This is a genomic window from Paenibacillus sp. J22R232, assembly GCF_056269165.1.
The window spans coordinates 1-57,671 of record NZ_JBWDNK010000023.1; the positions used below are offsets into that span (position 1 = coordinate 1).

The 57,671-nt window shown below is 49.4% G+C and carries 55 protein-coding genes, 6 tRNA genes and 1 pseudogene; 55 read left to right on the forward strand and 7 right to left on the reverse strand.

All coding sequences use genetic code 11. The features are described from left to right. Positions 1 to 266 precede the first annotated feature (266 nt). The 15 genes from AC0YN3_RS30835 (at position 267) to AC0YN3_RS30905 (ending at position 9,762) form a co-directional block, all read left to right on the forward strand. Positions 267 to 342 (forward strand) — tRNA-His (locus AC0YN3_RS30835). 27 nt (positions 343 to 369) lie between these two features. After that, a tRNA-Gln gene (locus AC0YN3_RS30840) sits at positions 370 to 444 on the forward strand. 7 nt (positions 445 to 451) lie between these two features. After that, positions 452 to 526, forward strand: a tRNA-Gly gene (locus AC0YN3_RS30845). Positions 527 to 533: 7 nt separating this feature from the next. Beyond that, positions 534 to 607, forward strand: a tRNA-Cys gene (locus AC0YN3_RS30850). A 24-nt stretch (positions 608 to 631) separates the two neighbouring features. Further along, positions 632 to 708, forward strand: a tRNA-Arg gene (locus AC0YN3_RS30855). A 13-nt stretch (positions 709 to 721) separates the two neighbouring features. Beyond that, a tRNA-Leu gene (locus AC0YN3_RS30860) sits at positions 722 to 803 on the forward strand. Positions 804 to 1,002: 199 nt separating this feature from the next. Then, entirely contained in the window at positions 1,003 to 1,659 is a 657-nt protein-coding gene (locus AC0YN3_RS30865; RefSeq protein WP_475778721.1) for a response regulator transcription factor, read from the forward strand. A gap of 3 nt (positions 1,660 to 1,662) precedes the next feature. After that, positions 1,663 to 3,099: a sensor histidine kinase gene (locus AC0YN3_RS30870; protein ID WP_475778722.1), complete on the forward strand. Its 1,437-nt coding sequence runs from the start codon at positions 1,663 to 1,665 to the stop codon at positions 3,097 to 3,099. After that, complete coding sequence (locus AC0YN3_RS30875) at positions 3,099 to 3,842, forward strand: hypothetical protein (RefSeq protein ID WP_475778723.1); 744 nt, start codon at positions 3,099 to 3,101, stop codon at positions 3,840 to 3,842. Before AC0YN3_RS30870 ends, AC0YN3_RS30875 begins: the two co-directional genes overlap by 1 nt. 264 nt (positions 3,843 to 4,106) lie before the next feature. After that, complete coding sequence (locus AC0YN3_RS30880) at positions 4,107 to 5,552, forward strand: ABC transporter substrate-binding protein (RefSeq protein ID WP_475778774.1); 1,446 nt, start codon at positions 4,107 to 4,109, stop codon at positions 5,550 to 5,552. Continuing rightward, entirely contained in the window at positions 5,545 to 6,420 is an 876-nt protein-coding gene (locus AC0YN3_RS30885) for a carbohydrate ABC transporter permease (protein WP_475778724.1), read from the forward strand. The genes AC0YN3_RS30880 and AC0YN3_RS30885 overlap by 8 nt, the downstream gene beginning before the upstream one ends. A 17-nt stretch (positions 6,421 to 6,437) precedes the next feature. Then, positions 6,438 to 7,307, forward strand: coding sequence for a carbohydrate ABC transporter permease (locus tag AC0YN3_RS30890; protein ID WP_475778725.1), 870 nt, complete (start codon positions 6,438 to 6,440; stop codon positions 7,305 to 7,307). A 21-nt stretch (positions 7,308 to 7,328) separates the two neighbouring features. After that, positions 7,329 to 8,459 carry an efflux RND transporter periplasmic adaptor subunit gene (locus tag AC0YN3_RS30895; protein ID WP_475778726.1) on the forward strand — a complete coding sequence of 377 codons (1,131 nt, stop codon included), beginning with the start codon at positions 7,329 to 7,331 and terminating at the stop codon, positions 8,457 to 8,459. 213 nt (positions 8,460 to 8,672) lie between these two features. Further along, positions 8,673 to 9,161: an N-acetyltransferase family protein gene (locus AC0YN3_RS30900; protein ID WP_475778775.1), complete on the forward strand. Its 489-nt coding sequence runs from the start codon at positions 8,673 to 8,675 to the stop codon at positions 9,159 to 9,161. A 16-nt stretch (positions 9,162 to 9,177) separates the two neighbouring features. Beyond that, on the forward strand, positions 9,178 to 9,762 hold the full coding sequence (locus AC0YN3_RS30905) for a GNAT family N-acetyltransferase (RefSeq protein ID WP_475778727.1): 585 nt from the start codon (positions 9,178 to 9,180) through the stop codon (positions 9,760 to 9,762). 12 nt (positions 9,763 to 9,774) lie between these two features. On the opposite strand, the gene AC0YN3_RS30910 is transcribed toward AC0YN3_RS30905, so the two are convergent. Then, positions 9,775 to 10,554 (reverse strand): RNA ligase family protein, encoded by a 780-nt coding sequence (locus AC0YN3_RS30910; protein WP_475778728.1) that lies wholly within the window; start codon positions 10,552 to 10,554, stop codon positions 9,775 to 9,777. A gap of 174 nt (positions 10,555 to 10,728) precedes the next feature. Here AC0YN3_RS30910 and AC0YN3_RS30915 point away from each other — a divergent pair, with 174 nt between their 5' ends. The 7 genes from AC0YN3_RS30915 to AC0YN3_RS30945 all read left to right on the forward strand — a co-directional run bounded on the left by AC0YN3_RS30915 (position 10,729) and on the right by AC0YN3_RS30945 (position 16,576). Then, positions 10,729 to 11,688, forward strand: coding sequence for a hypothetical protein (locus AC0YN3_RS30915; protein ID WP_475778729.1), 960 nt, complete (start codon positions 10,729 to 10,731; stop codon positions 11,686 to 11,688). A gap of 88 nt (positions 11,689 to 11,776) precedes the next feature. After that, complete coding sequence (locus AC0YN3_RS30920) at positions 11,777 to 12,190, forward strand: DUF2203 domain-containing protein (RefSeq protein ID WP_475778730.1); 414 nt, start codon at positions 11,777 to 11,779, stop codon at positions 12,188 to 12,190. A 108-nt stretch (positions 12,191 to 12,298) separates the two neighbouring features. Further along, the gene (locus AC0YN3_RS30925) at positions 12,299 to 13,069 is read left to right on the forward strand and encodes an IclR family transcriptional regulator (protein ID WP_475778731.1); all 771 of its coding nucleotides are present in this window, start codon (positions 12,299 to 12,301) and stop codon (positions 13,067 to 13,069) included. A 113-nt stretch (positions 13,070 to 13,182) separates the two neighbouring features. Then, complete coding sequence (locus tag AC0YN3_RS30930) at positions 13,183 to 13,869, forward strand: type 1 glutamine amidotransferase (RefSeq protein ID WP_475778732.1); 687 nt, start codon at positions 13,183 to 13,185, stop codon at positions 13,867 to 13,869. Between the two features lie 34 nt (positions 13,870 to 13,903). Next, complete coding sequence (locus tag AC0YN3_RS30935; protein WP_475778733.1) at positions 13,904 to 14,812, forward strand: aldo/keto reductase; 909 nt, start codon at positions 13,904 to 13,906, stop codon at positions 14,810 to 14,812. A gap of 129 nt (positions 14,813 to 14,941) precedes the next feature. Next, positions 14,942 to 15,385, forward strand: a complete 444-nt coding sequence (locus AC0YN3_RS30940) for an Rrf2 family transcriptional regulator (RefSeq protein WP_475778734.1) — start codon at positions 14,942 to 14,944, stop codon at positions 15,383 to 15,385. 156 nt (positions 15,386 to 15,541) lie between these two features. Then, positions 15,542 to 16,576, forward strand: a complete 1,035-nt coding sequence (locus AC0YN3_RS30945; protein WP_475778735.1) for an LLM class flavin-dependent oxidoreductase — start codon at positions 15,542 to 15,544, stop codon at positions 16,574 to 16,576. Between the two features lie 108 nt (positions 16,577 to 16,684). Here AC0YN3_RS30945 and AC0YN3_RS30950 read toward each other — a convergent pair whose 3' ends face one another. Next, positions 16,685 to 17,314, reverse strand: coding sequence for a M15 family metallopeptidase (locus tag AC0YN3_RS30950; RefSeq protein ID WP_475778736.1), 630 nt, complete (start codon positions 17,312 to 17,314; stop codon positions 16,685 to 16,687). Positions 17,315 to 17,463: 149 nt separating this feature from the next. On the opposite strand from AC0YN3_RS30950, the gene AC0YN3_RS30955 reads away from it, so the two are divergent. The 4 genes from AC0YN3_RS30955 (at position 17,464) to AC0YN3_RS30970 (ending at position 22,112) form a co-directional block, all read left to right on the forward strand. Next, on the forward strand, positions 17,464 to 17,910 hold the full coding sequence (locus AC0YN3_RS30955; RefSeq protein WP_475778737.1) for a MarR family winged helix-turn-helix transcriptional regulator: 447 nt from the start codon (positions 17,464 to 17,466) through the stop codon (positions 17,908 to 17,910). A gap of 54 nt (positions 17,911 to 17,964) precedes the next feature. Then, the gene (locus tag AC0YN3_RS30960; RefSeq protein ID WP_475778738.1) at positions 17,965 to 18,942 is read left to right on the forward strand and encodes a ring-cleaving dioxygenase; all 978 of its coding nucleotides are present in this window, start codon (positions 17,965 to 17,967) and stop codon (positions 18,940 to 18,942) included. 148 nt (positions 18,943 to 19,090) lie between these two features. Further along, the gene (locus AC0YN3_RS30965; protein ID WP_475778739.1) at positions 19,091 to 20,704 is read left to right on the forward strand and encodes an S-layer homology domain-containing protein; all 1,614 of its coding nucleotides are present in this window, start codon (positions 19,091 to 19,093) and stop codon (positions 20,702 to 20,704) included. A gap of 169 nt (positions 20,705 to 20,873) precedes the next feature. Next, positions 20,874 to 22,112 carry a TraB/GumN family protein gene (locus tag AC0YN3_RS30970; protein WP_475778740.1) on the forward strand — a complete coding sequence of 413 codons (1,239 nt, stop codon included), beginning with the start codon at positions 20,874 to 20,876 and terminating at the stop codon, positions 22,110 to 22,112. A gap of 76 nt (positions 22,113 to 22,188) precedes the next feature. On the opposite strand, the gene AC0YN3_RS30975 is transcribed toward AC0YN3_RS30970, so the two are convergent. Together AC0YN3_RS30975 and AC0YN3_RS30980 are read right to left on the reverse strand one after the other, a co-directional pair. After that, on the reverse strand, positions 22,189 to 23,082 hold the full coding sequence (locus AC0YN3_RS30975) for a DUF6999 family protein (RefSeq protein WP_475778741.1): 894 nt from the start codon (positions 23,080 to 23,082) through the stop codon (positions 22,189 to 22,191). After that, positions 23,079 to 24,941, reverse strand: a complete 1,863-nt coding sequence (locus tag AC0YN3_RS30980) for a 3-oxoacyl-[acyl-carrier-protein] synthase III C-terminal domain-containing protein (protein WP_475778742.1) — start codon at positions 24,939 to 24,941, stop codon at positions 23,079 to 23,081. The genes AC0YN3_RS30975 and AC0YN3_RS30980 overlap by 4 nt, the downstream gene beginning before the upstream one ends. A gap of 440 nt (positions 24,942 to 25,381) precedes the next feature. On the opposite strand from AC0YN3_RS30980, the gene abc-f reads away from it, so the two are divergent. Then, complete coding sequence (abc-f, locus tag AC0YN3_RS30985; RefSeq protein ID WP_475778776.1) at positions 25,382 to 27,226, forward strand: ribosomal protection-like ABC-F family protein; 1,845 nt, start codon at positions 25,382 to 25,384, stop codon at positions 27,224 to 27,226. Between the two features lie 81 nt (positions 27,227 to 27,307). After that, positions 27,308 to 27,736: a DUF4362 domain-containing protein gene (locus tag AC0YN3_RS30990; protein ID WP_475778743.1), complete on the forward strand. Its 429-nt coding sequence runs from the start codon at positions 27,308 to 27,310 to the stop codon at positions 27,734 to 27,736. A gap of 42 nt (positions 27,737 to 27,778) precedes the next feature. Here AC0YN3_RS30990 and AC0YN3_RS30995 read toward each other — a convergent pair whose 3' ends face one another. Beyond that, on the reverse strand, positions 27,779 to 28,087 hold the full coding sequence (locus tag AC0YN3_RS30995; RefSeq protein ID WP_475778744.1) for a thioredoxin family protein: 309 nt from the start codon (positions 28,085 to 28,087) through the stop codon (positions 27,779 to 27,781). Between the two features lie 875 nt (positions 28,088 to 28,962). Here AC0YN3_RS30995 and AC0YN3_RS31000 point away from each other — a divergent pair. From AC0YN3_RS31000 to AC0YN3_RS31050, 11 genes and pseudogenes are all read left to right on the forward strand, one after another. Next, positions 28,963 to 29,556, forward strand: coding sequence for a TerD family protein (locus tag AC0YN3_RS31000; RefSeq protein ID WP_475778745.1), 594 nt, complete (start codon positions 28,963 to 28,965; stop codon positions 29,554 to 29,556). Between the two features lie 27 nt (positions 29,557 to 29,583). After that, positions 29,584 to 30,165, forward strand: a complete 582-nt coding sequence (locus tag AC0YN3_RS31005) for a TerD family protein (RefSeq protein ID WP_441946115.1) — start codon at positions 29,584 to 29,586, stop codon at positions 30,163 to 30,165. 110 nt (positions 30,166 to 30,275) lie between these two features. Further along, the gene (locus tag AC0YN3_RS31010) at positions 30,276 to 30,854 is read left to right on the forward strand and encodes a TerD family protein (RefSeq protein WP_475778746.1); all 579 of its coding nucleotides are present in this window, start codon (positions 30,276 to 30,278) and stop codon (positions 30,852 to 30,854) included. 73 nt (positions 30,855 to 30,927) lie between these two features. After that, positions 30,928 to 32,205, forward strand: a complete 1,278-nt coding sequence (locus AC0YN3_RS31015; protein WP_475778747.1) for a TerD family protein — start codon at positions 30,928 to 30,930, stop codon at positions 32,203 to 32,205. A gap of 24 nt (positions 32,206 to 32,229) precedes the next feature. Then, a complete protein-coding gene (locus AC0YN3_RS31020; RefSeq protein ID WP_183567033.1) occupies positions 32,230 to 33,021 on the forward strand; it encodes a TerC family protein in 792 nt (263 codons plus the stop codon). A gap of 101 nt (positions 33,022 to 33,122) precedes the next feature. Continuing rightward, positions 33,123 to 34,328 (forward strand): HpcH/HpaI aldolase/citrate lyase family protein, encoded by a 1,206-nt coding sequence (locus AC0YN3_RS31025; RefSeq protein WP_475778748.1) that lies wholly within the window; start codon positions 33,123 to 33,125, stop codon positions 34,326 to 34,328. A 76-nt stretch (positions 34,329 to 34,404) separates the two neighbouring features. Beyond that, a pseudogene (locus AC0YN3_RS31030) lies at positions 34,405 to 35,574 on the forward strand (phosphoribosyltransferase family protein); the annotation flags it as partial. Continuing rightward, entirely contained in the window at positions 35,563 to 36,753 is a 1,191-nt protein-coding gene (locus AC0YN3_RS31035) for a cysteine protease StiP family protein (protein WP_475778777.1), read from the forward strand. The pseudogene AC0YN3_RS31030 and the gene AC0YN3_RS31035, both read left to right, overlap by 12 nt. Further along, positions 36,750 to 37,547 (forward strand): HAD family hydrolase, encoded by a 798-nt coding sequence (locus AC0YN3_RS31040; protein WP_475778749.1) that lies wholly within the window; start codon positions 36,750 to 36,752, stop codon positions 37,545 to 37,547. Before AC0YN3_RS31035 ends, AC0YN3_RS31040 begins: the two co-directional genes overlap by 4 nt. 47 nt (positions 37,548 to 37,594) lie before the next feature. Beyond that, positions 37,595 to 38,617, forward strand: a complete 1,023-nt coding sequence (locus AC0YN3_RS31045; RefSeq protein ID WP_475778750.1) for an ATP-grasp domain-containing protein — start codon at positions 37,595 to 37,597, stop codon at positions 38,615 to 38,617. Positions 38,618 to 38,822: 205 nt separating this feature from the next. After that, entirely contained in the window at positions 38,823 to 41,183 is a 2,361-nt protein-coding gene (locus AC0YN3_RS31050) for a PAS domain S-box protein (RefSeq protein WP_475778751.1), read from the forward strand. A gap of 161 nt (positions 41,184 to 41,344) precedes the next feature. On the opposite strand, the gene AC0YN3_RS31055 is transcribed toward AC0YN3_RS31050, so the two are convergent. Beyond that, positions 41,345 to 41,668: a hypothetical protein gene (locus tag AC0YN3_RS31055; protein ID WP_475778752.1), complete on the reverse strand. Its 324-nt coding sequence runs from the start codon at positions 41,666 to 41,668 to the stop codon at positions 41,345 to 41,347. A gap of 297 nt (positions 41,669 to 41,965) precedes the next feature. Between AC0YN3_RS31055 and AC0YN3_RS31060 the strand changes: the two genes are divergently transcribed. From AC0YN3_RS31060 to AC0YN3_RS31085, 6 genes are all read left to right on the forward strand, one after another. Then, positions 41,966 to 42,802, forward strand: a complete 837-nt coding sequence (locus AC0YN3_RS31060; RefSeq protein WP_475778753.1) for an imm11 family protein — start codon at positions 41,966 to 41,968, stop codon at positions 42,800 to 42,802. Positions 42,803 to 43,186: 384 nt separating this feature from the next. Further along, positions 43,187 to 43,654, forward strand: coding sequence for an SRPBCC family protein (locus AC0YN3_RS31065; RefSeq protein WP_475778754.1), 468 nt, complete (start codon positions 43,187 to 43,189; stop codon positions 43,652 to 43,654). Positions 43,655 to 43,857: 203 nt separating this feature from the next. Then, positions 43,858 to 44,550, forward strand: a complete 693-nt coding sequence (locus AC0YN3_RS31070) for a hypothetical protein (RefSeq protein ID WP_475778755.1) — start codon at positions 43,858 to 43,860, stop codon at positions 44,548 to 44,550. Positions 44,551 to 44,568: 18 nt separating this feature from the next. Further along, a complete protein-coding gene (locus AC0YN3_RS31075; protein WP_475778756.1) occupies positions 44,569 to 45,663 on the forward strand; it encodes a toxic anion resistance protein in 1,095 nt (364 codons plus the stop codon). A 306-nt stretch (positions 45,664 to 45,969) separates the two neighbouring features. Next, positions 45,970 to 46,539: a hypothetical protein gene (locus tag AC0YN3_RS31080; RefSeq protein ID WP_475778757.1), complete on the forward strand. Its 570-nt coding sequence runs from the start codon at positions 45,970 to 45,972 to the stop codon at positions 46,537 to 46,539. Positions 46,540 to 46,592: 53 nt separating this feature from the next. Next, positions 46,593 to 47,183 carry a thymidine kinase gene (locus AC0YN3_RS31085; protein ID WP_475778778.1) on the forward strand — a complete coding sequence of 197 codons (591 nt, stop codon included), beginning with the start codon at positions 46,593 to 46,595 and terminating at the stop codon, positions 47,181 to 47,183. A gap of 206 nt (positions 47,184 to 47,389) precedes the next feature. Here the strand turns inward: AC0YN3_RS31085 and AC0YN3_RS31090 are convergent, their stop codons facing one another. Then, complete coding sequence (locus AC0YN3_RS31090; protein WP_475778758.1) at positions 47,390 to 47,836, reverse strand: tellurite resistance TerB family protein; 447 nt, start codon at positions 47,834 to 47,836, stop codon at positions 47,390 to 47,392. 341 nt (positions 47,837 to 48,177) lie between these two features. Between AC0YN3_RS31090 and AC0YN3_RS31095 the strand changes: the two genes are divergently transcribed. The 10 genes from AC0YN3_RS31095 to AC0YN3_RS31140 all read left to right on the forward strand — a co-directional run bounded on the left by AC0YN3_RS31095 (position 48,178) and on the right by AC0YN3_RS31140 (position 57,643). Then, on the forward strand, positions 48,178 to 48,387 hold the full coding sequence (locus AC0YN3_RS31095) for a hypothetical protein (protein ID WP_475778759.1): 210 nt from the start codon (positions 48,178 to 48,180) through the stop codon (positions 48,385 to 48,387). Positions 48,388 to 48,494: 107 nt separating this feature from the next. Next, positions 48,495 to 48,620, forward strand: coding sequence for a hypothetical protein (locus AC0YN3_RS31100; protein WP_475778760.1), 126 nt, complete (start codon positions 48,495 to 48,497; stop codon positions 48,618 to 48,620). Positions 48,621 to 48,929: 309 nt separating this feature from the next. Continuing rightward, positions 48,930 to 49,130: a hypothetical protein gene (locus AC0YN3_RS31105; RefSeq protein WP_475778761.1), complete on the forward strand. Its 201-nt coding sequence runs from the start codon at positions 48,930 to 48,932 to the stop codon at positions 49,128 to 49,130. Then, positions 49,114 to 49,989 carry a glycosyltransferase family 2 protein gene (locus AC0YN3_RS31110; protein WP_475778762.1) on the forward strand — a complete coding sequence of 292 codons (876 nt, stop codon included), beginning with the start codon at positions 49,114 to 49,116 and terminating at the stop codon, positions 49,987 to 49,989. The genes AC0YN3_RS31105 and AC0YN3_RS31110 overlap by 17 nt, the downstream gene beginning before the upstream one ends. Beyond that, entirely contained in the window at positions 49,965 to 50,666 is a 702-nt protein-coding gene (locus tag AC0YN3_RS31115; protein WP_475778763.1) for a glycosyltransferase family 2 protein, read from the forward strand. Before AC0YN3_RS31110 ends, AC0YN3_RS31115 begins: the two co-directional genes overlap by 25 nt. A 6-nt stretch (positions 50,667 to 50,672) precedes the next feature. Beyond that, a complete protein-coding gene (locus AC0YN3_RS31120) occupies positions 50,673 to 51,797 on the forward strand; it encodes a glycosyltransferase (RefSeq protein ID WP_475778764.1) in 1,125 nt (374 codons plus the stop codon). A gap of 13 nt (positions 51,798 to 51,810) precedes the next feature. Beyond that, on the forward strand, positions 51,811 to 52,869 hold the full coding sequence (locus AC0YN3_RS31125) for a polysaccharide pyruvyl transferase family protein (protein ID WP_475778765.1): 1,059 nt from the start codon (positions 51,811 to 51,813) through the stop codon (positions 52,867 to 52,869). A gap of 239 nt (positions 52,870 to 53,108) precedes the next feature. Further along, positions 53,109 to 54,989 carry a molecular chaperone HtpG gene (htpG, locus tag AC0YN3_RS31130; RefSeq protein WP_475778766.1) on the forward strand — a complete coding sequence of 627 codons (1,881 nt, stop codon included), beginning with the start codon at positions 53,109 to 53,111 and terminating at the stop codon, positions 54,987 to 54,989. Between the two features lie 141 nt (positions 54,990 to 55,130). Then, positions 55,131 to 56,168: a LacI family DNA-binding transcriptional regulator gene (locus AC0YN3_RS31135; protein ID WP_475778767.1), complete on the forward strand. Its 1,038-nt coding sequence runs from the start codon at positions 55,131 to 55,133 to the stop codon at positions 56,166 to 56,168. A 119-nt stretch (positions 56,169 to 56,287) separates the two neighbouring features. Beyond that, on the forward strand, positions 56,288 to 57,643 hold the full coding sequence (locus AC0YN3_RS31140) for an ABC transporter substrate-binding protein (RefSeq protein ID WP_475778768.1): 1,356 nt from the start codon (positions 56,288 to 56,290) through the stop codon (positions 57,641 to 57,643). The last annotated feature ends 28 nt before the right edge of the window (positions 57,644 to 57,671 follow it).

The following is a 57,671-nucleotide window of genomic DNA, read 5'->3' on the forward strand; positions in this document are numbered from 1 at the left end:
GGGGTGGAAGCACAGCAATGTGTGTAGCTGACGAATACTAATCGGTCGAGGGCTTATCCTAAACAGTTTGAGAAGCAAACGGACGTCGTAAGCATAGACTTACGTTTGCCCCGGACACATACATCCGGCAAACAGCAGCAATAAAGGTTCAGCAAACCTGTTCTTTCGTATCCAGTTTTCAGGGCGTAACTTGCTAATGCAAGCATTAGCAAAGGACCCACACCCGTGGGTTTTATTTTTTGTCTATGTACCTGAATTGCAATATGGCGGTCGTGGCGAAGTGGTTAACGCATCGGTTTGTGGATCCGACACTCGGGGGTTCAATTCCCCTCGATCGCCCCATTAATTTTAAAAACAAATGCTTGATGTTGGGGATTAGCCAAGCGGTAAGGCAACGGACTTTGACTCCGTCATTCTCAGGTTCGATCCCTGAATCCCCAGCCATTGTTATGCGGAAGTGGCTCAGCGGTAGAGCATCGCCTTGCCAAGGCGAGGGTCGCGGGTTCGATTCCCGTCTTCCGCTCCATCATTATGGCGCCATAGCCAAGTGGTAAGGCAGAGCTCTGCAAAAGCTCTACCCCTAGTTCGAGTCTAGGTGGCGCCTCCAGAAGATTTCTCAGCAGTATCATACGTGCCCTTAGCTCAGCTGGATAGAGCGTTTGACTACGAATCAAAAGGCCAGGAGTTCGAATCTCTTAGGGCACGCCATTTTTACTGAATTGCCGATGTGGCGGAATGGCAGACGCGCGCGACTCAAAATCGTGAGGGAAACCGTGGAGGTTCGAGTCCTCTCATCGGCACCAATATTTTAAAATTCAAGCTCATTGGAACTTTTCCAGTGGGCTTTTTTATTGTATCCAGCACATTACTTAGCATAGAAATGTGCTTTAGCTCGACGGAGCACAGAGGGAGTAGATACATGTGTAGCTTTGTCTATCCGTTCCGCAGCATATATAATCAAGATGAATGTTGACAATATGATCCTTCAGGAGATTGATTCAGATGACCAAACGAATACTAATCGTTGAAGATGAAATCCATATATCGAATATCATTAAAATGAATCTGAACCTGGTTCATTATGAAACAGTCGAGGTTTATGATGGTTTGGCAGCGCTAGACGCCCTCAAGCAGGAAAAATTTAATCTTATTTTATTAGACGTTATGATTCCATCCCTTGACGGGTTCGAGCTGATGGAGCGGATTAAGCCATACGGCACGCCGGTTATTTTCTTAACGGCAAAAAACTCGGTATACGATAAAGTAAACGGATTGAAGCTGGGCGCTGATGATTACATGGTCAAGCCTTTTGAAGCGATTGAGCTATTGGCTCGTATCGAAACGGTGCTGCGCAGATACGGTACGGAAGATAAAATCATTACGTTTCAACATGTTCAGGTGGATGTAGATAAAAGAGAAGTCGTGATCCAAGGCGAGCCTGTGGAAATGACGCCTAAGGAGTATAATTTGCTAGTTGTTTTGCTCAAAAACAAAAACATTGCATTGACTCGGGAACAGTTCCTGGAAAAAGTATGGGGCATTGATTACTGCGGAGAAACGAGAACGGTAGATATGCATATCAAATCGCTCCGCAAGAAATTGAATCTGCATGAGCAGATCAAGACCATCTACAAAATTGGATACCGCCTGGAGGAGTGATCGATGAAATTATGGCTGAAGATTTATCTTTTCTCGATCCTAGTGTTTGTCGTTATTTTCAACGCGGCTTCTATCATGGTTATAGAACGCAGCCATAATAAAATGCTGGGACAGGCCATCGACGTGGCTTTAAGCCAGAATATGAGCATTCATTCGAGTGTAGATGCAATCGTGCCCATCCTGCGAATTTATGACTCGATCGATTACGAGAAAACAGTGTTAACGCGGATCGCCAACGAATTCGTGGATAAGAACAGCGATCAGGAAATGTATCTAGACATTACGGATGATTCGGATCGTACCGTTTTCAATAACTCTGATTTCTCTATGCCTGCAGAGCGAGCAGAGCTGGATAATCTGACTAATAATCGCATTCATTATATGCTAAGGGATATGGGTCCCAAGACGATCCTTTTTACTGTGAACATTACCGATATTAATCATAAAGCTTATGTATTTACGTATATGAAGGATGTTACGTCTGTCTATCAGGAGCGCGTGGATCAGTACAAGTTTTTTGCGCAAGTGGATTTGGCGGCTTGTCTCGTATTCATGATAATCATGCTGATCGTAAGCAAGAGCTTAACGAGATCCATTGACAGGCTGAACCGTACAGCTAAAGTGATTGCGCAAGGCAACTTTTCAGAGCGCGTCCAATTGAAATCACGTGATGAGATCGGCGTGCTAGGCGCCAGCTTCAATGAGATGGCTGGGGTTGTCGAAGATAAAATTGTCGAGCTGGAACGGATCAATGAGGAGAAGCAGCGGTTCATTAATAATTTTACGCATGAGCTTAAAACACCGCTGACTTCGATTATCGGTTATGCCAATTTTTTGCGTACGACTAAATACAAGGAAGAAGTATTTCTCGACGGGCTGAATGTTATTTACTCGGAAGGGAAACGATTGGAATCGCTCTCCTTAAAGCTGATGGATTTGATTCTGCTGAAGAACGGACATTTTCAAATGCAGCAGCAAAGCTTGCATAAGATTATTGCCGAGATGAAGCCGGCACTGGATATAATGGCTATGGCCAATGGCGTGCAGGTGGTACTGGATTGCCAGGATGCGAACCTGCCTTTGGAGACTGATTTGATCAAAGTGTTGGTTTTTAATCTGGTGGATAACGCGCTGAAAGCTTCTTCTGCGGGGCAGACGGTTACGCTTCGCAATTTCTGGCGCGAGGATAGCTGCGTTCTCGCTGTTATGGATCAAGGCATTGGAATTGCAAAAGAGCATCAGGATAAAATATTCGAGCCCTTCTACATGGCAGATAAATCGAGAACGGGAAGCGGCAGCGGGGCAGGCCTCGGTCTTGCGATCTGCCAAAATGTTGCGGACATACACAATGCCTCTATTCAAATAAGCAGCCATATGCCGAACGGAACAATCGTAGAAGTTATCTTTGCGCCTACCGATACGGAAAGCGGGTCATGCTGATGAGAAAATATGCAATAACCGTGCTGTTCACGGTGCTCATAACGCTGCTGACAGGATGCCAAGGCTGGTTCAATAGTGTTCCTAAGGACACCGTAATGGTCAAAAATATACCTCAAAAGCATCAGGACAATGAACTAGAGTATGAAGGCGTATTGTCTCAGGATGCTGTAAAGACACTGAGCATACAGGCAGTCAATACGTATTTTAATAAAAAGCTGGTCATCGATCTCGTACAGTTTGAAATTATGGCGATTGATCAGAACAAACTGAAGGAGCTGTTGAAGGAAGCTGAAATGGCTTCCCAGCCCATGCAGAGGCGTACTCAGCAGAAGCAGATACCGTTCACCAGCGATCTCTCGGGTATTTCCGGCGGTCTATACAATGTGACCCTGACTTCTTCGGATGCTCCAGCCGTAGCTTATGACATCGTATTAAATGCCAAAGACGGGGACATTCTGAAAATCTTTCGCTCTAATAGAGAAAGCATGGCCGTGCCCGGAGAATCGGATGGAAAGGTCTTTGATTATGCGGACCGTTTCATTGAAAAATACGGTAGCTATCCATTGTCTGAATTAACCGCTCAGGTCAATATGACCAGATGGGGGCCAGCCGTAGAGGTATATTACACAAGCAAGGAAGGCAAGGATTTAAAGTATTGCGTCATGATTGATTTCGGCAGCAATGAAGTAGTGGGGTTCAGTAAAGATGTAATGGCCTTGCTCAGCTATTATTCGAAGCTGTAGGCACAGTGCCACTTCCAAAATGTCTGCTATAAGGTTGATTCCAAGCTGCTTGAAGGGGCTTAGGGTCAGCCTTTTTTTGCGTATCATGGTTTGCTATCCAAACTTTACAACTTCAATACAAGTCTATCTCACTTATGATATATCCGCTTTGTATACTTTGAGAGTGCCAGCAAGAGACTCGGCATCCAGGTGGAGACTGCAGGGTACCGAACATGTAGCGCGAATCAAATCAAAATCCGAGAGGAAGAATGTATCGTGAAAAAAATGATGCTAATCGTGCTTGCAGCGGTGTTTGCATGTGCAATTACTGCATGTAGTACAGGCAGCGGGAATCATGGTGAGAGCGGTGTGGCAGGCGGAAACGGAAATATGGCCAATAGCGGAAAAAACGAGGAGCAATCGGGTAGCGGAGATAAGCCCGGCTCCTCGTCCGGCCAGCAAGAAGGAATAGGGAGGCCATCTACGACAGAGAAAAAAACCGTCGTTTTTTCGACCTTTTTCCCAAGCAATTATTTTAAAGAGGCCAAAAAGCTATACGAAGCCCAGCACCCTAATATTACAATCGACTTGCAATATATCGATTCGGATAATGCGCAGTTGGAAGAAAACCTTGAGAAATTCGTGAAGACAACGGGAACAGAAATGCTCTCGGGAAAAGGCCCCGACCTGATCGAGATGGACCAGCTGCCATCAGACAGTTACGTGAAGAAAAAAATGCTGGCCAACCTTGGAGAGATCATCAATCGTGATCCTGATTTCAAGAAGGAACTGTACTTCACTAATGTTATGAATGGCATGCAGGTGAACGGAGGCATGTATGGCTTGCCTGTCGGATTTTTTATTTACGGGCTGATTGGCAATGAGGATGCTATCAAGAAGAGCGGAGTTTCGTTTGACGACAGCAAGTGGAACTGGAATCAGTTCATCGCGACAGCACAAGAAATGACCAAAGGGATGGATAAGGACCATCAATATGCGCTGGGCGGGAGCTTGCCTGAATATATGACCACACAATTCGTAAATGAGCGCTTTGCGACATTTATCAATCAGGAGCAGGGGAAAGCAAGCTTTGAATCAAGCAGCTTTACCGATATGCTCAAACAGGTGAAGGTGTTGTTCGATGAAAAAGTAGTTGGCCCAGAGGCACGGTTCCCGTTGTTCCGTACCGTGCAGATCAATTCTCCGAGCGATTACATTCGGGAATTACGCCAAAGCGAGTTTATTTCGGGAGGCAATGCTTACATTTCCAAGCTTTATTCGAGCCCCAGCACAGACAAGCAGCATCCGGGAGGCTCTTTCAGAACCTATCAGACGATTGGGTTGAATGAACGCTCTGCGGTTAAACCCGAGGCGTGGGACTTTCTGAAGTTTCTGCTCTCAGAAGAAATGCAGGCAAAGCAGAGCGGTGCAGGGTTCCCGCTGAACAAAGCCTCTTACGCGAAGCAAGCGAAAGCAATTGTAGAGAAAGGGAGCGTTGAGTCCGATCAGCCGATCGGTCCGATGAAAGGCAAGAGCTTCGAGATTACGCAGCAGGATATTGGCGATCTGGAAAGATTTCTAAATGGCGCGACCTATCCGCTGCAGTTCAAGCCATCCCAAATAGACGAAATTATTGTTGAAGAGGCACAGGCTTTTTTCAGCGGGCAGAAATCGGCGGAAGATGTCGCGAGGCTCATTCAGAATAGAGTCACAACCTACTTAAATGAATAGTGTTAGGAGGCACCTCCGCAAGGAATGGCTCGCCGCCGTCCTCTTTCTCGCGCCGAGCATAATTGGATTTTCTATTTTTTATCTCGTTCCATTTGCTATGGGGCTGCTATACTCCGTACAGGATACGACAATCAATGGTTCGTTTGTCGGCTTTGATCATTATGAGAAAGTGCTATCCAGCGGCTCGTTCCGCAAAGCAGCCTCCAATACGTTGCTTTTTACGGGCGTGAGCGTGCCGCTTATCATAATACTGTCGCTGCTCTTTGCGCATTTGCTGAATAAGAAATTGTTTATTCGGGGCTGGCTGCAGACCGCATTTGTTATGCCGCTTGTCGTGCCTGCGGCTTCAATCGTGATGATGTGGCAAATACTGTTCGATTGGAACGGGTCCTTGAATGCATGGCTGCAGCATTTGCAAATCGGGCGAATCGACTGGATGAAATCGGATGGCTCCATCTTTGTATTAATTATGATCTATATATGGAAGAACGTCGGCTATAACATTATTTTGTTTCTAGCAGGCTTGCAGAGCATTCCGAAGGATTATTATGAAACGGCAGATATTGAAGGCGCGGGGGAGCTTCATAAATGGCTGCATATTACATGGGTGTATTTGACGCCGACGACGGTTTTCGTTGTACTCATGTCGATTATCCAATCCTTCAAGGTGTTCCGCGAAACCTATCTCATTGCAGGCGATTACCCGCATGACCGTATCTATATGCTTCAGCATTATATGAACAATATGTTCTTGTCGCTGGATGTGCAGAAGCTGACGGCTGCGGCTGCTCTTATGGTGTGCGCTATTCTTCTGCTCGTGAGTGCGATGCTGATGCTGGAACGCCGCTTCCGCAGCTATATGGAATAGGGAGGAGCGTGAACGTAATGGCTTTGTTTCGCAAGACGATGCTAACGGTCATAATGGGAGTTTTTGCTCTGATTATGTTGTTTCCGTTGATGATCACCTTCTCGAACTCTTTCATGGCAGAAAGCGAGATCGACTATAATTATCATCTGATTGGCAAGATGGTAGACGTTGCAGCGGGTGAGAAAAACGATTTTATCAATTTGAAGCTGATTCCCGACTGGGTATCATTGGATCAATATGCCGAAGTGCTGATTCATAAGCCGCTATTCCTGCATATGTTTTGGAATTCTGTATGTATCGTGCTGCCGATAATTATGGGGCAAGTTGCCGTTGCTGCATTGGCGGCCTTTGCATTTGCGAAGCTCAGGTTCTGGGGGCGGGAAAAGCTGTTTATCGTGTATGTTATGACGATGCTGATGCCGTTTCAAGTGACGCTCGTGCCTAATTATATTATTGCGGGCAGGCTGGGGCTCATGAACAGCGCTTCTGCCATTATTTTGCCCGGCATATTTGGTGCGTTTGGCGTGTTTATGCTCCGGCAGTTCATGCTTCATATTCCTTACGCTTATGTGGAGGCTGCCAAGATTGATGGCGCTGTGCCATTGCGGATTTTTTATTCCATTATGCTTCCCCTGATTAAGCCAGGAATGGCAGCATTGACCGTATTGCTGTTCGTTGACCATTGGAATATGGTGGAGCAGCCGCTCATTTTTCTAGAGGATGCCTTCAAGCAGCCTTTGTCCTTGTATTTGTCTAGAATTAACGAGGGAGCACGCGGCGTCGCGTTTGCTGCTTCGGTATTGTATATGACGCCTATGATCTTGCTGTTTCTATACGCAGAGTCCTACTTTATTGAAGGAATTCAAATGTCGGGCATCAAAGGGTAGTCCAATCACGGGGTGATGATCGTGGAAATACAGCTTAACAAACGCAAGAAAACAATCGCTGCCGTCTCAGGCGTGTTTACCTTGATATTGATCGGTTTCACTTTATTCAGTCAAACATTAATGTCATTAACATTGCCTAAGGTGACTTTGGCCTCCGTGATTCGGGGAACTCTCAGCCATGAATATGAAAGCACCGGTGTATTGAAATGGAAGGTAGAAAAGGCATTGAGCAGCCAAGCAGGCTGGAAAGTGAAGAAGATTGCCGTCAAGCAAGGCGATGTTGTCCAAAAGGGACAGGAGCTTATCGCCTATGATGGGAAGGAAATGGAACAGCAGCTCCTAGATGAACAAGCCATTCTGTCCAAGCTGAAGCTGACCAAAGATAGCTTGCAGTATGACGTCATAGCGGCTAAGCAAGGCGAGGATACAAAGGCTATTAACGACGCGACAAATGCTTATAAGAGTTATGAGATTGATATCGATATCCAGCAGCGCAGAATCCAGAAATTGCAGGATAGCTTGCTGGAGAACGCTAAGCTGAACGCTCCTTTTGACGGTGTCGTGACGAAGGTAAGCGCGCTGGAAGGCTTTCCATCTTCGGGTGATCCGGATGTCATCATCGCGAGTCAAAGCCTTGGCCTAGAGTTAGAGCTGCATCTTCCTAATGCCGCCGTTGGTTCATTAAGGGCAGGGGATGAGATGGACGTGCGGGTGAACGAAACGGATGTTAGGCAAATCAAAGGACGAGTGGAGGCGATTCAGGATGAGGATTCAGACCTACCGGGCAATGGGGATGGCGGGGATGAGACAGCAGCAATTCGGATGAAGAAGCTTCAGATATCGATTGCGGACCATACTGCAAAGGCAGGTGTCGGAGCAACGGTTACGGTGACGCAAACGGTGGAGGATATGCTGCTTATTTCCCATTCCGCAATCCACGAAGAAAACGGCAAAAAGTATGTGTTTGGCTTGGAGCAGAAGGCAGGGCCATTAGGCAATGCCTTTTATGCCCGGAAAATGTACATCACAGTCGTGGATAGCAACGAGTCGCAATCTGCCGTTACGGGAGAGCTGTTCGAGGAGGAACAAATCATTATGGAGAGCAGCGAGCCTTTGCAGGAAGGAGATAAGATTCGCATGCAGACATCATAAGGATTGTACTCGGCGGGAATAATGGATCAAGCATGAGCCCTTAGGATCTATTAGATCTTAAGGGTATTTTTGATAAGCGGTTATGGTCTACCCGTACGTGTGTTATTATATGGAATATATTTATGGAATAGGCGATTCGTCCATTTAAATATCTTTTAATCACTGGGAGGGAATGGGGCATTGACTGAGCATACCGTAAGCGAATTATCCGAAATGACTGAGAGTGGACTGAGGAAGCTGGCAGAAATGTTGATAGCAGTTGTGGATGAAGGTGCTTCCATCGGTTTTTTACCGCCGCTAAGCCATAAAGATGCGCTGTCCTATTGGTCGAATGTGATGAATGACGATGTCGTGCTGTGGATCGTGGAGCAGCATGGCGAGACTGTCGGGTCCGTACAGCTGCATTTATGCTCGAAGCCGAATGGCATGCATCGTGCTGAGATTGCCAAGCTTATGGTTCATCCGAGCGCCCGCCGGAAGGGGATTGGACAACTGCTGATGGCGGAAGCGGAAGCGCGCGCGATAGCCGAAAGCCGAAGTTTGTTAGTGTTGGATACTCGTGCAGAGGATCCTTCTAATTTGCTATATCGCTCCATTGGCTTTATGGAAGCAGGACGAATTCCTCGATATGCGATGTCGGCGAATGGAGAGCTTCATGATACGGTTTATTATTATAAGCTGCTAAACCAGCAGCCTAAGTAGGGGGAGGAGGAGTAGAATGAGCGGATTAAACATGAACCCTTTGCTTATTCCAGTTCCTGAGAGCTTTGAAAGCAGCCGTCTGCTCATACGTGCACCACTATGGGGAGATGGCGCTCCATTAAACCAAGCCGTTATTGAAAGCCGGACGGAACTACTGCCTTGGATGCCATGGGCAGAGCATATCCCGACCGTGGAGGATTCCGAACTCGTCATTCGAAGGGCGAGATTAAAGTATTTGGAGCGAACCGATCTTATGCTGCTGCTGCATCGGAAAGACACGGGCGAATTGGTTGGGAGCAGCGGTCTTCACCGGATCGATTGGGAGGCACGAAAGTTTGAAATCGGCTACTGGGTTCGAACCTCATGCAGCGGGCTAGGATATATATCGGAAGCGGTTGAAGCGATAACCGGCTTCGCCATACAAGAGCTTGCAGCAAACCGAATCGAAATTAGATGCGATGCGAGAAATAGCCGAAGCGCGAAGGTCGCGGAGCGTAGCGGATACACGCGAGAAGGTATTCTTCGCAAGGAGAAAGCGGCTGTCGACGGCTCTCTCCGGGACACGCTGGTTTTTGCAAAAGTTAGAGGATTCGAATTTTAGCCAATGGCTCTACTATGATCTAAGCGTTCTTTCATAATCTTCGAATCTAATTTTTCGAATATGCTTTCGGTCGGAGGAGCGGGCGATGATGCCTTCTGACCGTCCAGCGGCATCCATGCCGACCTGCGTATTCTCGAATTCCTTCAAATAGGCATACGTATCCGCGATCGTCCGCGGAAAGTCTAGGCCAAGTTTCTCTGCCAACAACGGTGCGGCGTCTAATTCCAGTCGCTGAGCAAATGCCGTTTTCTCTTCTTCCTTATAAAAGGGCTGGCGGCCATGATCGCGCCATTCGGCGATCTTTTCCTGTGGCATAGCCAGGAGTTGATCCAGCTCAGCTTTGCTTATGGAGAAGACATCAAAAAAACGATAATGCTGTGTTTTGCTAGCCGTGTAATTTTTGGCAGCCTTTGTTTTCCCGCCGTACGATTCTTGATAAATGACGGTCAGTGCCCAATCATTGCCCGCGAAGATGCTGTTCCGCAGCTTTTCGGCTATCGGTTTAAGAAAGTCTGCGATATTGCCGTACGGGTTGCCGATACGGTCGCCCTTCGCATACAAGAGCTCTTCCCGTGAACCAATCAAATAATCGACTTCGCCTTCGTCCGTTTTGAAAGAAATGGTTCTGGCATTCTCACCGTCAACTTTCTCATACAAGTAAACAAGCTCCGATTCATGCAGGTGCCCGTTTTCTTCCGTTAACGCCTCGGTCAGCCTTCCTTTCTCGCCAAGGCGATGGTAGGTCAGAATACTGGGATACTTGGTTAATGAGTTTAGTTTTTTCATATCCATAGCGTTCAGCTCCTAATCGATTTATCCATTCCATCCACACATTGTCTAAACGGCAGCTATTGTACAATTCGTTATAGACGAAACAAGTCCTCTTTAACCTATATAAGTTGAACTAATGAATGAGCTGCGCGGGCGAAGAGAGCAAAATAGAAGGCCAAACAAAGGAGATATTTTATGCAAAAGAAAGAAACACCTAACCTTCACCGCATTATGCGCGAACTGGGCCATGATAAAGTGATTGAGATGTTGGCGGAACGCATACCGGCATCGGATCTGAACAGCCTGCTGCTGGAGGTGTTCAGGGAGAAAACGAAACAGACAACGCCCAAGGAGTTGTTGAAGAAATACGAGGCCAACCGATTCGTTCACCCGGCGGAGGCTGATCCCTTGACGTTGAAGCAGTTGGAGCTCGATACACTGCGAATCGCGAGTGAACAATCCTTTTCCCCTATACAGCTATCGCCTGCCGCTCCTCTCGGTTCCTGCTCGGTTATCGCTACGGTCGACCAGAATAAAGTCATATCGGCATTAAGGGGTACGGAGGTCGTTGCCGATGCAACCAATCTGCTGGCGCTGCATGTCACGCATTTGCTGAAATCGGGAAAAGCGGACAACGAGAGCGGCTTTTTAAGATTCAGCACGACCCACAGGCATATTAGAGCCCAAAGCCTTGGCCATGCTCCGGGCATGCTTCCGCATTTCCATGTCTTTTGTCTAGTAACTTCGGGTAAGGATAACGGATCGTATTCCTTTGAGAAACAAGCTTTTTTGGAGCAGGCAAACGTGTATCAAGTCCTTTTCCGCAAGCTGTTCCGGTCCGATATTGAGATCGTACTCAGCGCTCGACAGGGATATACGGACTCTGATGGGCTTGTTGAGCGGATCGTGGATTACGGCAGGGAGCATGGGATAAAGGCAACGTTATCCGTTTCCGCCTCGGAGGAAACCAATGAATATTACAAGGGGCTTCAATTCACGGTCAAAACGGTCATTAACGGCAATACCTATACGATCGGTGACGGCGGCTTTGTCGATTGGCCCAATCGGCTGCTCAGTCGGCGCAGGGAACGGATGCTGATTAGCGCCATTGGGTTAGACCGTTTAGTTCCTGAGCTTGCACGCACAAGCCTATAATGGTTAAACTTAATCAATAAGCAGGAACAAGTAGGATACTTAGGATGGAAAGATCATGAGCGGTTAGCGGATGAGGAGTGAGTGACGGATGGGGAACAGAACCTTTACACTAAGCGAGGCTAACGAGCTGCTGCCCGAGCTGCTGGCGGCCTTGCGGCAGCTTCAGCAGCTGACGGCGCAATTCGAGGATAAATACTTGGACTATCAGAAGGAAAGAGCCGCTTTAGAGCATGCCTCAGCTTCCGGCCATGGCAGCAGGGATCCTTTTTTTGAGCAGGAAAGCCAGCTTGAATTTATGAAAATGGAGGCGGACCTGCTCATTGAAAACTTTGCCCGCAAAGGGGTACAGCTGAAAATGATCAATCCCGGCTTGATGGATTTCCCATCGGTACTGGACGGGGAGGACATCCTCATCTGTTGGAAAGAAGGCGAAGAGCGGGTCAGCCATTACCACGGCCTGCATGACGGCTTCGCCGGCAGGAAGCCATACCCAGCGGAATAAAGGGAGATTCATTACATCGAGCAAGCAGAGCCAGAGTCCCGAAGATACAGCCGGCGGGACTTTTTGCTATAGGGGCAAACCGTTCGAGGAAGAGAGAGGAAGCTTGCGATGTCAGGCGTTATTTCAAAGGCGATACAGCTGCTTGACCTTCTGCTGCCGCAAGGGAAGGAGAAGGAATTAAGCGTTACCGAAATGAGCAGGGAGCTGGGAATGCCTGTGCAAAGCGTACATCGCATATTGGGCTCCTTAATGGAGCATGGATTTGTCGCCCAGAATGCGAGAACGAAGAAGTACAAGCTCGGCTTGTCTATCATGAAGTACGGTTTCCTCATGTGGGACAGCCTCATGCTGCGCACGGTAGCGAGGCCGTTCATGGAGGAACTTTCCCAGAAGACGAAGGAAACGGTTTATTTGGCCACGAGGGAAAATGCGGAAGGGGTCTATATCGATTCGGTGGATTCTCCGCAAATACTCAAAATATCCGAGCCGATTGGGCTCAAGCTCCCTTTGTTTATCGGGGCATCGAATCGGGTGATCCTTGCCTATCTGCCTAGGAAAGCGCAGGAATCCATACTGGATGAGGCGGACTGGGGGAGCGTTCCGTCCCTTAAGCCATTGACAAAAGCCTATATCGAGGAAGAAATTTCAACGATTCATAGACAAGGCTATGCCGTTACCGAAGGTGAAGCAACGGAAGGAACGACCGGCATAGCCGCTCCCATATTTTCATATGAGAACCGGGTAATCGGATCCTTGAATGCAGCGGGGCCAACGCTTCGTTTCACGGAGGAAACCATTCGGAAATACAGCCTGCTCGTGAAAAAATACGCAGATGCCATTTCGGATGAGCTAGGTTATCGTCACAGGCCTAATAAATAGTTTTTATGCTATGTATCCCACTATGCGGGAAACCGATCTTAACGATATCGAATATTGGAATTATAATTAGCTTCAATAAGCGTCGATGACGCACATTGAAGGAGCATGATCCGATGAACATCGTTGCATTTAAACATTTCGACTTTGATGATGAGGATGCGTTTCGTACGTGGGCGAATCGGAATGGGCATCATCTAAAGATGCGTGAGCCTTCCCTTGGCGTTGATGCGGACTGGATGGAGGGGCTTGACCTGCTGATTATATGCGGAGGCCCAATGAGCGTATACGAGGAGGAGCGTTATCCATGGCTCGTTCAAGAAAAACAGTTCGTGAAGCAGGCGATTCAGTTAGGCAAGAAGGTGCTCGGCATCTGTTTTGGGGCCCAGATGATAGCCGAGCTGCTCGGCAGTTCCGTGTACAGGAATGAATATAAGGAAATAGGCTGGCATCCTGTTAATCGGACAAGCGGGCAGCACCCGTGGCTGTCTGGATTGGATGAGGCCTTCCTTTCCTTCCAGTGGCATGGCGATACGTTCGAGCTTCCGAAGGATACGAGGCTGCTCGCATACTCGGATGCTTGCAAGGTGCAGGCATTCGCATATTTGGACCACGTACTCGCACTGCAATTTCATTTGGAAACGACGCCGGCATGTATGGAGTCCATGTTCGCGAATTGGTCTGCCGAGCTTGTCCCGGCGCCTTATATCCAATCCGCCGAGCAGATTCGCCTGCGCTACGGGCAGAGCAAGCACTCTCATGAAGCGCTGCACCGCATCTTGGATCAGATAAGCCTTAGCTGAGAATGGGCAAGAAAAATGAAGGGAATGATGTGATATGAAACGCAATCGCCTTGGTACATCAGAGCTTTACGTGAGCGAGATCGGTCTGGGCTGCATGTCCCTTGGCCAGGACAAGAATAAAGCCATTTCGCTTATCCATGAAGCGATAGATAATGGAGTTAACTTCCTCGATACGGCCGATCTTTATGATGAAGGGCTGAACGAAGAGATCGTTGGCCAAGCTGTTCGAAGCAGGCGCTCGGACGTCATTATAGCGACAAAGGTAGGGAACAGATGGGAGAAGGGGAAGGATGGCTGGTCATGGGACCCTTCTAAGTCGTATATCAAGTCGGCTGTAAAGGAAAGCCTGCGGAGACTCCAAACGGATTATATTGACCTCTATCAGCTTCATGGCGGCACGCTGGACGATCCGATATCGGAGACCATTGAGGCTTTCGAGGAGCTGAAGCGGGAAGGGCTTATTCGTTATTATGGCATTTCTTCCATACGTCCGAATGTAATTAGGGAATATGCGGATCGCGCGAATATCGTAAGCGTCATGAGCCAATATAGCATTCTGGATAGAAGACCGGAGGAGCAGGTGCTTCCGCTTCTTGCTCAGAAGGAGATCAGCTTAATAGCGCGGGGGCCGGTTGCTAAGGGGATACTGACTGGCGCGGGTGCAGAGAAGGCAAAGAAGGGTTATTTGAGCTATGGCAAGGATGAGTTGACAGCCTTGCATGCTGCCTTGCTTGAAGCAATCGATCCTTCTCGCGATGTCGCGCATGCGGCGATTAGGTATGCGTTAGCCGATCCGGCGGTCGCGACGGTGATACCCGGCGCAAGCTCGGCCGAGCAGCTGATTCATAATATCGCTGCAGGTGCTGCGGCAGAGCTGACGCCGGAGGAATGGACGGCAATTCGCAGCTTGAGCGAGGCAAACCGCTACGAGCAGCACCGCTAAAGTTGCTCCATCTTGCAGACAAAGCCTATACCGATGCCTCTCTCTATGCTATCCTATGGGAGGAAGGTTTGACTTTAACAACTGTATGCAATAAAATTACAGTATCCTTCTTGAGAGGGAGTTGCAACGATGAATAGTGAATTTACGGTAGCGGTTCACAGCTTGGTGCTGTTAGCCTATTTGCCTGACCATATGGCTAGCAGCGAGACAATAGCAAGAAACGTGTCGACGAATCCAACGCGGATTCGGAAAATTATGAGCACGCTGCGCAAGCAAGGGTTCGTCACAACGAAGGAAGGCATCGGCGGAGGCTATATCCTGAATTGCGAGCCGAGCGGAGTGACGCTTGCCCAGATCTACCGTGCGATTTCCGGAGGAACACTGAAGCCGCATTGGTGTTCAGGCAATCCAGACGAGGATTGTTTGGTATCCGCTAATATTCAAGGCGTGATGGATCATTTCTTCTATGAAGCTGAACAGCATTATGTGGCTTATCTGGAGCAAAATACGCTGCAGACCGCGCTCGACAAAATCCGCAAATGCCAGCTTCAGCAAAAGAATCAGCAGGTGTAATCACTCATGAAGAGGCTGGTTACAACAGAGGCGGTAACGTTGCGGCATGCCGCAGCGTTACCGCTTGTTGGGCGGGCCTTTTTCATATGATATATGTATGAAATATTCATACAGTTGATTGGATATCCGCCAGTCTGCATGGAAGCAGCAACTACAATGAAAAGGGTGAATGTCATGTCAGATCATATCATAACCAATTCTTCTTTTACTATCCCGCTATCGGTTCTCGATGTATCGCCAATCGTTGAAGGGGGCTCCGTGTCAGAGTCTCTCAGCAACACGTTAGACCTGGCACGGCATGCGGAGCAGTGGGGCTACAACCGCTACTGGCTTGCCGAGCATCATAATGCGCCAAGCATCGCAAGCTCCGCCACGTCTATCGTGATCGGGCATGTCGCGGCAGGGACGTCCAAGATCCGGGTAGGATCAGGGGGCATCATGCTGCCTAACCATGCTCCGCTCGTAATTGCCGAGCAATTCGGCACGCTCGAATCTTTGTTTCCAGGACGGATTGATCTAGGGCTTGGGCGTGCACCGGGTACCGACGGATTGACTGCAACAGCGCTGCGCGGCAACAGAGGCGGCAATGGGCATGATTTTCCCGAGAAGCTCGCTGAGCTTCGCGCTTTCCTAGATCCAACCCGCACCGAGCTCGGCATGCCGGTTCGCGCCATCCCGGGCGAAGGACTGGATATTCCAATATGGCTGCTCGGGTCCAGTGATTTCAGTGCGATGCTTGCCGCTGAGCTTGGTCTTCCGTTTGCCTTTGCCGGCCATTTCTCCCCAACCTTTACCGTGCCTGCGATGAATCTCTACCGAAGCAGCTTCAAGCCGTCCGAGGTACTTGATAAGCCTAAGGGCATGGTTGCTGTCAACGTCGTTGCGGCGGATACGGACGAGGAGGCTGCGTATTTGGCAACATCCATGCAGCAGCTATTCCTGTCCTTTATTCGCAATACGCGCGGGGCTCTGCCTGCTCCTGTACGTGACATGGATACGGTGTGGACGCCGCAGGAGAAAATAGCTTTGCAGCAGCAGCTCGGTTCCTCCATTGTCGGCGGTCCAGACACGGTACGAAGCAAGCTGAAACAATATATTGAAGCGACGAAAGCCGACGAGATTATGGTTGCGGCCCATATTTTCGACCATAAGGCGCGCTTGCGCTCCTATGAGATTATAGCGGGACTTTAATAAGCAGCAGGATGAATGCAGCTTAATGAACGAGAGAGGGCAGCCTCCCAAAGTCAATTGACCTTGGGAGGCTGCCCTTTGACGTGTAAATGGCGACGCTGGCAGCAGCTATTCCATCGGTGGCCGAAGGCCTTTTCGCAGCTCGCGTATCGACAAGCCGAAGTCCATCTGGAGATGCGGATAGTCAGGGAAATTGTCCCAATCACCGCCCCAAGTAAAGCCCAATCGCTTGGCGATTGCAACGACCTCCATCCAGTCGGCTTTCCCGTTTTTGTTGCCGTCATATTTCATATCCCACACGACCTCGCCTTGTTTGGTACGCAAGGCGAAATCGATGGCGAGGCCATAATTATGGTATGAGTGTCCGCCTTGGACCTGCGTGACGACATTGCCTTCCGCAGTGCGTCCTTTTGCATATATGGCATCCTGCTCTTCGCTGGAGCGGAATCCATCCGTTATGAGGATGGTGATGCCGGCTTTGCCCGTTTCGGCGATCAGCTCGGCCTGCTTGGCGAATACGATGGGATTCAGCTCCGTTACGGGAGGGACGGGAGTGTTGTCGATAAAAGGCGCAGCCGGTTCGAACGTGAGTATCGCTTTCCATAATAATGCGGCTGTAATGGCCAGAATGATGAACAGAAGCAATCGATTCCGCTTGCGTCTGTTTTTTGCTGCGAGGTCCAGCTGAGCCCGCCCGACAGGCAGCGGTTGGTGAGAGAATTGATTGCGTTCGAGCATGTACGATCTCCTTATGCTTGATATCCGTTCATCTTATCATATTGAAGTTGGCGATGCCCTAGTCCGAGGTAGGGGATTCATGCAGCGTGTTGACAAAATATCAGTTTATATCTAAACTGATAACAGGAAGCAGCGCAGGAGGTGGTTATGTGAATCAAGAAGATTCGGAAGCATGGTTATCGAAGCGCGATGAGCGGTTAGGCTTGTTGATATGGTTTCGCTTATCGCGGGTTTATAACCATAGCTTGCGGGAGACGCATCAGCACTTGAAGAAATGGGGCCTTTCCGCCGCGCAGTTCGATATGCTGGCCCAAGTTGGCGCGCATGACCGCCTTACGCAGCAGCAGCTGGCGGATAAGCTTTTCGTCACCAAAGGGAATATTACGCAGCTGCTTGGCAAGCTGGAGGAGCTGGGCTTTATCGAACGCGAGCAGGAATGGAAGACCAAATATGTGTCGCTCACCGATAAGGGCAAAGCGTTGTTTGACGATGTCGTTCCGGTGCAGGAGCAGTTCCAAGCCTCGCAGTACAATGCGCTGAGCCGCGGTGAGAAGAAGCAGCTGCTTGAGCTGCTTAAGAAAATACGGCATGAATAATAAACGTCATAAACGAAACGCAATGATTCAATAAACCATTAGGAGGTTGTTCATATGCAACTCAAAGGCATTCACCACGTATCCGCCATTACAGGCACAGCTTCTGGCAATTTCGAATTTTATACGCAGCTGTTAGGCCTTCGTTTGGTCAAAAAAACAGTTAACCAAGACGAGACTTCGGTATACCATTTGTTCTACGGAGACGAGAAAGGAAACCCGGGCACGGAGCTGACCTTTTTCGAGTTCCCGATGACAGCGCAAAACCGGGCAGGTACAAGCAGCATCTCTTCGCTGTCTCTGCGGGTCGCTAACGATGCGGCGATCGCATACTGGAAAGCACGCTTCGAGCAGCATAGCGTTGATCACGATGACATCATGGACAGAGCCGGCCGCCAGACGATCGCGTTCCGCGACTTTGAAGGACAACGGCTCGTACTCGTTTCCGATGAGCATAATGAAGGCGTGAGAGGCGGAGTGCCTTGGGAGAAAAGCCCAGTGCCAGCCGAATTCGGCATTCTGGGACTTGGTCCCGTACAGCTTACGGTCAAAAACCCGGAGCCGACCGTTCTTGTCCTGACTCAGCTTATGGGCTTCAAGGAAAAAGGCAGCTACCCGTCGACAATCGCGGGCCAGCCGGATATCGTCGTATTCGAGACCGGCGAGGGCGGCAGCGGCGCCGAGGTGCATATGGAGGAAAGACATGATCTGCCGCGCGAGCATCAGGGATATGGCGGTGTGCATCACGTAGCCTTCCGCGTAGACAATGATGAGGAGCTGCGAGAATGGATCGAGCATATTCGCGGCGTGCGTATCCCTAACTCAGGTTTCGTCGACCGCTTCTACTTCCGTTCGCTCTACTTCCGCGAGCCTAACGGCATATTGTTCGAGCTGGCTACAGACGGTCCCGGCTTCGATACCGATGAGGATATCAACCATTTGGGCGAATCGCTGGCACTTCCACCATTCCTTGAGCCGCAGCGTGCGCAGATCGAATCCAGACTGAAACCGCTCCAAACCAAAGCAGACGCGTAATGCGCTCAGATCGGCTTTTTATAAAAGACGGCCATCCCTAATAACCAAGGGACGGCCGTCTTTTCTAGCAGTCTACCAATAATTGAGCAATGAGTAATCATAGAAAGTTTGATATGCTTCGGGGATTAATCTCTTTAGGAGGGACCCTATGAAGCATCTTTTTAATAGATGGTATGTGACTGCTAGTGTTTTGCTGGGACTGCTTGCCGCTTCCATACATACGGTTCATGCTGAAACCAAGCTGCCTTTCAACGATATATCCGGGAGCTACGCAAAGCAGGAAATCATTGATTTGTATCAGAAAAAAATAATAACGGGCACTTCCGAAACAAGCTTCTCTCCGGCAGCATCCATTACGAGAGCGGAGTTCATTACCGTGCTTGATCGGCTGCTTGGACTTGAGCCGGCAGCAAGCAAGGTCACGCCATTCTCGGATGTAGCGGCGAAGGCTTGGCATTATGGTTGGATTCAAGCGGCGGTTCAGCTCGGCTTGGCAGATGGCGTGAGCGCCAGCCGCTTTGCGCCGGACAAGCCGGTAACGCGTCAGGAAGCGGCCGTGTTGCTTGCGCGGGCACTGAAGAAACAATCGGGTGGTACGGGAGCAAGAACAAGCTTCGCAGACGACGGGCTCATTGCGTCATGGGCCAATTCCTCTGCATCTGCGGTGCAGAGCCTAGGTCTAATGCAAGGCGACAGCAACGGTTATTTCCGTCCAACCGATCCGATTACAAGGCAGGAAACGGTTGTTATGGTACACCGAGTTCTCCAGAATGAGAAGTGGGCAGCCATGTTGGCAGCCAAACCTGCAGAGACGATCAAACTCGGCTGGCAATACGGCCAAACGACGAAGCAATACCAGACCAGTGTGCTCGCTTCAAACGTAAATACGCTGTCGCCCCGATGGTTTTTCGCAGAAGCTTCCGGAGAGATAACGGATGTATCGGATCCGTCCCTTGTGGCTTGGGCTAAAAAATACAATAAAAAAATATGGCCGATGGTAGGCAATCGATCCGATCAAGCGGCAACGCATAAGCTATTGTCGAGCACGAGCTTACGCAGCGGACTAGTGACAAAGCTTGCCGCCTATGCTGCGAAATATGATCTAGATGGACTCAATCTCGATTTTGAAAATGTGGCTCCGCAGGATCGTGCCGCGTTAACCGCATTCGTTGCGGAGCTGGCGAAAAAGCTGAAGTCGATGAACGTCACGCTTTCAATGGATGTATCGCCTGATCGCGGTACGGACTGGACGGATGCCTTTGATTTCGCCGCGCTTGGCAAGCAGGCGGATTATATGGTACTCATGGGCTATGACGAGCATTGGGGAGCGGGCTCAGGCGCAGGTCCCAATGCTTCGCTCGGATTTGACAAAGAGGGAATAGCCAAGCTGATTAAAGCCGTTCCCAGCTCTAAAGTTATTTTAGCGCTTCCGTTCTATAACCGTGATTGGGATTTGAGAAAGGACGGCTCGGTAGAGTCGACCGCGTTTATTACACTGAACGAACAGAATGCCATCTTGAGCAAATATGCGATCAAACCGAAATGGGACGGACAATCGGGCCAGTATACCGCGACTTATATGAAAGATGGCGTAAAGCATGAAATATGGGTAGAAGAGGGCCGTTCCCTTACGGCAAAATACAAGCTAGCGGCAGAAGCGGGGCTGGCGGGGCTGGCTTATTGGTATATCGGAGGGGAGAGTCCGGACATTTGGGCCAGCATGCGCAACGCTGACCGTTTTCTGGGCTATCGGTTTGAATGACGGGCAACGCTGTGCGTATGGCGGCATTATAGGCTATCTACCAGCTGAATGACAACGAAAACGAGATTCGTATTTTCCGAACTGGCTATTGCGCGGCATGAATAGGTAAAATAAATAGGAAGAGAGCGCGATAGATTAATTCGGTTCAAGAAGGGGAGAGAATCCGTTTATGAGAAAGCTTTCGGCATTATTACTATCATTGGCATTGTTATTCTCATTCGTGTCGCCGACTCAAGCTGAAGGCAAAGCACTTTCCGTTTGGATAGGGGACGAGCAGGTGCAGCTCGGCAGCCTGCAGCCGATAATGGAGAAGGGGACTACGCTCGTACCGGCGAAGCTCGTGCTGCAGAAGCTGGATTTCCAAGTGGCGTGGGACCAGAAGAGTAAGACCATTACGGGCAAAAAGGAAGGTGTCGTCCTTTTATTCCAAATCGGTCAGCCAGAAGCGACGGTGAACGATACGGAGCAGGAGCTGCTCACTGCGCCTAAGCTTGTGAAGGGCACTGCTTATATTCCGCTACGTACCGTAAGCGAAGCAGCGGGCTATGCGATCATCTGGAACAAGGAGCAGCGGACAATTACCCTCCAGGTCAAGGAGCCAAGCCAAGGCTTCCTTTGGAAGGTAGAGAAAGCAGGCAATACCGTTTATTTGCTAGGCTCGATACATATTGCGAATAAAGCGATGTATCCGTTGCGCCCAGAAATTCAGAAGGCATATGACTTATCTGATTATTTGGTGGTAGAGGCCGACATTACCAAAATGAATGACGAGGAAGTGCAGAAGCTTGTACTGGATCTAAGCGTCTATAAGGATCAAACGACGCTCAAGGACCATATTTCCGCAGATGCGTACAAGAAGCTTGGCGAGATTCTGAAGGAGAACGGGCTTGAGGCGAACGCGCTCGATACCTATAAGCCTTGGAGCGTATCTTCGTCGATTGATTATCTGTCCTCCTCCCATTCCGGTTACGATATTGGGATTGGCATTGACGCTCATTTCCTGGAACAGTCGATCTCAAGCAAAAAGCCAATATTGGAGCTGGAATCGATCGAGTATCAGCTGCAAATGTTCGATCGGTTCTCCGACAAGCTGCAGGAGGAGATGCTCGTTGCCTCCATTGCGAGTTATTACACGGAGGATTCCGGCATTGACGACCTTACGGAGATGTGGGCAACGGGCAATGAGGAGCAGCTGCTGAAGCTGACGGAATCAACGTCCTCGAACGAGGAGCTGAACAAGGCGCTCCTTACGGACCGCAATGCGCCGATGGTGGATAAAATAACCGGTTATTTGAACGACAGTGCAAGTAAAAGCTACTTCGTCGTTGTAGGCGCTGCCCATATGCTGGGCGAGAACGGCATCGTTCCGCTGCTTGAGAAGCAGGGGTTTTCGGTTACGCGGCAATAGGAACAAGATAACGTTAAGAGGAAGGCAGTCTCCGAATGAGGAGGCTGCCTTCCTTCGTTTTCTAGTTCAGGCGAAGCTAGCGGCTAGTTGCAGCCTGCTGCTGTTGCTTGAGCTTAAGCTCTACAAGCAGCGCGTGGAGCTGCTCGGTTGCAAGACCGTGCAGGACAAGCCGGAAGCCTGCCTTGAGCGTCGTGAGCGGCACCATGGGGTGCTTATTGTTAATGAGTGCCAGCCGGTCGTTGCTTCCGATGATTTTGGATGCGAGTATGCCGATGGTCTCGTCAAGCTGCAGCGAGTTGGTTGCACGCCAGAAATCATTGTCCGTTAGGAAGAGCTGGTAGACAGGCGTGAAGCATTCGATTGCGGTCGTTAAATCCATAAAATTCGTCCAACGCCTCGGCATTTGCTCAATCGGGATGCGGGAGGAGGTAATCGAGTTGAAATTGAGCTGCTGCTGCACCGTCACTTCGATTCCTTTCTCACGCAGCTCCCGGTTCAGGTTAATGACGAAATTGTATAGATTCAGGTCATGAATGAGAAAGAGATCATCCTTCACGGGCTCCAGCTTGGTTGGCTTAAGCGGATTCATTTCAATCTGGACGCCGGGTACGTTGTCGCGGATGAAACCGAGTACCTCAGAGCCGAGATAGAAATGGCGGAGGATCATGAAATTAGCGCTAGGGCTCACGAACGTTTTCATGCCGAAATGCAGCACACGGTGCAGCAGGCGGGATGAGGTGAGCGCTTTGGGCACGATGATTTTGTAGAGCTGCAGCACGATAATCATCAGTCTGGCGAAGGGCCGTAGGACAGGCAGAAGAAACTGCCTGGACCTGCTGGAGCAGTCCTTCAGGTAAGCGGCCTTTGCCTCCTCGTTGAACGGAATGCTCTGATCCATGTATATAGCGAGAAATGGATTGGGATCATTTTTGTCATGCGGCATGTTTTTGAAATAATCGGCGTCACTCATACGTTGCCCAGCTCCTCTAATTGCAGCAGGTACAGCCGGGCCGTTGTTTTGGCCGTTTTCACGATACGCGCCGCGATGTCCGCAGTCAGCATCGGATGCTGAACGACCGTTTCAAGCCGCTCGAAATGTTTCTCGTCGGAATCGCTATGGTAGAGCAGGAAGGAGACCTCATCATCGCCGAGGCCAAGCTGATCGCGAATCATCTCGCCCCAGTAGCGGGCCATCCGGCAGCCAAGACCCTCAATAATCCACATCGCGCCAATGAGATCAATGGGATTCTCGCGGCTTGCTCGCTGGAATAGATAGGCAGAAAGCGCTTCGCTGCCGATGTTTTTCTCGCCGGCTTGAATCGTGCTTAAATCGCCGCCGACCGCTACATAGTTGCGCTCAAGAATTTGAAAGTCACGATGCTCGTCGCGCGCATGGGCAATGAACGTAGAGCGAAGATCAATATGCTCGATTGCGATATAGGAAGCAGCGCGGGCTATCCACTGCGAGCCGTCGATGACCTGCTGGCGTATGTTCTCCATCAGCGCTTTATAATCGTCTAGCGTAAATTTTTGATTATACAGCTTTTGGATAACCGGCACATGGGCGAGCTTTTGCTCGAAATCGATCCATACCTGCACAAGCTGCCTCACGAGACGGGCTTGCACATCGTCGGCTTCATCGTATTCGAGATGCGGGGCCTCAGGCACGCGTTCTTCGAACGCGGCAGCGCTTTCGCATGAAGAGCCGACCACGGTCAGCAGCATGTAGGAGGTTTGGAACCTGCCGCTCTCGGGAACCATGCAGAGTACCTGCTCGCCTGCTTTCAGATGCCCCTCGTTCAGCAGCTCCTCCAGCATAATGTAGATGGATGCCGCGCCTGTATTTCCTTTCGTGTACAGATTCGTGAACCACTTCTCTTCTGGTATCGTAAGCCCGCCCAGCTGGAGCAGCCTGAATATCTCTTCACGGAAAAAATGCGAGGAGTAATGGCAGACCATCCAATCGATGGCTGCGGGATCAATCTTTCCTTCATCCACGAGCTCGAAGAAGCGGTTCACGCCGACCTTAGGCATTTCATTTACGAGACGGATATCCTGCTTCAGATTGACGGCACCGTCGCTGGCAGCGTCATGGACCGAAGGGTAGTCGAGCCAGCTTGCGTGTTCCTCATGGTCTTTGTTTGTGCCGGCATACATGCAGACATCATATAGATTCGCATAGGATTTGTTATCGATCCATTCAATACGCAGCGATAAGCCGCTTGCGGCAGGCTGATGCTGCAGGACAGCGGCCCCAGCCCCGTCGGATAACATGAAACGGAGGAAGTCGGTGTCGAACGGCACCGGACGGTCTATAAGCCCTTCTTGGGCCTCGAACCGCGTATGCTTGAACACGCGGCTCGGGAATTCGCTGGCGCAGGAGATAGCGGTTTGCTGCTCGCCAGATTGCACATGCAGATAGGCGTTTTTCATCGCCTGCATGCCGCTTGCGCATACGCCGTGATGCGTCGCTACCTCCATAACGGGCAACCCAAGCTGAGCATGCACCATGCTGGCAAAGCCGGGTACCAGCAGGTCCCCCTGCGTCGTCCCGACTGCAAGGAAATCCACTTTGCCGCCAAGCTCAGCCTTGTTTCGCGCGAGGGCGTCGTTAATGGCGCGGCCCGCCATTTCCGCATTGGAATAGAGGCTTTTCTGCTCCTTGTTTAATGCGTAGTGTCGATACTTAATTTTATTCTGCTCGAGAATACGGCGCATGGATTTGGAGCTTTTGCCGTTTATTCTACCGAGGTAATCCTCGATTTCATCATTGCCGACCGGATCGCCGGGGAGGAACTTTCCGATGCTGGTCATGTAAACAGGGTTCATAAGGCACCTCCGTAAAAAGATAGTTTGATCACTCTTATGATCGTTGATCCTTCAATTCAGGCCTAGTACTAACTTTATTTGGTACCGCGAACAAAGTTGGACTTGAATACATATTCGGCCATCCGATATAATAGACGCATATCAAAACTGATGACTGACGGAGGTAACCCAGCCGATGAAGTAAGTACACGATTCCTGCAAACAACTTGTCTAAAGTACAAGCGGCGTTCTCGATTAGCGAGAACCGGTCAGGGATACGTGCGTCGATTTGGGGACTTGCGAAATAGCTATCAGCAGCGATTCATAAGAGATGTTTACCCGTGAAAAAGCGGCATGACACATCCTTATTTCCGTTTACCTGATATTCCCCTGCGTATTCGACCGTGTGCCGCTGGCCACGGTTTTTTTATGATGTTTTTCGAAATGGGGAATGAAAGTTGATGCTATTAAAGGTTAAACAGATAAACAAAGAATGGGACAGCCATTTGTTGTTCGAGAATATAAGCTTTGAAGTGAAGGAGAATGAGCGGCTTGCGCTATTCGGACGAAACGGCTCTGGGAAAACGACGCTGCTGAAGGGGTTGACGGGCAGGCTTAAGTTCGATGGGGGCGAAGTGCAGCGGCTTCTTCCGCTAGAGGAATGGGGTTGGCTGGATCAGCAGGCACAGCTGGATTCGGCGCTTACGCTGCAGGAGTTCGTGCAAGCGGGATCGGGTGAGCTGTTCGGATTAAAGCAAGCGATGGAGGAGCTTACGATCCAGATGCAGGGCGGCGATAACAGCGAGATGCAGCTCGGCCGCTACAGTGCATTGTTCGAGAGGTACGTACAGCTTGACGGGTATAGCTGGGAGGTAAAGGTCGAGAGATGTTTAACCCGCTTAAGCTTCGAGCGTGCGTTATGGGGCCAAACGTTCCAGCAGCTAAGCGGAGGCCAGAAAACGAAAGCCCAGCTGGCAGCGATCATGGTCAGGGAGCCGAAGCTTGTGCTGCTGGATGAACCGACGAATCATTTGGATGCGGAAGCACTGGATGCGCTCGAACATTGGGTGATGGGCTATGCGGGGACGATCGTATACGTGTCGCATGATCGGACGTTTATCGACCGAACGGCTACGTCTGTCTTAGAGCTTGGGCAGAATGGCTGCAGACGTTATCCGGGAGGTTACGCCGATTACAAGAGGCAGAAGGAATTGGAGCTGAAGACGCAGGAAGCGCTGCATAAGAAACAGGAGCAGGAGCGGGAGAAGCTTGTCGAGAGCATTCGGATGTATGCAGAGTGGTTCCAGCAGGCCCATAGAGCAGCCGGCCAAAATGATTTTCTTCGGTCGAAATCAAAGAAAAACGTATCTCGTTTGCATGCGAAGGAATCCGCGCTGGAACGCCTGGACAGCAATAAAGTGCAGGTGAGCCGCAGGGAAACGCAGCTGCGCATGCAGCTGGATTCGGATAAATTCTCGGCCGCGACACTGCTTCGGATGGACGCTGTAGGCTTTGCTTACGAAGGGCGCAATCCTTTGTTCAGCCAGCTAAGCCTTTCAATCAACAGGGGAGACCGTCTAGCCGTTCTAGGGTCGAACGGAGCGGGCAAATCAACGCTGCTGAAGCTCGCGACAGGCAAGCTGGTGCCGGACACGGGCGAGGTCGTTCTGCACCCTCAGGCCAAAATCGGTTATTTCGAGCAGGAGCTTGAGCAGCTTGACCACAAGATGACGATTTTGGAAAGCTTGCTGCTGCTGCCGGATATGACGCAAACCTATGCAAGAACGATTTTAGGCTGCTTTTTGTTCTCAAAGGATGATGTATTTAAATGCATTGGAGATTTGAGCATGGGCGAGAAGTGCAGGGTAGCGTTCCTTAAACTGTACTTTAGCAAAGCTAACTTGCTTGTACTCGATGAGCCCACCAACTACTTGGATATCGGAACGCGAGAGCAGGTAGAGGAGGCTCTTCTGCATTATCCCGGATCGGTGCTGCTCGTGACGCATGACCGCTACTTGATTCGGCAAGCGGCAAATCGGCTGCTGATCCTTAGCGACGATCACGCTCCAAGATGGTTCCCGGGCACCTATGAGGAATTTTTGTCTAAGGACCGCAGCCGGGCCATGTCTCCGGAGGAGCAGGATATCCAGAACGAGAAGGAGATGCTGATGCTGAGATTAACGCAGCTAATGAGCGTCGCGCAGCCGGATGAACGAGAGGCGCAAGAGCAGCTGCTTCGGGAAATTCGCGGGCTTCGTCTCCAGATTGCCAGCCTTTCGAATGTGGAAAGGGAGATTCAGCAATAAAGATGCCTATTGAAGGTTGAAACCCATTTTGCTAGATATGCGTTTGAATATTTATGAATATTTTGTATAGGCGGTGATTGTTTGTTGCACACAGCTGGAAAAACGGCAGTGGTTGTTCTTATTGCGCTAGCGTTGATTGGCTGCGGGAGGCAAGAACAAGGCGGTTCCCGGCAGACCGCAGTCCATGAAACGGAGGATGTGATTGACACGCATGGGAATGTGAAGAATGTCGGGCTGTTGGACGCATTTGTTCAAGGGGCTAGAGATCAGTTGAGGGTCGTACGTTATACGACTGAGGGCGACCCGCTCTTCTACAGCCTAACCAAGCAGGACGAAGGAATTGAAGTCAGCTATGACACTTCGCAGGATCAATTCGGATCATCATCCGTAAAGTCCTATGTCTGTCATTCCTTGCAGAAAAACGAAGCGAATAACGGCTACGCCTATGTGTTGAACGGCTGCGGGGGAGCCGGGAAAGACATTACGCTCCTCGAAATTCGGTCTGAATAGCCCTATGTAAGCGAGTGGAGGGGCCAGGATCGACGTGGTCCCTCACTTCAGCATGAGATATAGATGGTCCACTGAATGCATGGCATATTCCAAGCGGACGGGTTCGCCTTCCTCAAGCAATGCCAAGCAGGGTACGCTGGATATTTTCCATTTGTCTCTAAGGTGCGGCGCGTAATTGATATTAAGCCTGTACAGCGGCACCGATATGCCAGTCATTTCAGCAATTTCGAGCATGCGCTCTCCAATGGCACAGGTACCGCAAAGCGGCGTGAAGAAATAAATGGCCGTTCTACGGCTGTCGGACTGCAGGAGATTTAACAAGGATGCTTCATTGATTTCACGGATGGCCATGGTGATGCTCCTTTAAACGGTATAAAAGTAATTTACTCGATTTACGCCTGCTGTACAAGTAAGATGTTTCCGCAAAAGGAAGGTGCCCAAACAGCATTCGTTGATGCGCAATATAGCAAGCTCAATGTGGTCAGGAAAAAAAATAAGGCCGCGGGAGATGGACTAAGCGTCTTTATCTCAAGAAGCATGGACCGATCTGGGTAATGACAGGCAAAGGGACGGGACCATGAGAAATGAAGGAATGAGAGGGGAAACGAGAAGCTTGGACAAGCAGGATTCATGTAGCGGTGCGGCGACAATTATTCGGAATAGGCTGCGGCGTTTATGTATCATTGAGGCTAATTTTTGGATAGGACGATCGATAATAAAAACAAGCCATTAATGAGCAGCAAGGCAGCAAAAATGAGACTGGTTTTATTCTTTTTTATGAATTCCATCGCAAGCACCCCGCGTCTTCGTAGTTACTCCTTTAATTATCTCGTTAATGGGCTCATTTTTCCACCTTTTTTTTGTAAAAAAAGAGTTCTATAAGCTTGCCATTCATCATGCTTACTTGAATTGGACACAAACGATGCGGCTTCCGCATCATTTTGTTTCTTAATTTGTAGGAATTTGTAATTGGGCAGGCAATTGTTATAAAATTAAGATAGGCATGTACCTGCAGGCGTCCAGCATGGCTGCTCCGTTTATTTCAAGCATCGTGGCCACAAAGAAAAGGGATTATTCAGCTTTTGTAGAATAATGTAACGTTCACACTTTTTTTTTTGGAACTTGCTTGTCGAATGGGCGTATAGCAACTGTAGAGTACTTGAGTTTAAATGTGCTATCGAATCATGATTAAGTATTGAACCATTTGGAAAGGGGGTGCAAAGACAATGGCAATCTCTCTCGTAAAAGGCCAGAAGATAGATTTAACCAAAGGAAATGCCGGACTTAGCAAGGTGATCGTAGGCTTAGGCTGGGACCCTGCCGAGGTTAAGGGCGGATTTTTCGGAATGAAGAAGGCTGCGAACGTTGACTGTGACGCTTCAGCGCTTTTGTTGGACGAAAAAGGAAAGCTTAGCGGCGAGCGTAATCTTGTATGCTTCTACAACAAGCAGAGCGGTGATGGCTCGGTCGTTCATACGGGCGACAACATCACGGGCGAAGGCGATGGCGACGATGAGCAAATTATCGTGCAGCTGGACAAGGTACCTGCGCATATCCACAAGATTCTTTGCGTGGTGAACATTTACGAATGCGAATCCAGACGTCAGGATTTCGGAATGATTAAATCAGCGTTCATACGTATCGTTAACCCGGCTAACAACCAAGAGCTTATTCGCTTTAACTTGACGGATAATTACTCGGGCAAAACAGCTTTGGTTGTGGGTGAGCTTTACCGGAACAATGGTGAATGGAAGTTTAGCGCAATTGGGGAAGGCACTCATGCTCCTCATGTTGATATTCTTGCTCGTCAATACCAATAATTATATTGAGAAAAGAGGGCATTTAAAATGGCAATTAGCTTATCCAAAGGTCAAAAAATCGATCTTACGAAAACAAACCCGGGTCTATCGAAAATTACGGTTGGTCTAGGCTGGGATACTAATAAATATGACGGAGGGAAAGACTTCGACCTTGATGCATCGGTATTTTGCTTGAATGCAGAAGGCAAAGTAGGTTCCGATTCCGACTTCATTTTCTACAACAACCCTAAAAACAGCAACGGTTCAGTCGTTCACACTGGCGATAACCGTACTGGAGCGGGCGATGGCGATGATGAGCAAGTAAGCGTTGACCTTGGCGCGGTTCCTGCCGAGACAGATAAAATTGCTTTCGGCATCACCATTCATGATGCGCAAGCACGCAGCCAAAATTTCGGACAAGTATCCAATGCGTTTGTTCGCATCGTGGACGAGCAAAGCGGAACAGAGCTTATCCGTTATGATTTGGGCGAAGATTTCTCCATTGAAACAGCGGTTATCGTAGGCGAGCTTTACCGTCATTCCGGCGAGTGGAAGTTCAGCGCGGTTGGAAGCGGCTTCCAAGATGGACTAGCTGGCCTTGCACGCAACTACGGTCTTTCGACTAACTAATACGTTTTTAGCAACAACCCGTAAAGGGTCGCCAGTGGCGGCCCTTTTTTGAAATGACAATTGTCCGTATCAGCAATTCGAACCTAGCTATATTCAAGGAGGAGTAAACGATGTCCATTAATCTTTCCAAGGGACAACGGATTGATCTTACCAAAACCAATCCAGGGCTTACTAAGGTTGTTCTCGGTCTCGGCTGGGATACGAATAAGTATACTGGCGGCGGTGAAATTGATCTGGATGCAAGTGCATTTCTGCTGCACCAGGATGGCAAGGCCAGGGATGAAAAGGATTTTGTTTTCTACAATGCCTTGATTGCCTACAACGGTGCCGTTGAGCATACGGGCGACAACCGGACAGGCGAAGGCGACGGGGATGACGAGCAGATTAAAATTGATTTCGTCAAGGTTCCTTCGCAGATTGATCGGATCGGAATTACGGTTACGATTCATGATGCTGAAACCAAGCACCAAAACTTCGGTCAGATCTCGAACGCTTTTGTTCGCTTAGTAGACGAGGCGACGGGAAGAGAAGTGCTGCGTTATGATCTTGGAGAAGATTTCTCCGTGGAGACGGCAATCGTCTTCTGCGAATTGTACCGCCATGGTTTGGAGTGGAAATTCCAAGCGATTGGTTCAGGGTTCTCGGGTGGACTCGCTGCGCTTTGCCGCAATTATGGACTATCGGTCTAATATGAATGAAGTTTAGGGTGGCAGGGTGAGCAGTGGTCACCCTATTCTATTATTACTGGAAGGCGGTTAGCGCATGGAATTGTCACTAATGAAAGGCCAGAAAGCAGATATTACCAAAAATAATCCTTCTTTTAAAAACCTTCTCGTTGGAATGGGATGGAACAGCGCGGCAGGCGTGGATGTTGATTTCTCTGCTTTTTTGCTGCGCGCAAACGGAAAAACAGCTGGAGACCAGGATTTAATATTCTACGGAAACCCAAAGGAAACAACCGGTTCAATCGTACTCGCGGGAGATAACAAACGCAGCTTGGCAGGAAAGATTGATCAGGAACAAGTAATGATTCGCATCAACGATGTGCCTCAAGCGATTGAACGTATATCCTTTACGTTAACCATCTACGATGGGGAAGCAAAGAGACAAAGTTTTTCTAGCGTAAACGATGCGTATATCCGCATAATTGACGAAGGAACAGGACGCGAAATATTGCGGTATGAACTTGGAAAAAACTTCTCTATTGAAACTGCGATTGTCGTAGGAGATTTATATAGATATAATGGCGAGTGGAAGTTTAATGCGATTGGATCCGGATATTCCGGCGGCCTGGCTGCACTTTGCAGCAGCTTCGGCATTGAAGTGAAGGCGGATGCTCCTTCGCCTGCGCAGGCGAAACCGCCAGAGCCGGTGAAGGCACCGATTATTCCGCCAAAACCGCCAGAGCCAACCGTTTCTGAGCCGAAGGCAGCTCCGATTAGCCTTAGCAAGATTTCATTAACGAAGCGCGGCGACGTCATTAATTTACAGAAGGGCGCCGGCTCGCTAGGCGAGATCGTCGTTAATTTGAATTGGAATCAAAAGAAAGCCTCCACCGGATTTTTCGGAAGATCCAGCGGCGTCGATCTTGATGTGGGCTGCTTGTACGAGCTGAAAAATGGCATGAAGGGCTCCGTACAGGCGTTAGGCAATAGTTTTGGAGACCTTTCCAGGGCGCCATACGTTTCACTTGATGGGGATGATCGGACAGGCTCAATCCAAACAGGTGAAAATCTTAGAATAAATGGCAATAAAGTATCAGAAATTAAAAGGATTGTCATCTACGCGTACATTTACGAAGGTGCCACTAACTGGGCGGAGGCAGCAGGCGTTGTTACCATCAGCCAAGCAGGCGGTCCTGAAATCGAGGTGAGAATGGACGAGCATAACAATCGCAAGGGTATGTGCGCGATTGCGATGGTCGAGAATGTAAATGACCAAACCTTTAGTATTCAGCGGCTCGTACAGTATTTCTCGGGACATAAGGATCTCGATGAGGCGTTTAACTGGGGTCTAAGATGGGTACAAGGAAGCAAATAATGCTAATGCCGGAGGTTTTTTAGAATGGTTGATTTTTTTCAGAGCATCATACAAAATTTTGGTGAATTTTTTCACTGGGACAATTTATCGGTCGTATTCACCAACCCTACGAACTGGGGAATCATCGCGACGCTGGTCCTTCTAGAAGGACTGCTCTCGGCTGATAATGCATTGGTGCTGGCAGTTATGGTTAAGCATTTGCCGAAGGAACAGCAGAAGCGTGCGTTGTTCTACGGGATTATCGGGGCGTACATCTTCCGGTTCATCGCGATTGGCGTCGGTGTTTATCTCGTGCAAATTACGTGGATTAAAGTCGCGGGCGGATTGTATTTGTTATGGATTGCGCTTAGCAATCTATTCCATCTCGAATTCAAGCTTGCACGCGTAGGCGGCATTAAGCTGATTCCCTACATTGGCAAAAAAGGCAACGAAGAAGAAGAAACGGTACAAAACAAAGGCTACGGATTCTGGCGTACCGTGCTTGCCGTTGAAATCATGGACATCGCGTTCAGTATCGACAGCGTGCTTGCCGCATTCGGCGTAAGCGAAGAAGTATGGGTATTGTTCCTCGGAGGTATTCTAGGCGTTCTTATGATGCGCGGAGTGGCTCAAGTATTCCTCAAGCTTATCGATAAGTTCCCAGAGCTGGAGAAAGCAGCCTTCATCCTGATTATTTTGATCGCTGCTAAGATGATCGCGGGAGCATACGATTTCCATGTGCCGCATGCACTGTTCTTCGGTGTCATTATTGCAGTATTTGGCGGTACGCTTATTTTCAGCGCAGTACGTAACAAAAGAGGCTCGAAAGCCGTCTAGTAAAGCAAATATACCGATTATCGAAAAATATCCCTCAATGGAACGCGAGGGATATTTTTTCACTCTCAGCTTGTTTTACCAACATTTTAGGAGGGATCACTTTGAGGTATTTCAACTATCTTACCAATGAAGAAGAGCAGAATTTCTTTTATTCCCTCCCTACTCATTTCAATAATGATGCTGACAAAGAAATTATTGCTCACGCGATTGGCGCGGCTCTCTATATGCCAGCGACCAAGGTTAATATAGCAGACGATTTGGTAGCCGATAAACACGAGGGACTCGTGTCTATGGTGATAGACCTTGAAGATGCAGTAGGCGATAATCAACTCGAATATGCTGAAGAGAATCTGAAAGCAACGCTATTGACGATAGGAAGGTATCTATCGATAGGACTGCTGCGCGTAAACGAAATTCCGCTTATTTTTATCAGAGTTCGCTCCGTTGAGCAGTTAAAACGGCTGTTGTCTTGTTTTGGCGAGGAAATTCAACATGTTACAGGAATCGTATTTCCGAAATTCAATATCGAATCAGGCAGAGGTTATTTAAGCTTGCTTGCAGAGTACAACAAGCGGAATCTAGTAACGAGCTCTACGCTGTACGGCATGCCTATTCTAGAGAGCTCCGACGTGATCTACCGCGAGAAGCGGATCGAGACGCTGATGGAAATATCGGCGCTGCTGAATGAATATAAGGAATATGTGCTTAACGTAAGGATCGGAGCTACTGATTTCTCGAGCCTTTTTGGGCTTCGCAGAAGCCCCGACCATACGATCTACGATATCGCGGTTATTCGTGATTGCATCGCGGATATAGTCAACGTGTTCGGTCGGATGGATAATCACTATGTCATATCCGGACCGGTATGGGAGTATTTCAAGAGCGACCGCGTGTTTAAGCCGCAGCTAAGGCAAACGCCGTTCGAAGAGAGCATGGGCAAGCATGGCCGCATTTTACGCATGGATTATATTAATAAATACGTAGACGGGCTTATACGCGAAGTCGCGATGGATAAGGAAAATGGCATTATCGGGAAAACGATCATTCATCCGACGCATATTAAGCCCGTACAATCAATGCTGGTCGTTACGCATGAGGAATACATGGACGCGCTGCATATTATGGAGAACAGCCAGGGTGACTTAGGCGTTATGAAAAGCCGCTATTCGAATAAAATGAATGAGTTTAAGCCGCATATGACATGGGCCAAGCGCATATTGATCAGATCGAACATATATGGGGTGCTAAATGAAAACCAGAATTTCACCTGCCTACTCGCAGAAGAACGGGAAACCGCAATCGTTTAATATTATTGGAGATTTAGAGGTTACGATCCAGGTGACGGGCAACGCTTTTGATATTCCGCTGGAGCAGCTCTTCCAGATGGCAGCCCGCATCAACAAAAAACGAAGCTTTCTGTTCGTGAGCAAGGTGCTTGGCAAGCATATTCCGGTCAATCCTCATGTCTCCCTGCTGTCAGGAGCGGCGCTGGGGCTGTTGTATCAGCAGTTTAAGGGAAGAGAACTGCCCGTGCGAATCGAAGAGCTTCTGGAAGCGTTCGAGGCACCTGAGGCCGCGGGAGATATTTATGTGCGCATGAAGAAGCGCAAAATGGCGGTAAACGAGAAAACGTTGTTTATCGGCTTTGCAGAAACGGCAACGGCGCTTGGCCACAGCATGTTCGATATGTTTGAAGGAGACGCTTCTTTCTTGCACACCACTCGTGAGAGCATCGCGTATATGAGCTCCTGCATCGACTTCGAGGAAGAACACTCACATGCGACAACCCATCGCTGCTACGCGCTTGATCCTGCCATCTTTCAAGAAGCCGAAACGATCGTATTGGTAGATGATGAGATGACAACGGGCAAAACGGCGGTCAACATTATTCATGATCTGCATGCGAGGTACGGAAAAAAAGATTATATCGTTGCAAGCCTGCTGGACTGGCGTTCAGATGAAGACATTCAGCGCTTCAGCGAACTGAAGGACGAGCTTGGCGTGGAGGTTCATTGCCTTTCTTTGATAACGGGACAAATCATTGTTTCCGGGACTCCTATCGAGAGCACGGGAGAGGCGGAAGGACTGCGTAATACCATTCAGGCTCCGGATATTAACGTGCTGTACGCAAATCAACGTTTCGCGGCCCTGACTTCGAGAGATGGCGACGTTTCCTATGTGCAGCACACGGGAAGATTCGGTTTAACGGCAGAGGATAGCTGCCTGCTTGACCGAGAAGTGGAGGAAGCAGCCGCATTCCTGCGCGAGCATCGGACGGGCGGCAAGACGCTTTGCATGGGAACCGGTGAGTTCATGTACATTCCGATGCGGATAGCTGCCGAGCTTGGCGGAAACGCATGGTACCAATCCAGTACGCGCAGCCCGATTCACCCGAATTCCAATAGCGGCTACGCCGTTCAATCAGCATACCGCTTTGCCTCGCCCGAGCATCCCGGTGTCATGAATTTCATGTACAATATTCCTCATGGTTCGTATGATGAAATGTTTCTATTCATGGAACGGGAGCTGGCGTTCGAGCAAATGGCAGAGCTTCAGCAGGTATTGATCTCCCTTGGCATTCCTCGCGTTCATATCGTTTATTTTAGCCGGAAACGCATAGCATCTCCTGCCCCGATAGGCAGCTACAACAAAGAGGACGTTACTTTTCTGTTGAAGGATCTGAGCGACATATCTTTGGAGCAGCGGACAGAGGAGCGGGAAGCCGCTATGCAGTCCGGCGGTCATTATTCGGAGAGCCTGCCGATCGAATATCAGCCTAGTGCAGCATATATCCAGCTGTTTCACGATGCGCTCAGCGACTCTGCGCGCCGGATCGCCGAAGCGATAGGAACCGTATCCGAGCGGATTATTCAAAGACGCGGCTTCGACGTCGTCCTTGCGTCTTTGGCTAGAGGCGGAACCCCGATAGGCGTATTAATGAAACGCTACATGAAGCAGGTGCATGGCAGGGATATTCCGCATTACAGCCTATCGATAATAAGAGGCAAAGGCATCGACGAGAATGCGCTGCTGTACATGAATCAGAATCACCCCGGTCAGCCCGTGCAGTTCGTGGATGGCTGGACAGGGAAGGGCGCCATTACGAAGGTACTCCTTGCAGCTTGCGGCCAAATGAAACGGAAATACGGCGTTGACCTTAGCGCTGAGCTTGCCGTGCTCGCGGATCCAGGGCACTGCGCAGCGCTGTTCGGTACGAGGGACGACTTCCTTATCCCAAGTGCATGCCTGAACGCAACCGTATCCGGCTTAATCAGTCGGACCGTCCTGCGGAGCGATTTGATCGGAGCCTATGATTTTCACGGTGCGAAGTACTACAAGGAATGGGCCAAAGCTGATTTAACTCATGCGTTCGTAGATACCGTTTCCGCGTATTTCGATCAAACGGCCGATATATCCAAAGCTGAAGCGCTGAGGATGGAAGCGAGTCCGGGGCTTCATGAAGCCAATTGGCAGGGAATGCAGGATATTACCCGTATCCAAAGCGAGTTTGCGGTCAGCGATATTAATTTCATCAAGCCTGGCGTAGGCGAGACGACACGCGTTCTGCTGCGCAGGGTGCCTTGGAAAATTCTCGTCGACCGATTGGACAACCCTAATCTAAAGCATATTTTATTGCTTGCGAAGGATCGCGGCGTGCCGGTTGAAGAATACCCGCATATGACCTATTCCTGCTGCGGCATTATTAAAGCGCTCAAGGGGGATGCGGAATGATCTTTGCGAGCGATTTGGATCAAACGTTAATTTATTCCGTAAGGTCCAAAGGCGAAATCGAGCTTGAGGACATGCTTCCCGTAGAGCTGTATGAGGGCAGATACATTTCATACATGACAAAACCCGCCATACAGAGGCTGACGGAGCTGGCGGGGATGATGGCTTTCGTTCCCGTGACGACGCGCATACCGGAGCAATACAACCGTATATTCGGCATCAGGGAGAGGTTTAATCCTCCTTATGTGATTGTAAGCAATGGCGGTACGGTGCTTAAAGACGGTGAAGTTGACCAGGACTGGCAAAGCGTCGTACGCGATGCCGTGAAGCAGCATTGTGCGGACCATACGGAGATAGCTGGCCTTTTCGCCAAAATCTCCTCCACACATTGGGTGAAATCAAATGATCTATGCGATGAGCTCTTTTACTCCATTGTGGTGGAAAGAGACCGCTTGCCGCATGACGAGTTAGAATCTCTTAGGCTGCAGCTGGCACCGCTCGGCTGGAGTTATTCGCTCCAGGGACGGAAAATTTATTTGGTGCCCGAGAAAGTGAGCAAGGGAGCAGCCATTCAGTACGTAAAGGAAAAGCTGGGGGCTGCCTTCGTATATGCGGCCGGAGACAGCCTGTTGGATGAAAGCTTGCTGCTTGCGGCGGACTACGCACTATCACCCGTGCATGGAGAGCTCGGCCGTTTCTACTCGGAGCATCCGCATATCCGGTTTACAGAAGCGAGAGGCGCGCTTGCCTCCGAGGAGCTGCTTGGAGCGATCCTTGAGCATGCGAGATGGTCATAAACCTATTAGCGGCAAGTATTTAATGAATGGGAAGAAGGAGTGATGAGATGACACGCGTTTATATGAATCGTTGGTTTTCGGTCGCATACCACTACATTAATATGATTCGGGACAATCCGGATGGAGAGGCTTTTGAGTTTTTCGGCACCCATCCTGATATCAATCATATGTCCTTGCTTGCATCGGACCATATCGGAACGGAGCCGGCTGTTTTTGGCCGAGATTATGTGGACTTTTGCGTAGATTTTTGCAGAAGCAATGAAATCGATATATTTATCCCGCGCTTGCACATGGAAGAGATATCGCGATATGCGCATCTATTCGATGAGATAGGGACGAAGGTAATGGTATGCCGCGATATTGAGCTGCTGGATGCCATGATCGAGAAGGATAAGTTTTTTGAGGCGCTGCAAGGCAAGGATTTGGTGACGATCCCCGATTACCGCGTAGCTACTACTGCGGAAGAGTTTAAGCTCGCTTATGAGGAGCTTACGGCTGCCGGCCACAAGGTATGCTTCAAGCCGACGAAATCAGAGGGGGGGATGGGTTTTCGTATTATTGACAACGAGCGCGATCCCCTCCAGGATATTTACGGCTACGTGACCTTGTCGACGACTTTCGAGCAGGCGTATGATACTTTTGCATTGACGGACCGTTTCGAGCCAATTATGGTAATGGAGCTGCTGGAAGGAACGGAATACAGCATTGATTGCGTGGCAACTGTCGAGGGAGAGCTGCTGGCAGCGATTCCGCGCCGCAAATCGACCGGACGTACCTATCTGCTTGAGGAGTCGCCTGAGCTGCTGGATATCGCGAATCGGATTGCGGCAAGCCTGCGCATTCCTTATGCGTTCAATATTCAGGTGAAATACAACAACGGCTTACCAAAGCTGCTTGAGATTAACCCGCGTATGTCTGGCGGGCTGTACATCACCTGCTTATCCGGCGTCAACATGCCATATCTGGCGGTTCAAGCGCTGCAAGGAAAAACAATCGTTCCTCCGACGCCGCAATTCGGCATACAGGCCGGATATGTCGAGCAGCCTTTGTTAATGCCCAATCAATCATAAATAAGAAGAGGCGGCCGCCTCTTTTTTTTATGTCAGGTATACGTAGAATACATAGGGTACGACTATTGAACGATAAGAAATGAATGCGGACTCATACGGTTATATACCTGCGAACTGTTTTAAAGCGCCACTGTAACGTGTACTATATAGAATATAAATTTATATAGCTTAGGAAACTTACCTAGCTGCGAGGAGCTGCAAAAGCATGGCGGATGATCCCCGCGATTCCTTCATTACCCAACAGGCCTATGAAATCGCCGCTTTGCGTTCCCAGATAGAAGAACTTAAGCACAGCGAGCGACGGCACCGTAAATTGACGGAAATATCTCCGAATTGGATTTCCCTCATCAAGCCAGGAGAGGACACCACTATCATCTATTCATCTCCGGGCTGTCGGAACCTGATGGGTTATGAACCCGAAGAGATGATCGGAATGAGCTGCATGTCTCTTGTGCATCCTGAAGATCGGGACAACGTTCGGGAATTTTTATTCGATAGGGACCCGGAAGGACGTATTCTGAAATCTCGCTGCCTCCATAAGGACGGACAATATAAGTGGCTGGAGTTTTCTATCCGGTATTCGTTTGATGAACAAGGCAACCTGGGAGAAATAATCGCCATTTCGCGGGACATAACGGATACGATCTATGCGGACCGGCTTGTTCAGGAGAGCGAGCAGCGGTACAAATCTTTGTTCGACCACAATCCGGCTGCCGTATATTCGATGAATTTGGACGGCGATTACCTCACGGCCAATGCTAATCTGGAGAAGATTACCGGATACACGCTGGAGGAATTGATAGGCATGTATTGGGGCCCAATCGTGCACCAAAAGGATTTGCATAAGACCCTTACCCATTTCAATTTGGCCAAACAGGGCGAGCCGCAAAGCTACGATCTTACCATCATCCACAAAAACGGACATCTTGTAGAAATTAATTCTACGAATGTTCCCATTATTGTAAACGGTGAGGTCGTCGGCGTGTATGGCATCACGGTCGACATCACGGAACGTCAACGTTATCTGGAACATATCGAGAATCTCAGCGGTCAAAACAAACTGATTTTAGATTCCGTTTTCGAAGGTATTCTCGGCACAGACTCTCTTGGGAACATGATGTTTCTGAATCCAGCCGGCGAAAAGATGCTCGGGTTCAAGGAGGAAGAGAATGTTCATTCAGGCCGCTCTCTGCCGACCGATGACCATCCGTTGGTTCAGGCCATTCGGGAAGGGAGGCCGCATTACAATTCGGAAGCGATATTCTGGCGCAATGACGGTTCAACGTTTTTGGCGGAATATCATGCGGCACCGCTGTGGGACAAAGGCGAGCTGAAAGGATCGGTCGTTGTTTTCCGCGACATTACGGGGGAGAAGGAAATCCTGCGTGCCAAGGAGTCTGCGGAAAAAGCGGACCGGGCGAAGTCGGAATTTCTAGCCATGATGAGCCATGAGATACGTACTCCGATGAACGGGATTATCGGAATGACGGAGCTTCTAATCGAAACGGAGCTATCCGAAGAGCAGCGCGTATATGCAGCGACGATTAAAGAGAGCGGCTACGCCCTGCTCCGGATTTTGAACGAAATTCTTGACTTTAGCCAGATTGAAGCGGGCAAGCTGGATCTGCATATGGAGGACATCCATTTGGAGCCGCTGCTTCAAAGTACCATTGAGCTTTTCTCTCCCCGAGCATTGCATCAAGGCATCGGTCTGTCATTTCGGCTGGAGGAGCATATCCCGTCCACTCTGATCGGCGATGGCGGCAGGCTGCGCCAGGTTCTGGTGAACCTCATCGGGAACGCGGTTAAATTTACAAGTCAAGGCGAAGTATCGCTTACATTAGAAAAGCTATCGACCCGTAATGCGAACGAGTGCGTATTGCAGTTCCTTGTAACGGATACGGGAATAGGAATTCCAGAAGACAAACTCGACCTTCTCTTTCAGTCCTTTTCTCAGCTGCACCCCGCGATGAACCGAAAATACGGGGGCACCGGGCTAGGCCTTGCGATATCGAAGAAGCTGGTGGAGCTGATGGGCGGTACAATCGGAGTGAAAAGCCGCGAAAATGTGGGTTCTACCTTTTGCTTCACGCTGCCATTCCGGACAACTCAAAAAGAATCGGCTCAGGAGCCATTGTTTTCGCCTCTGAAAGGAATCGAGACTGGCAAGTGGCCAGCCGTTCATTCTAAAGTGAATGAGGGGCCGTTGAACATCCTAATCGCGGATGATGATGCAGTAAACCGTTTCTTGCTGACCACTTTGCTGCGTAAATTTGGGTATGAGCCTAAGTTGGCCCAGGATGGTGATGAAACCGTCAAGGCCGTCGCGCGGGAGGATTTCGATATCGTGTTTATGGATTTGCAAATGCCAGGAAAAAACGGATTGGAAGCAACGGCTGCCATCCGGCAGTTGCAAGGGAAAACGAAGCGTCCAGTTATCGTGGCAGTAACGGCATTAGCCCGGAAGGAAGACCGCGACCTATGCCTCGCTTCCGGAATGGATGATTACATCTGCAAACCATTGGGGGCAAATGAAGTCACGCGTGTGTTAAAGCATTGGGCTTAATGCAACAAAGCTGAATCGTTTATGGGTGGTATGTGTTGCATACGAGCTAGTGTTTAAACACTATAATAACCTGCGCTTTCATAGGAGAGGTTCAGCCAGCGCTTTCTGGCTGAACCTCTTTTCATTGGAATCGAGAAAATTTAGTTAAGTCTTTTGTGGGATCAATCCGCTGCGTTAAAATCCGATTGATCAAAGAAGCTATTCAATATGCCGAATGCGCGTATGGTGAACGCTTTATTGCCTTCGGAGTATTTATCCTCTACCTGCATATAGAATGGAAGAGATCGGACATGTTTAGAGTGCCATTCGATCGCATGCTCGCCTCGCGTGCAAACCAGAATTTGGCCAGGACCGCCAACCTCGCATAAAATGTCGTGCTTCTCTGCAAGCCACGCTTTATAGTCGTCCTCATCCGGACGTGTCATACCCAGTACAATGAGTAATAATCCCAAAACGATTAGCGATATCGTCCATGCGCGTTTCATTAAAACCTCCTAAGAGCCGTGGATAGGAACCGTACGTTTAACTCTATTCAATTTTATTAACAAAATCCCTTCATTGGATTCAGGGGTCGGGATTTTGGTTTTATTTATTGGGTGATATAGTCGGTTCATGAATGGAGGTATTGAAGAAAAAGTGAAGATGGATGATATAGGAGCGCGCAGTTAGGACAGTCTCTTCTTTGTTGTTAAAAGCATTAGATACGTAGAAAAACAGCGATTTATATACGTATTCTGGTAATATATAACTATTGCAAGATGAAAAACGAAGGAGTGCTCGACTTGAAAATATGGTGGTTAGATTATCATCCTGCCTTTGATACGGTGGATTTGGTAGAGTATGAAGAAACTCAGGCAGTCAGAGAAAGAATAAGGGAAATTGCTTCCCTATCTAAAGAGTGGACAAGCTATAAAGCGGTATTGGATCGAAAAAATAAACATGCAGATATACTCGGTCAATTTGGAGGGGCTCTTACTGTAACAAAACGAGCTATGGAAGTTTTCTCGCAATTCTCCGATCTTCCCGTTGAATATCTACCTCTCGATTGTCCCGATGGAGAATACTTCGTCATGAACGTGTTAAACGGTTTGGATGCCGTAGACCCTAGTGGTTCAAAGATGAGACGTACGGGCTCAGGTACATTGATGGACTATGAAGAGCTCGCCTTACGTCAAGAGGTCATACAGGACCATGATATTTTTCGAATTAAAATGCACGAAGGGAATAAAGTCATGTCGAATATTTATATATCCGATAGGCTAAAGGCAAAGGTGGAAGCGAACCTTCAGGGCTATCAGCTTATTGAAATATGGGATTCTGAGTTCTCATGGGAGGAGAAGGAATCAAAGCATAAAGCGATGTGCACGGAAGTAGACAGGTCGTTGCAGATGACATTCCCGTTCGGGAAAGCGGTTAAGTATGCGCAAAAAAATAAAGGGCAATTGGTGTTGAGTGGCAAGTGGGCGCTAAAGGTCGATCAAAAGGACGAGATTCTATTAGGGAGCTTAGACCTCGATGGTACATACTCATGGATCAATCCGATCTATTATCCACCAATCATTTTAGGTTTAGTCTGGGGAGTGGCGGAAAAACCGAAAAAGAAGTTTTTTATTTTCTGATACGGTATTCGATTGCAATACATAGGTTGGTTTGGGAGCGAAGATCTTGTACGATAAATCTAAAAGGAAAATCCAATTACCATAGAGACTATGCGAAGCTGTGGATTCATCCTTCCTATGCATTACCACGCAGAAATCCACCGTTATGGTATAACAGGCTTCTGCTTGAAGCGATGCTTGAGGTATATTCCGAATGGCATAAGCAAATATCAAATGCAAATACACCGTTCTATTTGAAAATATGGAAAAAAGAATGTGGTGGGCGGTTAAAGGCGCGCTTAAAGCGCTACGGCATTACGGCGTATGATGAGTGCAGGAGGAGAAAGTATTGCGTTCTGCTTATGCTATAATGAAAGAAATCTTTTGCGAAAAGGAGATAGATAGATGATCATCCTAAATCACGAACCGATTGTGAAAGCGGACATGCTGATCCGCAAGCCAGTTGAGGAAGTATTCGAGGCGTTTGTTAATCCGGCCATTACGACAAAGTTTTGGTTCACGAAGAGCAGCGGAAGACTGGAAAAGGGTGCATGTATTCGCTGGGATTGGGAAATGTACGGGGTATCGGATAACGTTTTTGTAAAAGAATTCGAACAAAACAAACGTATAGTGCTTGAATGGTCGGATCATACGTTGACCGAGTGGCAGTTTACTGCGAGGGCAGCCAGCGAAGCCTTTGTCACGATTACGAACTCGGGCTTCACGGGTGACGGGGATGAGGTCGTAAATCAGGCCATTGATGGCATGGGCGGATATATGATCGTGCTTTGCGGCCTTAAAGCGCTGCTTGAGCATGGCATTATATTGAACCTCGTACCGGACAAGGCTCCTGACGCCAACGTTCAACGTTAAATAAAGGTATCATACGGCAGTTCACCGAAAAATCGGGACTGCCGTTTATTTTTAAGCGGTGCATCCTCTTGAATAGGATAGTCGAATAATCATTGCCGGAGCTTGTTTCTTAAAAATTGACTTCTATGATAGAAAAACGAGATAATTAAGCATAACGAACGTATATAAAGTTAGATGGGTGCAAGTGAAATGGAGGTGCAGCAATGAGCGGTTTGAAAAAAACCTTAGGCATCGCAGCCGGCAGCTATGCCGTAGGACTTGTTGTTTATTGGGTTACTTCTCCTTATATAGCGATTGCCGTACCAGCGGTCGGTTTGCTTGTCGCGTTGTCGTTGAGACAGCGCAGCAGGAAAGAAATCGATCAGCGGACACAAGGACCAGAGCTCCAGCAGGGACAGCAGAGCCCGCCGCTGCAGCAGACGAATGCAGGAACGGTAGCTCCGGCACCGCAAGCCGTACCGGCTGCTCCAGCCGTAGACGCCGCGCCGGTTATTACGGATCCCGAGCTGGCTTCTGCCTTGGAGTACATTGGCATTATCGAAGACATGATTTTACTCGAAGGCAAGCAAAACAATTTAGATGATGAAATCGTACAGAAAACGCTAGCTTTGCTGGCTCGCTTAAACCGATTGATTCCGGATTTGGTCGCGCTCGGGGACGCCAGCATCAACCACAATATCGTTCGTCTGGTGAGAAGGGACCTGAACTCGACGATCAATCCGTTCCTTAGGCTAAGCGGTGAAGCGAAGCGCCAGAATAGGCGGCTTCTGCTCGATGGGATTAAGGACGTAGATTCGAAGTTGACTTTTTACACGAAAACGATAGAGCAGAAGGACCTGATGGAACTGCGTACGAAGGCTGAATTGATTCAACAACGTTATCGACTTTCCGATTAATGAAGGGGGAAACAAGCCATGTCACAACAACTCGTCCAATTGAGAAATGAAGATCTCCAGAAGCTGGAACAGGAAGTACAGGTCACGATGCAGAAGGTCGCAACTACGGATGCGATGCATCTGGATTCGCTCATGGATGAAATAACGAAAAAAGGACAGAAGACGCTGGAGCGCTCTGGACAGACCTTAACGATGCTGGAGCGTCCGCTCTCCGATCTCATGTCGGGCAAGCGGTCCGAGGTTGCGAACAATATGCTTAAGCTGCGCAGCGAGGTAGAGGATTTAAGCCGGAGCAAGCAGCTGACGCTCGTACAGAAGCTCATGCGCAAGGCGCCGATGAAAAACTATATTTATAAATATCAGTCGGCCAAGTCGAATGTGCAGGTTATCGTCAAATCATTGCGGGACGGACGCGACAATCTGGAGGAAAACGTCGTTCATATGCGCAACTTAAAGCGCAGCAGCTTGGACAATGTGTATGACCTCCAACTATTGGTCGAATACGGCAACCGTCTCAAGAAAATGTTCGAGGATGAAATTGCGAAGCCGGAGAATGACCATCGGAAATCGCATTTGGAGCGTGGGCTTCGCAAGGTCGTAACGAAGCTTCAGACGTATACGGAAATGATTATGCTTTATCAACAGGCTATTGCCGCTACGGATATTATTAATGATACGAATGACAAGCTGATGGATGCGCTCGACAGCTCGATTGATAAAACGCAGCATCTGATGTCGGTATCCGTGCTTATTGCCAGCGCGATTGACGATCAGATGAAAGCGATTGAAGCGGTTAATTCAACGAACGAGATGCTGGGCAATCAATTTGCCGAGAATGCGCGCCTGCTGAACGAAACAAGCGAGCGAGCGAACCAAGCGTTGACCAAGCCGGCAATGAGCATGGAGCTCGTGGAACGGGCGATGACGGATTTATTCTCAGCAATGGACAAATACGAGAACTCCAACCGCCAAATTATTCAAACCGTTTCGCAGCAAACGGAAAAGATGACCCAAATCAATCAAAAGGTTGGACAGCGCCTAGGCATCCAAGCGGGTGCCGGAGCGAGCCAGCGCGAGCTTCCAACTCATGCGGCCAAAGGTTTTTTGGAATAAGCATCTTCTAAAAATAGCGGAATGGACGAGTCCTCAAGGGGCTCGTCTATTTTGTTTTGGGAGGGCTAGGCCCACGCGGTACGTGCATATATAGGGAATCGCCTGCATAGCTTTAAAGAAAAAATGAGGTGATCCTGTTATGATTAGCGGTATTGCTTTGGCAACGCTTCTTATCGTCTTGATTGTCGTCGCAAGCTCGGAGAGAACGGAAGCGATTTTGCAGGATATGCGGTAACGACTGGTTACGCCTATCTCTGATTTGGTATAATGGAAAAAAATTATACTGATGGATCGGAGGTATGCCACGTGGAATTTACCTATGAAATTATATCGGAATCGAATATCAATATCAGATTTATATACGGGGGAGAATGGTTCACCTTCAATCTGTTCAATCGCGACGAGCAGTGGGTGCTGCATCCGTTCGATTCATCCCTGATCCGCAACAAGGATATGAGCAGGCTCGTTATTGCCGATCTCATTCAGCATCGTCCGTTCCAGGTCATGCTTGCCAAGGAGGGCATTATGATCTCTGAGCTGAATACGTCCATTCCGCTCGGCCAGCAGCCGGAGCCGGAAGTGGAATATGAGGAGCTTCCCCGGATCAGAAGGGGCTCCGATCGGATTTTTGACGAGCAGCCATCTTCCTCCGGCAGTGAACCTATCGATATCAGTCGATTAATAGAGGATAATGATCTGGAAGACTTGATCGGCATGGAGGTCAAGCTGATAGAGTCGCGCCAAAACATGTACAATCAAATTTTGCATCGGATGTTTATGGCAGACTTAGGACCAACCGATCCCGAGTTTCAAAAAATCCAACAAATCGTCAAAACCTACGGTGAAGCGAAGTCAAGACTTCTCGCGATTCAATAACGGTGCCGCTTCCTGTATAATAGGAGCATTGACTGTTTGTGGAGGAGATTGGATTGGCACAGCTTTATTACAAATACGGTACGATGAACAGCGGCAAGTCATTTGAAATTATCAAGGTGGCCCATAATTACGAGGAGCAGGGCAAGCAAGTGCTTATTTATTCGCCCTCCGTCAGCGCAAGAGGAGGCGTTGACCGCGTCGGCTCCCGTGTCGGCTTTGAACGGGAGGCGATTCCGGTTCAGGCGGACACCAACCTTTATGAGAGCGTGAAGGAGTTTGTCGCGGCTGCGGCGCCTTCCAACATTTATTGCGTACTGATTGACGAGGCGCAATTTTTGAAGAAGCATCACATTCTGGAGCTGACGGCAGTCGTCGATGAGCTGAACATACCGGTTATGGCGTTTGGTCTCAAAAATGATTTCCAGAACCAGCTGTTCGAAGGCAGCTACAACCTGCTCGTGCAGGCAGACAAGATCGAGGAAATTAAGACGATCTGCTGGTTCTGCGACCGAAAGGCGACAATGGTTATTCGTTTTCGCGACGGTCAGCCAATGAATGCGGGCGAGCAGATTCAGATCGGCGGCAATGAGGACTACAAGCCGGTGTGCAGGCGATGCTACAATGAGGCATTCCGCAAGTCTTAGCAGGTACTTGGCTGAAACTGAAAACGAAACAGCAAACGAAAGTGCAGTCTCCAATGTCATTTCTGGAAAATGCAATACCCGCTAATTACGCAGCATATAGCGCAAAAGAACCTTCAGCTCCACTTTTAGTGGCGTTGAAGGTTCTTTTGCATGTTATAGGCTTGTCCACTAAGGGGCTATCCGTTTAGGACAGCCCCTCGGCGCTGTTACAGGCTGAATTCGCTAGGATTGAGCCCCAGTGTGTTACAGATATCTCGGACAGCGGCTTGCTCGCTAGGATCGAAATCACCGTCAGCAGCCCCAATGGCACTGCATACACCGACGATTACACGGCCAACTTCAGGCTTGCTGCGGAATTTTTCAATCGCTTTAAGCGCTTCCTGCTTGCCGATCATGCCGTCGAACTCAATATTGCCTACGAAATGGTTGAAACGGTTGATGACATCAGTCATGTTGAACACTTTAAGCTCTTCGCTGCGGCTGATGTAGCCGGTCATTTTTTGCTTCTCGTTCGAATCAATGGAGCCGTCTGCTCCAGCTACGATGGCGCAGCCTGCAACGACTGCATCCAGAAAATCTTTGTTTTTAAACTTTTTGACTTGGTCATTCAAGCCCTGCTTCGTATTGGACAGCCACGATGTAAATGAACTCATTTTGTTCAGCCTCCCTGAGCGGATATTTTAGGTTGTACCTCTATTGTAATTTCATTTGGGGGTAATTAGCAAATTTTGAGGAAATAAGTCTGTTTTTGCGCAGGTTGTTGTGCCGACGTCCGACGGTGATGGATGTGCCTAGATTTGTGGATGAAGGGAGTGGAGATCATTTTGAAATCAATTGCAAAATGCTGAAAAAGAACGCACATAATCGCAAGAATGCGCCATATTTTCAAACCCTTATCAATTTTATACTTGTAGATAATCACGTCTGTGCGGTTCTAAGAACATGGAATGGCGGGTACGGGAGACGGCTATTAAAGTTTCGAGGAGGGTTTGGCTTGAACAGAAAGATGTCGATGATGACGGCAATGCTAGTGGTCGTATCGCTAATGACGAGCCTTTTTCCGGTTGGCGCGGCGCCATTGGCACAGCCAGCGGGAGGACTTCCCGCTTACCTGGATCCGTCCAAAAGCGTGGAGATTCGGGCAGCGGATTTGCTTGCAAGAATGACAATTGAGGAACGCGCGGGTCAAATGATACAGCCCTAGAAGGGCAATATTTCACCGGAGGAGGTTAAGCAATATTTTATCGGCTCGGTACTGAGCGGCGGAGGCTCCTTCCCGAATGGCAAGCAGCAGGACAGCACGCGTGAGCATTGGCAGGCGCTGCGCTGCTTGCGGCGAACGGCATCGTGAAGGGTGACGGCTCGAAGCTTAACCCGCTGGGCTTCACAATGCGAGCGGAAGCAGCCGTCATTATGTACGCGATTTATTACAAATAACGTAATCGACTTACGGAAATAAGCTGTCCCGCAGGCATGATGCCAAGCGGTGACAGCTTATTTTTTTAATATATAAGCATTTATATGATTTCACAAATAAATGTGCTTATCTATCTCTGCGAAACGGCTGCTTTTGCCACAGAGGACGGCGACAGCCGTTTACGCTTGTATGCTTAGTTGTGCGGCAGCAGAAGAGACATGGCCAATCAAACGCTTATTCTATGAAAAGTTTTTCAAAATAGTCGTCAGCCGTTCACTCTATCAAACTCTCGAATACGATGAGGGTATCTAACGATAGGAGTTGATCATGTGTCCTTTTATTTTAAGTTGCTCTCGTACCAAGGCAGAGACGTAGAGGTTGTCCTCGCAAATGGCGAAGTCATTGCAGGAGTTCTCCTTTCAGTGGGCTTCTCCTATGTTGTGGTCCAAGCGTTAAGCGTACCGGGATATGGCGGAACCGATGACGTGTTAATCCGTTCCAGAGTTATCGTATATGTGCGTGTTTTATAGGCAAGGGTGCACGGATGATGGCCGTAGACGCGATCTAGTCGAGCTGCTGATGAAGACGCCCGCCGCATTGCCGCCAATCGGGCAGGGTATGGATTTCTCCCAAAGCGGCAAAAGAATCGGCAGCCAGCAGCGCTTGTCCGTTATTATTCCGGCTCGGAACGAGGAAAGGACAATCGGGCGCGTCATACTGGAAGCCAAGCAGCTGTCTCCGATTGAGATTATCGTTGTCGTGAACGGCAGCACGGACCAGACGGAAGTAATAGCGAAGCAGCTCGGCGCAGCGACCATCGTCTACCAAGAGCCGCTCGGTACGGACGTCGGCCGTGCAATTGGGGCTTATGCGGCCTCTGGAGATGCGCTGCTGTTTCTGGACAGCGACTTCTATATCCCTTGGGGCGAGCTGGTCCCTTTTTGCAGCGCGGTACTGGAGGCTTGTGATTTGGCCGTAAACCGGCTTGATCACCACCTCGGCATGCGTATGCCCTGGCATGCGGTGACGGCTTTGAAGGCGGCGCTCAACACGGCGCTTGGCCGAAGCGATTTGAAGAATGCATCGCTGGTGCCGATTCCGTTCGCCATGAATAGGAAGGCGCTTGAAGCGATTCATTGGTCGGCGCTGTTATGCCCGCCAAAGGCTTATGCGCTCGGCATGCTTGCGGGGCTAAGCATCAAGCCGGTGCATACGGTCGAGGTAGATCGGCTGAATCGCTACCGTCCCCATAAGCACGGCAAGGCAGGGACGGAGCATTCGCATGCGGCGATGCAAATTATCGGCGATCATCTGGAGGCACTGCATGCCGTTCATAGCAGAAGGCAATCGGAAGGAGAGATAGGATGCAGCGCGAACCAGGCAAAGTGAGCATCGTGATGACCAACTATAATCGGGCAGCCTATTTAATTGAATGCTTAAACAGCTTGAAGCAGCAGTCTTATGTAAATACGGAAATCGTATTCGTCGACGACGCTTCGACGGATCGGTCGGTAGATGTCGTACAGGCTTGGTGCGAGGAAAATGGACTAGCGGGTACCGAAGCGTTTGTCCTCGTACGGATGCCGAGAAACATGGGGTTCTCCGGGGCGGTAACGACAGGTCTGTTCGTCGCGCGAGGAGAGTTTATTGCCGTGCAGGATGCTGACGACTTCTCTCACCCGCAGCGCCTCGAGAAGCAAGTCTCCTACTTGAGGAATCACCCTGAGATCGTATTGGTCGGAACGAGCTATGCGACGTTTGAGGATGCAGCGGACGAGGATAAACGAGTATTCGAGCAGGCGAAATGGCTTCGCTACGGCGAGGATATTCGCAAGGTATACCAAAATGGCGGGCACTGCGTGTGCCATGGCACGATTATGTTCAAAGGTGCTGCCTTTGACCTGATAGGGGGGTTAAGCCGCCGAATCGTCGGCGCAGAGGATTACGAATTCATTGTCAAATTTCTGCACAACAAAGATCAGATTGCGAACATTCCTGAAGTTCTCTACTACTACAGGCGGCATGCGAGCCAGCGCTCGCTGGCCTATTATCCCCATAAGGAGTGAAGCGAAATGGAGAGCTCGCGGTTATCCGTGTTGATGGCTCTAGACAGTATGGATGCCGGCGGCACGGAAACGCATGTACTAAGTTTGGCCAAAGCTTTGATTCGAATGGGTCAGCGCGTGACGCTGATCTCGGCAGACGGGCTTATGCGTCCTCAGTTCGAGGAGGCAGGCTGTCCCGTCTTTCTTTTTGACTTCGAGCCGCTTGGCATGTCCGAGCAGGCACAGCGGTTAGCCGCTCTGCAGGAGGTGCTTCGGGTGCGCGAGGTGAATTGCGTGCATGTCCATCAGACACCCTCCGGCTTGCTCGCAGCCGGGGCAGCCAGCGAGCTGGGAATCGCTATCGTGTTCACAGCGCACGGCACGTATTACCCGCAGAGCAGCGCGAGATCGCTGATGAAGCTCTCGCAAGCGGTTATTAGCGTAAGCGCGCCCGTTCAAAGCTATGCGCAGCGGCTTGGCTTTCCCTCGACGGTTGTGCCGAACGGCATCGATTTGTCGGAATTTTATCCCGCCCCAAGCTCGGGCCTGCGCTCCGAGCTGGGCATATCAGAGGAGGCGATCGTCCTCGTCTATGCAAGCAGGCTGGCATGGGGAAAAGCAACCGCATGCGAAACGCTTCTGCGGGCGATGAAGGATCTTCATCGTTACGGCTGGCATCGGCTGGAGCTTGTCGTCGTCGGTGACGGACCCAAGCTTGAAGCGATCAAAGCGCTAGCTTCGTTCATCGAGGAGGAGAGCGGCCGTAAGTTTATCCATGTCCTTGGCAAACAAGCGCACATGGGCAAGTATTATAACGCAGCGGATATTGTAGTCGGAACGGGACGTGTCGCGCTGGAGGCGATGGCATGCGGCAAACCGGTTCTCGCTATCGGCAACCACGGTTACTTCGGATGGGTCGAGCCAGGCAGCTACGAGCAGGCATGGGCGCATTATTTTGGAGACCACGGTTCAAATGCAGCCTATTCCCGGTATTTGTTTGCCAGCGAGATTGGGCATGGCTGCCGGGACCTTGCATGGCTGCGTTCGCTAGGCTCGGATGGGCGGCGCTGGGTAGAGCAGGAATTCCATATCGATTCCAATATTCAACAAGTGGCAGACGTATATCGCGCGGCAATCGGCAAAACACAGTGAAGGGCGGTACGCTATGAAAAGGATATTGTATGTAGGCTGGATTGGATTCAACAACGTGGGTGATGAGCTGATGTGGCTCTTGTTCCGCGATTTGTGCAGGGCGTATCTGCCGGATAAGAAATACGATGTGATCCCTTCGATCCCAGGCGTGGACATACGCAATCCCGGGCCTTACGATACGGTTGTGCTGGGTGGGGGGTCGCTGCTTATTCCAGGCTATATCGACGTTGCTTACCAGGCGGCGCTGAAAAAAAAGAAAGTAATCGTCTGGGGAAGCGGGCACGACCGTCAGGAGTTTCCCGCGCTGGACACGACCGGCAAGGCAGAGGCTAACCTAGCCTACGCGGCCGAGCATGCCGGAACGAATGAAAAGCTGGCGGAGCTGGCGAAATTATCCGATTTCTTTGGCGTCCGCGGCCCGCTGTCCTATCAGTTTCTCGAAGATTCCGGCGTCTCTCCCAAGCATGCTGTCATAAGCGGAGATCCAGCCTTTCTGCTTCCTGCTCCTTCCCCGCTCAGCGCCTCGAAGCGAAGCAGAACGATCGGCGTGAACTGGGGAACGGCCTATAACCGGATTTTTGGCGGGAACGAGGAGAAGGTAGAGCAGCATCTAATTGAAGCTTTGCGGCTGTTGATTGCGCAGGGCTACCGGGTTAACATTTTCTCGGTATGGGGGCCGGATCGAGAGGCATGCAAGCGGCTGTACGCGAAGCTCGGAGATCCTCAGAACGTCGAGCTTGACCTTGAGCTGCATCATCACGAGGACCTGCTTGAGAAATTAAAGGGGTATGCGTTCACCATCAACTTCAAGCTGCACGCGAGTTATATATCGGCAGCTGCCGGCGTTCCGTTCATCTGTCTCGGATATCGCTTCAAGTGCGTTGATTTTGGTTTATCCGTCGATCTTTCCGATTACGTACTCTCAACCGGAGACGCGCAGCTTTGTGCGAGCATCATGGACAGGGCAGGTAAAATCGAGAAAGAACGGAATACGATCCGCGAGCGGTTCTATGCCTATCAAAGCCGGTATCGCGAGCAGCTGAAAAGGCCTTTCGAGGAAGGGCTGCTCTAAGCAAGAAATAGAAGCTGCCCGCGGCTAAACGGCCTGCAGGCGGCTTCTTTTTATAGTGATTTTTGACAAATCAGGTTGACATCGAAAAATAGTTTGTGATATATACAAAGAGGGATTAGCACTCAGAGAGTTTGAGTGCTAATATAGAGGGTGACGGTTAATAGCAGAAGGCCAACGAGGCCTGCCTGTCACGAATCCATATTGATTAAATAACCAACGAATGGAAAGGGGATCTATCCATGTCCAAAAAACAGTTCAAAGCAGAATCGAAACGATTGCTGGAAATGATGATTAACTCCATTTATACGCAGCGCGAAATCTTCCTGAGAGAGCTGATCTCGAATGCAAGCGATGCGATTGACAAGCTGTATTACAAAGCACTAACGGATGAGCAATTAGTATTCAACAAAGAGGACTATTATGTCAAAGTGGTGGCTGACAAAGAGAGCCGCACGCTGACGATTACAGATACAGGCATCGGGATGTCAAAGGAGGAGCTCGAGAATAACCTCGGCGTTATCGCGAAGAGCGGCTCGTTTGCATTCAAGAAGGAAAACGAGCTGAAGGACGGCCACAACATTATCGGCCAGTTCGGCGTAGGCTTCTACTCCGCGTTCATGGTAGCGGACGTTGTTACCGTCACGACGAAGGCTTTCGGCAGCGAAGAAGCGTTCAAATGGGAATCGACAGGCGCAGACGGTTATACGATCGAGCCGGCCGAGAAAGCAACGGCAGGCACCGAAATCGTATTGAACATCAAGGAAAACACCGAGGACGACCAATATGACGAATACCTGGAAGAATACCGCCTGAGATCGATTATTAAGAAATATTCCGATTTCATCCGTTATCCGATTAAAATGGATGTGAAAGGCCAGCGTCCGAAAGAAGGCGCTGACAACGAATTCGAGGAGTACCAGGAAGAGCAAACCGTCAACAGCATGGTACCGATCTGGCGCAAAAACAAAAACGAGCTGACGCAGGAGGACTACGACCAGTTCTACTTCGAGAAGCGCTATGGCTTCGATAAACCAATCAAGCATCTACATATTAGCGCGGACGGAGCGGTTGTCTACAACGCGATCCTCTATATTCCCGAGAATACGCCGTTTGATTACTATACGAAGGAATATGAGAAAGGGCTGGAGCTATATTCGAATGGCGTGCTTATTATGGATAAATGCTCGGACCTGCTCCCGGATTATTTCAGCTTCGTCAAAGGGATGGTTGATTCCGAGGACCTATCGCTCAACATCTCGCGCGAGATGCTGCAGCATGACCGCCAGCTGAAGCTGATCGCCAAAAATATTAACAGCAAAATCAAAAGCGCGCTGCTCGGTATTCTAAAGGATGAGCGCGAGAAATACGAGACGTTCTACAAAGGCTTCGGCAGACAGCTGAAGTTCGGCGTGTACAACGATTACGGCGCTAACAAAGACGTGCTGCAGGATCTGCTGCTGTTCCATTCCTCCAAAGAAAAGCAGCTTGTTACGCTTGATGAGTACGTGTCGAGAATGGGCGAGGATCAAAAATATATCTATTACGCATCCGGCGAGTCGATCGAGCGTATCGAGCGGTTGCCGCAGACCGAGATGGTCTCCGACAAAGGCTTCGAAATTCTTTATTTCACGGACGATATCGATGAGTTCGCGATCAAGGTCGTAGCCAAATATAAGGATAAGGAATTCAAGTCCGTTTCAAGCGGCGATCTTGGCATTGAAGCTGACGAGAAGGACAAGGAAACAGCCGAAGAGCAGGAGCTGCACAAGGAGCTGTTCGAGCAAATGAAGGACATCCTGCAGGATAAAGTAAAGGCGGTAAAAGCGTCGAAACGCCTGAAATCGCATCCGGTGTGCCTCTCCACCGAAGGCGAGGTTACGATCGAGATGGAAAAAATCTTGAAGGCGATGCCGAACAGCCAGGATGTAAAAGCGGATAAGGTACTTGAAATTAACGTGAACCATGAAATCTTCGCAGCGCTTAAGGATGCCCATGGAAAAGACCAGGCAAAGCTTAGCCTTTATACGAGCTTGCTTTACAATCAAGCGTTGCTAATCGAAGGCTTGCCGATTCAAGATCCGGTATCCTTCACGAATGATATCTGCAAAGTTATGGTTTAGTTGCAAGTCGGCCCGGAGGAGTATCCTCCGGGTTTTTCCGTTTCTATATCCGTTAGAAAAAAAGCGCTTGCAAGAAATAGGCATCTTATGATATAACCAAATTATACAAAATCTAAACGTTTAAATAAAAGGGGTGCTCGCTTGCCAAACATAAGCATTAAAGACATCGCCGCGAAGGCTCAGGTATCTACAGCGACAGTATCCTACGTATTGAACGGGACACGAAACGTGAGGCAAAAAACACGCGAGCGTGTGCTTCAGGTCATTGAAGAGATGAATTACAAGCCGAATAATGCAGCTCAAAGCCTGAAACGCAGGCGAACGAACACGATCGGCGTTATCGCCGAAGACGTAACCGTGTTTAACGTTCCGGAAATTATTGATGGCATTAACGATTGTGCGGATAGGCTTGATATGCATATTTTGCTAACGAACCTCAGGCTGGACAAACGAATCGGAAGAAGCTTCGACGACATGGACACTTATCGGCAATATGCGGAGAACGCGGTATCGGAGCTGCTGAGCAAGCAAGTGGAAGGCATTATCTACATCGGCGTTCATCCCCGTGATTTAACGGGACTTTGCGATACAGATGGAAAGCCCATCGTGTATACGTACTGCTACACGCAGAATGATTTGTCCATTCAATATGATGACGAGCAGGCGTCTTACGAGGCTATGAGCTATCTGGTAGAAAAGGGTCATTCCCGTATTGCAATCATAAGCGGAGTCATGGATTCCATCCCGTCGAGGTTGCGGTTTAACGGATTTTATAAAGCAGTAACGGAGTTTCAACTGCCATTCGATCCATCCTTTATCAAAATGGGCGATTGGGAGGCGGAATCGGGCTATCGTCTAACGAAGGAATTGCTCTCGCTACCGGTGCCGCCGACGGCAATCCTCTCCATGAACGACGTAATGGCGGTAGGCGTCCTGCGGGCTGCTTCGGAAATGGGCGTATCGATTCCGAAGCAGCTGTCCTTGATCGGCTTTGACAACCGGGAATTCAGTGAGTATTTAATGCCGCGAATTACGACGATGGATTTGCCGCTTCACGAGATTGGCTATCAGGCGATGGAAGCCTTATCCCGCATACTGCAAGGTGAAGAAGCCGGCATTAGCCCGAAACCGATGTGCAGGTTAATTGAGAGAGATTCAGTGGCTCCGCCCAAAAGGTGAAAACCTTTTTTTTTAAGAAACAATCTAAACGTTTAGATTTATGCTGAAAACGCTTACCTTACTCAGGGCTATAATCCAATAGGATTGAGCATATAAAAATCGATTCGGGGGATGATGGAATGCGCAAGACGGGGATCGCATTAACGGCACTGACTTTATTTCTTACTACGGCATTAACAGCATGCGGGGGCAACAACAATAGCGGGACGAATGCAAGTCCAACAGCAGCGCCTGCCGAAACGGAGGCAACAGAAGCATCGCCAGCGGCAGATCCGACGAAGCTCACTTTATGGACCTTTGTTCAGCAGCATGCCGACTTCTATAACTTTATGGCAGCGGAATGGAACAAGGGCAATCCTGACCAACAGATCGAGCTGGATGCGCAAAACATTCCGTACGATGATATGCACACGCGCTTGCTGCTGGCTCTCCAGTCAGGTGAAGGGGCGCCGGATTTGGTAGATATCGAGCAAAGCAAATTTCCGAACTACATGAAGGGCAATGTTCAACTGGCAGAGCTGAACGACATCGTAGAGCCGGAAATTCCGAACATCGTGAAGTCGCGCGTAGATATCTATAGCAAAGACGGCAAATATTACGGCGTTGACCTTCATGTAGGGGCAACGGTCATGTATTACAACAAAGAGCTGATGGATAAAGCGGGCGTTAACCCGGATGATATCAAGCTGTGGAGCGATGTAGAGACTTTAGGCAAAACCGTTGCAGAGAAAACAGGCGTGCCGTTCATTACGTTCGAGGGCGCGGGCAACTGGTCATGGTGGCCGGCGATCAACCAAATGAAATCCGATCAAGTGGGTCCAAACGGCGAGATTACTGTGGATGATCCGCGCAATATTCAAGCGATGAGCTTCTTTAAGAAGCTGGTCGATGAGAAAATCGCGGCTGTATCGCCAGGCGTAGGCCATGATACGCCGGAGTACAAAGCATTCATGAATGCCGGTGGAGCCGCTGCGGTGTTCATGCCATTCTGGTTTATGAACCGCTTCACGGATGAAATGCCGGATCTGAAAGGCAAAATGGTTATTCGTCCGATGCCGGCATGGGAAGCAGGCGGCAACCGCTCCGCGGGCATGGGCGGTACGGGGCTGTCGATTACGAACCAAACCAAAGCATTGGAGCTTTCAAAGAAGTTCCTCGCGTATGCGAAGCTGTCCAAAGAAGGCAACATTCAAGTATGGAAGCAGCTTGGCATGGATCCGATCCGTACAGAGGTATGGAGCGATCCGGCAATGTCAGAGCCTAATAAATTCACCGACTACTTCGGTACGGATATTTTCGCAACGCTGACTGAGATCAAGGATGAGATCTATCCGGTTAATATCCGTGAGACGTCGCCGAAGGTATTCGACGTGGTCCGCAATGAGATCGTGCCTAAGATCTTTCAATTCGGCGAAGACCCAGAGACGGTTATTAAGAAAGCAGCGGAGGCTCTCCGCAAGGATACGGGACAGTAATCATATGTAGTTAAACAGATCGTGCAGC

Coding starts and splice junctions, on each gene's coding strand:
- AC0YN3_RS31110 (WP_475778762.1), top strand. CDS start 49,114: ATGTGCGTGTTTTATAGGCAAGGGTGCACGGATGATGGCCGTAGACGC.
- AC0YN3_RS31005 (WP_441946115.1), top strand. CDS start 29,584: ATGGCAATTAGCTTATCCAAAGGTCAAAAAATCGATCTTACGAAAACA.
- AC0YN3_RS30945 (WP_475778735.1), top strand. CDS start 15,542: ATGAAAAGGGTGAATGTCATGTCAGATCATATCATAACCAATTCTTCT.
- AC0YN3_RS30975 (WP_475778741.1), bottom strand. CDS start 23,082: ATGAGTGACGCCGATTATTTCAAAAACATGCCGCATGACAAAAATGAT.
- AC0YN3_RS31010 (WP_475778746.1), top strand. CDS start 30,276: ATGTCCATTAATCTTTCCAAGGGACAACGGATTGATCTTACCAAAACC.
- AC0YN3_RS30930 (WP_475778732.1), top strand. CDS start 13,183: ATGAACATCGTTGCATTTAAACATTTCGACTTTGATGATGAGGATGCG.
- AC0YN3_RS31090 (WP_475778758.1), bottom strand. CDS start 47,836: ATGAGTTCATTTACATCGTGGCTGTCCAATACGAAGCAGGGCTTGAAT.
- AC0YN3_RS31075 (WP_475778756.1), top strand. CDS start 44,569: ATGTCACAACAACTCGTCCAATTGAGAAATGAAGATCTCCAGAAGCTG.
- htpG (WP_475778766.1), top strand. CDS start 53,109: ATGTCCAAAAAACAGTTCAAAGCAGAATCGAAACGATTGCTGGAAATG.
- AC0YN3_RS30950 (WP_475778736.1), bottom strand. CDS start 17,314: ATGCTCGAACGCAATCAATTCTCTCACCAACCGCTGCCTGTCGGGCGG.
- AC0YN3_RS30940 (WP_475778734.1), top strand. CDS start 14,942: ATGAATAGTGAATTTACGGTAGCGGTTCACAGCTTGGTGCTGTTAGCC.
- AC0YN3_RS30965 (WP_475778739.1), top strand. CDS start 19,091: ATGAAGCATCTTTTTAATAGATGGTATGTGACTGCTAGTGTTTTGCTG.
- AC0YN3_RS30875 (WP_475778723.1), top strand. CDS start 3,099: ATGAGAAAATATGCAATAACCGTGCTGTTCACGGTGCTCATAACGCTG.
- AC0YN3_RS30935 (WP_475778733.1), top strand. CDS start 13,904: ATGAAACGCAATCGCCTTGGTACATCAGAGCTTTACGTGAGCGAGATC.
- AC0YN3_RS31020 (WP_183567033.1), top strand. CDS start 32,230: ATGGTTGATTTTTTTCAGAGCATCATACAAAATTTTGGTGAATTTTTT.
- AC0YN3_RS31000 (WP_475778745.1), top strand. CDS start 28,963: ATGGCAATCTCTCTCGTAAAAGGCCAGAAGATAGATTTAACCAAAGGA.
- AC0YN3_RS30900 (WP_475778775.1), top strand. CDS start 8,673: ATGACTGAGAGTGGACTGAGGAAGCTGGCAGAAATGTTGATAGCAGTT.
- abc-f (WP_475778776.1), top strand. CDS start 25,382: ATGCTATTAAAGGTTAAACAGATAAACAAAGAATGGGACAGCCATTTG.
- AC0YN3_RS30925 (WP_475778731.1), top strand. CDS start 12,299: ATGTCAGGCGTTATTTCAAAGGCGATACAGCTGCTTGACCTTCTGCTG.
- AC0YN3_RS30885 (WP_475778724.1), top strand. CDS start 5,545: ATGAATAGTGTTAGGAGGCACCTCCGCAAGGAATGGCTCGCCGCCGTC.
- AC0YN3_RS31125 (WP_475778765.1), top strand. CDS start 51,811: ATGAAAAGGATATTGTATGTAGGCTGGATTGGATTCAACAACGTGGGT.
- AC0YN3_RS30870 (WP_475778722.1), top strand. CDS start 1,663: ATGAAATTATGGCTGAAGATTTATCTTTTCTCGATCCTAGTGTTTGTC.
- AC0YN3_RS31055 (WP_475778752.1), bottom strand. CDS start 41,668: ATGAAACGCGCATGGACGATATCGCTAATCGTTTTGGGATTATTACTC.
- AC0YN3_RS30980 (WP_475778742.1), bottom strand. CDS start 24,941: ATGAACCCTGTTTACATGACCAGCATCGGAAAGTTCCTCCCCGGCGAT.
- AC0YN3_RS31015 (WP_475778747.1), top strand. CDS start 30,928: ATGGAATTGTCACTAATGAAAGGCCAGAAAGCAGATATTACCAAAAAT.
- AC0YN3_RS31115 (WP_475778763.1), top strand. CDS start 49,965: ATGCAGCGCGAACCAGGCAAAGTGAGCATCGTGATGACCAACTATAAT.
- AC0YN3_RS31035 (WP_475778777.1), top strand. CDS start 35,563: ATGGCAGAGCTTCAGCAGGTATTGATCTCCCTTGGCATTCCTCGCGTT.
- AC0YN3_RS31070 (WP_475778755.1), top strand. CDS start 43,858: ATGAGCGGTTTGAAAAAAACCTTAGGCATCGCAGCCGGCAGCTATGCC.
- AC0YN3_RS30970 (WP_475778740.1), top strand. CDS start 20,874: ATGAGAAAGCTTTCGGCATTATTACTATCATTGGCATTGTTATTCTCA.
- AC0YN3_RS30880 (WP_475778774.1), top strand. CDS start 4,107: ATGATGCTAATCGTGCTTGCAGCGGTGTTTGCATGTGCAATTACTGCA.
- AC0YN3_RS30995 (WP_475778744.1), bottom strand. CDS start 28,087: ATGGCCATCCGTGAAATCAATGAAGCATCCTTGTTAAATCTCCTGCAG.
- AC0YN3_RS31045 (WP_475778750.1), top strand. CDS start 37,595: ATGACACGCGTTTATATGAATCGTTGGTTTTCGGTCGCATACCACTAC.
- AC0YN3_RS31065 (WP_475778754.1), top strand. CDS start 43,187: ATGATCATCCTAAATCACGAACCGATTGTGAAAGCGGACATGCTGATC.
- AC0YN3_RS30865 (WP_475778721.1), top strand. CDS start 1,003: ATGACCAAACGAATACTAATCGTTGAAGATGAAATCCATATATCGAAT.
- AC0YN3_RS30905 (WP_475778727.1), top strand. CDS start 9,178: ATGAGCGGATTAAACATGAACCCTTTGCTTATTCCAGTTCCTGAGAGC.
- AC0YN3_RS31140 (WP_475778768.1), top strand. CDS start 56,288: ATGCGCAAGACGGGGATCGCATTAACGGCACTGACTTTATTTCTTACT.
- AC0YN3_RS31120 (WP_475778764.1), top strand. CDS start 50,673: ATGGAGAGCTCGCGGTTATCCGTGTTGATGGCTCTAGACAGTATGGAT.
- AC0YN3_RS31040 (WP_475778749.1), top strand. CDS start 36,750: ATGATCTTTGCGAGCGATTTGGATCAAACGTTAATTTATTCCGTAAGG.
- AC0YN3_RS30910 (WP_475778728.1), bottom strand. CDS start 10,554: ATGGATATGAAAAAACTAAACTCATTAACCAAGTATCCCAGTATTCTG.
- AC0YN3_RS30920 (WP_475778730.1), top strand. CDS start 11,777: ATGGGGAACAGAACCTTTACACTAAGCGAGGCTAACGAGCTGCTGCCC.
- AC0YN3_RS30915 (WP_475778729.1), top strand. CDS start 10,729: ATGCAAAAGAAAGAAACACCTAACCTTCACCGCATTATGCGCGAACTG.
- AC0YN3_RS30890 (WP_475778725.1), top strand. CDS start 6,438: ATGGCTTTGTTTCGCAAGACGATGCTAACGGTCATAATGGGAGTTTTT.
- AC0YN3_RS30960 (WP_475778738.1), top strand. CDS start 17,965: ATGCAACTCAAAGGCATTCACCACGTATCCGCCATTACAGGCACAGCT.
- AC0YN3_RS31050 (WP_475778751.1), top strand. CDS start 38,823: ATGGCGGATGATCCCCGCGATTCCTTCATTACCCAACAGGCCTATGAA.